The organism is Enterobacter cloacae complex sp. P13B, assembly GCF_014895915.1.
Classification (GTDB): Bacteria; Pseudomonadota; Gammaproteobacteria; order Enterobacterales; family Enterobacteriaceae; genus Enterobacter; species Enterobacter bugandensis.
This window is the reverse complement of record NZ_JADBQN010000003.1, coordinates 1-53169: the sequence shown is the minus strand read 5'-3', so window position 1 is coordinate 53169 and position 53169 is coordinate 1. Positions and strand designations below refer to the sequence as shown.

Below are 53169 nucleotides of genomic sequence, written 5' to 3'. Positions count from 1 at the left end.
AATCCGGCCCCCGCAACCAACACTTCTGAAAACAATAAACACCCTTAAGGGTGTTTTTTTGTATCTGCCGTTTGTGAATTTGCCGGGCATTTCACCCGGCTAAAAACCTACCCGCGCCGCGCCAGCGTCGCCCCGTCTGAGAAATACGCCCGTATCCCCGCCAGAATCGACTCCGCCACCTCCTGCTGGAACTTTGCCGTCTTGAGCTTACGCTCTTCTTCAACGTTACTGATAAACGCGGTTTCTACCAGAATGGACGGGATATCCGGTGCCTTCAGCACCGCAAACCCGGCCTGCTCAACGCTGTTTTTGTGCAGCTTATTGATGTTCCCCAGCTTGCCCAGCACCGCTTTACCAAACTTCAGGCTGTCGTTAATAGTCAGGGACTGCACCATGTCGAACATGGTGTGGTCGACGTAGCGGTCGCCACTTTTGCTCACGCCACCGATCAGGTCCGAGGCGTTCTGGGTGTCCGCAAGGTATCGCGCCGCGGTACTGGTCGCGCCCTTGGTTGAGAGCGCAAACACCGACGAGCCGCTCGGCTGGCGGCTGGTAAAGGCATCCGCATGGATCGAGACGAACAGATCGGCACGCTGCTTCTGCGCTTTCGCCACCCTCACCTTCAGCGGGATAAAGACATCCTCATTGCGCGTCATGTAGGCGCGCATATTGCCCTCTTTATCAATTAACGCCTTCAGACGACGGGCAATTTGCAGCACCACGTCTTTTTCACGCGTATGGTATTTCCCCACCGCACCGGAGTCTTCGCCGCCGTGGCCGGGATCGAGCATGATCACAATCGGACGATCGCGCCCTGCTTTCCCCGGCTGCGGGCCGCTTTGCGCAGGCGGCACCTGACGCTGAAGATCGCCTTTGTTGTAATCCTCCAGCAGGGCGAGAAGCGGATCCTGAATATCCGTCGCATTCGCCGGGTAAAGATCCATCACCAGACGCTCTTTAAACGTCGCGACGGGCGCCAGGGCGAACAGCTGCGGCTTAACGTTCTGCTTAAGCTCAAACACCATGCGCACGGTTTGCGGATCAAACTGACCGACGCGCGCCGATTTAATAAACGGATCGTCACCGCGGATCTGCGCCGCCATGCCTTTCAGCACGGAGTTGAGGTTCACCCCTTCGAGATCCACCACCACGCGTTCAGGGTTGCTGAGGGCAAATTGCTTATATTTCAGCACGCGATTGGATTCAACCGTCACGCGCGTATAGGTCGACGACGGCCAGACGCGCACCGCCACCACCTGACTCGTGGCGGCAAGACCGACCTGACTGACGCTAAGCAACCACATTGCCCCGGCCCCTTTTAACAAACGGCGGCGGCTTATTGCTGAATTGGATCCCGACATGCTTCTCCCGAGCAAGAAAACAAACTGATATACAAAAGTGCAGATTGACCGAAAACTTTAACGAATGACGCATAAACTGTCATCTATAAAAGGGTAAACAATCATACGTTAACGCACGGATTACTTATTAATTTCTGTAGGTCGCAAAAAATTTGCACTTGCACACGCGCCCACAATCGAATAAAAATACATAAATTACGAATAAACATTCATTAAGGGTTGTGCCATGGTGAAGGAACGTAGAACCGAACTGGTCCAGGGATTCCGCCATTCTGTTCCCTATATCAACGCCCACCGGGGAAAAACGTTTGTCATCATGCTGGGCGGCGAAGCCATTGAGCATGAAAATTTTTCCAGCATCGTCAATGACATTGGCCTGCTGCACAGCCTCGGGATCCGCCTGGTGGTGGTCTATGGCGCGCGCCCGCAGATCGACGCCAACCTGGCCGCTCACCACCACGAGCCGATTTACCACAAACATACCCGCGTCACGGATGCCAAAACCCTGGAGCTGGTGAAGCAGGCGGCGGGTCTGCTGCAGCTGGATATCACCGCTCGCCTGTCGATGAGCCTGAACAACACGCCGCTACAGGGCGCGCATATCAACGTCGTGAGCGGCAACTTTATCATTGCCCAGCCACTCGGCGTGGACGATGGCGTGGATTACTGCCACAGCGGCCGCATTCGTCGTATTGATGAAGAGGCCATTCACCGTCAGCTCGACAGCGGTGCCATTGTCCTGATGGGGCCGGTGGCGGTTTCCGTAACCGGTGAAAGCTTTAACCTGACGTCCGAAGAAATTGCCACCCAGCTGGCGATCAAGCTGAAGGCGGAAAAAATGATTGGGTTTTGCTCCTCCCAGGGCGTCGTAAACGATGAAGGGGTGATTGTGCCGGAACTCTTCCCGAATGAAGCGCAGGCCCGCGTTGAAGCGCTGGAAGCCGAAGGGGATTACCACTCCGGCACCGTCCGCTTCCTCCGTGGCGCCGTGAAGGCCTGCCGCAGCGGCGTGCGCCGTAGTCACCTGATCAGCTATCAGGAAGACGGAGCTCTGCTGCAGGAGCTGTTCTCCCGCGACGGTATTGGCACCCAGATTGTGATGGAAAGTGCGGAGCAGATTCGCCGCGCGACCATCAACGATATCGGCGGCATTCTGGAGCTGATCCGTCCGCTGGAACAGCAGGGTATTCTGGTTCGTCGCTCCCGCGAGCAGTTGGAGATGGAGATCGACAAATTCACCATTATCCAGCGCGATAACCTGACCATTGCCTGCGCCGCCCTCTATCCGTTCCCGGAAGAGAAAATCGGAGAAATGGCCTGCGTGGCGGTGCACCCGGATTACCGCAGCTCTTCACGCGGCGAAATGCTGCTTGAGCGCGTGGCGGCACAGGCGCGTCAGATGGGACTGAGCAAGCTGTTCGTCCTGACGACGCGCAGCATTCACTGGTTCCAGGAACGCGGGTTCACGCCGGTGGATATTGATTCTCTGCCGGAAACGAAGAAAGAGATGTACAACTATCAGCGCCGTTCGAAAGTACTGATGGCCGACCTGGGGTAATCCTTTCTTTGCCGGCGTCGTTCAGAGAGAGTCAAATATCGCGCCCAGCCCGCTTCGGCGTTCCGTGCGGGTGGCAATCGCCTGCACCAGCACCCGTTCATCGGTATACAGCGACAGGCGCTGACGCGCGCGCGTAATGGCGGTATAGATCAGCTCGCGGGTAACGACGGGGGAAAGCTGTGTGGGCAGGATAAGTGCCGCATGGTTAAACTCAGAACCCTGGGATTTATGCACCGTCATCGCCCAGGCAGTTTCATGCTCGGGCAAACGGCTCGGCTGGAAGGACTTCACGCTACCGTCCGGCATCTGGAACCAGACGCGGAGCCCCTGCCCGCGATCGAGCGCAATCCCGATATCCCCGTTAAACAACCCCAGCGCGCTGTCGTTGCGGGAGATCATCACCGGCCGGCCTTCATACCAGCGCGAGTGCGGAGTACGGTTGATTTTACGCTTTTGCGCCAGCAGCTGTTCCAGCCTGTCGTTCAGGCCGCTGACGCCAAAGGGCCCTTCCCTCAACGCGCAGAGCAGCTGGTATTCGCCAAACGCAGCAATGACCTGCTCCGGGGTGCTTTGCTGCTGTACGCCCGTCAGAAAACGTTGGTACCCCAGCAGGGCGTCATCCAGCATCGCCTGATACTCTTCCCCGGTTTGCAGCGATTTTTTCTCAATATCGGTAAAGGTACCGTCAAATACCGCACTGGTAGCGTGCCGGTCGCCCCGGTTCACCGCCGCCGCAAGCTGGCCAATGCCGGAGTCGCTGCCAAAACGGTAGCTTTTTTGCAGCAGACACAGGCTGTCGCGCAGCGCCCCCGCAAGTAAATGGTTTTCAGCCGCGAGCGAACATCCGGTCAGGCGCGCCAGCTCCTCAGCGCGTTCAGCGGTATACCCCAGGCTGGCATAGGTGCAGATATCGCCCAGCACGGCCCCGGCCTCCACGGAGGCAAGCTGATCGCGGTCGCCGAGGAAAATGACGCGCGCGTGCGGCGGCAATGCATCAATCAAACGCGACATCATCGTCAGGTCAATCATCGATGCTTCATCCACCACCAGCACGTCCAGATGCAGCGGGTTACCGGCATGGTAGCGCAGACGCTGGCTACCCGGCTGCGCGCCGAGCAAGCGGTGCAGCGTGCTGGCTTCGTTAGGGAAAAGCGCAAGCCGCTCCCCGGTAAGCGGCAGTTTTTGCAGCGCGCCGCCTAACGACTCCGTCAGACGTGCAGCCGCTTTACCGGTGGGTGCCGCCAGGCGGATACGACACTTTTGCTCACCCGATAACTGAATCAGCGCGGCAAGCAGCTTAGCCACGGTGGTCGTTTTACCGGTGCCCGGCCCGCCCGAAATCACCGATATCCGCCGCGTTAACGCCACTGCTGCCGCCACTTTCTGCCAGTCTGTCTCGTCGTCAGAGGTAAACAGCGTATCCAGCGTTTGCCGGAGCAGTGCTTCATCGCACGGGAGCGGAGCATTGGTCTCGCTGAAGAAGCGCGCCACCGTCAGTTCGTTACGCCACAGCCGGTTCAGATACAAACGTTCGCCCGTCAAAATCATTGGCGTACCGGTATCGGCGCTGCTGACGGCGGGAGAGCGGAGTAATATTTCTTGCCAGTCCACTGCCTCACCCAGAAGCGCGAAACACGCCTGTAAAGCCTGCGGCATTTTCTCATCCACCACCAGACGTGAAAGCGGCAGACAGACATGCCCTTCTCCCGCATCTTTACTCAGGATCGCCGCGGCAAGCATGACGGCAGGCTCTTCGCCCGCCACCATCATGGCAAATTGTACGTCCAGGTGGCGAAGTGCACGTTGTTCAATTGCGTCCAGCAGTAGCGCCTGCATCGTCATGCTACTTCCTCCGTGCTTGCAGCAAACAGGTTATCCATCTTTTCAATCAACTCCACAGCCGGGCGGGTGCTGAAGATACCCGAACGCGGGTCGTTAGCATCCACGCCGCGCAGAAACAGGTAAATGACGCCGCCAAAATGATCTTCATAGCGATAATCGGCCATGCGATGGCGCAGGTAACGGTGCAGCGCCAGGGTGTAAAGCTGATACTGCAGATCGTAGCGATGCATTTGCATCGCTGAGGCCATCGCCTGCTGGGTATAGGCTTCACTGTTTGCCCCCAGCCAGTTCGATTTGTAATCCAGCAGGTAGTAGCGCCCTTCGTGGCGGAAAACCAGGTCGATAAAGCCTTTCAGCATCCCCTGCACCTGGCGAAAATTCAGCGGCGGACACCCGGCGGATAACGGATCGTACTCGCGGATCAGCGCATCAAGCGCCTCGGCCCTGAGCGGGCTGGCGATGGGGAGGTAAAACTCCATCTCCACCTGCTTATCTTTGGCGGTCAGCTGGCTCAGCGAGATCCCCTGCGCCGTGAGCGGCGCGTGCAGAACAGCGCGGATCCATTCAGTGAGAACCGGCTGCCACTGTGCGTCGTAGCCGCCGCTCTGTAACATCTTCAGCACCCACTCTTCTGATACCGGCTGGGTAAAATCCAGCTCTTCAAACAGGCTGTGCAAAAACGTGCCCGGCGAGGCGCCGCGCGGAAACTGATGCGGCGTGAGCGCCGGCTCGACGGGCACGCTCCCGGCCCCTGCGGCATCCACGTCCAGTTTTGGCATCAGATCCTGCGCAATACTCTGTCCGTGCTGCTGTAAACCGGAGTAACTGGTGACGCGCCAGTCGTCAGCGATTGTGCGAGCCACCTCGCGGGCATGCAGCGCTGACTCTCCCTGCTCTGGCGTCTGCCAGCGGCTGCTGTCGGGCTGGGAGGGAATATGCAGGGCAACATGCTCTGAGCAAAGTGATTCGATGCACTGGCGCAGCCCTGCGGCATCTTTAGGCTCGCCGCGCTGAATAAGCCGCCCCAGCGCGCTCAGATGAAAATCACTCTCTCCGCTCTTTTCGCCACGGCGCCTGAACAGCGGCGCGACGCCCAGGGAACAGTGCCAGACCGAACGGGTCAGCGCCACATATAGCAGGCGCAGGTCTTCCGCGAGACGCTCGGCTTCGGCCAGCTCGACGCTGGACTCCGCGTTGCTGAGGTCGAGTACCGCTTCGAACGACTCGCGATCGTGGTAAAAAGCCTGGTCCTGCACGCGATAATTGGCGATAAACGGCAGCCAGACCAGCGGATACTCCAGGCCTTTCGACTTGTGAATGGTGACGATCTGCACCAGATGTTTATCGCTCTCGAGGCGCATCTGCTGGCTGGAGGAATTGCTGTTAGGGTCGGCAATCTGCTGGGCCAGCCAGCGCACCAGAGCATGCTCGCTCTCCAGCTGCGTACCCGCTTCCTGGAGCAGCTCGCTGATATGCAAAATATCGGTCAGACGGCGCTCGCCGCCCGCTGTCGCCAGCATGTTTTCCGCAATGTGACGATGTGCCATGAGCTCGCGCACCATCGCCATCACGCCGCGCTTCTGCCATTTTTCACGGTAGCGCACAAACTCTTCTACCACGGCATCCCACGCGGATTCGTCAGTATTAAGCGCATCAATGTCACGCGCGTTCAGCCCGAGCATCGCGCTCGCTAAGGCGCTGCGGAGCGTGCTTTCACGCTCCGGGGCCAGCACAGCCTGCAGCAGCCATAGCATCTCGAGGGCTTCCAGCGTTTCAAAAACGCTGTCGCGGTTGGAGAGGTAGACGGACGGTATATTCAGTAGCGTCAGGGCGTCGCGGATAAGCGCGGCCTCCTGACGGCTGCGCACCAGCACCGTGATATCAGATGCCTTTACCGGGGCTGGTTTATCCTCCTTCCACAGCAACGCATCGCCGCGCGCGCCTGCGCTGAGCCAGTCCCTAATTTGCGCCGCACAGTGCTGGGCCATAGCATTTTGATAGTCCGCGACGCCCCAGCCTTCCCCATCAAGTAGCCAGAAGTTCATGGCTGGCTGAGTTTCGCCATTAACCTCGAAGCGCAACGCGGTATTTTTAGGGGCGAACTTGACCGGCTGGAAAGGGATCTCCCGGAACATAAACGCCGTATCCATGCGGCTGAAGAGCGCATTGACGCTTTCCACCATGCCGGGAGAAGAGCGCCAGTTGGTGTCGAGCGTGTAGTGCGCGTCAACCTCGCTGCGGGCTTTCATGTAGGTGAAAATATCCGCACCGCGGAAGGCGTAAATGGCCTGCTTAGGATCGCCGATTAACAACAGCGCGGTGCCGGGCTGCTGGCGCCAGATACGGCGGAAAATGCGGTACTGCTGTGGGTCGGTGTCCTGAAATTCGTCAATCATTGCCACCGGGAAGCGTGTGCGAATCGCAGCGGCAAGCGCTTCGCCATTTTCACTGCACAGCGCCGCATCAAGTCGGCTCAGCATATCGTCGAACCCCAGTTCGCCCCGGCGACGCTTTTCACGCGCGACGGCGTCGCGGATCTCCGTCATGGCGCGAGTGATCATAAGATCGTTGAGCGTCAGGGGCTCAGCCAGCAGGGTTTCAATCGCCAGAAACAGGGGATGTTCAGGCACGATGCCGTCGGCTTTGGTCCGCTCAACCAGGAAACGCCGGGAGAATTTCTCCAGCGCATCCGGGAGCTGGTAACCGCGCGTCTCTTCCTGCGACCACGCGCTGATTTTCTCGATCCATTTGCCCTGGTTGCCGCGATTGAACTTACGTCGATCGATCCCGGAATTCTCGATGATGGCGTCAATCTCACCGACTGACTCAATCCATTTTTGTTTGATGTCGGCAATTTTAGCGATGATTTTTTCATGGCGTGAGGCCAGGGTTTCATCCGCCGGGGGCGGAGATTTGATGACCGGCGCTTCCCCCTGAAGATAACGATCGATGGCGCGCAGCAGTGCTTCGGGCCCCTTCCACAACGCATGTACCGCTTCCGCAATATCCCGCTGTAACGGATAGCAGTGGCGACGCCAGAAATCCGCGCAGGCCTGATAGCGAAGCACGGATTCATCTTCAATAAGCTGTTGCTCAAACAGCATGCCGGATTCAAACGCATTCAGGCTCAGCATGCGCTGGCAAAAACCGTGAATGGTGAAGACGGACGCTTCGTCCATCTGCCTTTCTGCGAGGAGCAGCCACTGGGCTGCCTGTTGCTTATCGGCAATCTCTTCCAGAAGGCTCGCGTAAAGAGGGTTATCCGTGCTCTGGCGCAGACAGGCGATGCGCAGTTCGTGGATATTGGTCCGAATACGGCCGCGCAGCTCAGCGGTGGCAGCCTCGGTAAAGGTAACAACCAGTAGCTCTTCAACGCTCAAAGGACGAGGAAAAGCGGCGTTACCGCCAAGCCCTAACAGCAGGCGCAGATAGAGCGCGGCGATGGTGAAGGTTTTTCCCGTTCCCGCTGAGGCTTCAATCAATCGTTCACCCTGCAGAGGTAAACGTAAGGGATCAAGGGACTCAGCGGTATCGGTCATTCTTTCTTACTCCAGGGCATAGATTGCTGCAACGCGCTGACGCTCTTCCAGACTTTCCAGCCTTTCGGGTTCACATAGTCCGTTTTCCCGTTCTGGCTACCGGAAACCTGAGACAGGATAGTGATGCCCTGCGGCTTAATCACGGCCTGATGGAAGAAATCGGCAGCCTTCTGCGGCGTCAGCTGTTTTATCTCGGCCACTACTTTATCACGCGAATCAAATTTCAGATTACCGCGATCGAAATCTTTGCTCAGCTGTGACGCCTCTTCGCCCAGCGTCTGCGGCGGCTGCATCACCTGCGCGATGACGGCCTGCTGGATCTGAGCAAACTCTTCCGGCTTCATGGCCCGCAGTTTTGCTTCCACCTGCGGGAAGAACGCCTGATAGCGGCGCCAGAGATAGGCCGGCTGTTTGTCGCTGCTTTGCAGCAGGAAGCCCAGCCCCCATTGACGCCCCACGTTCATTGAGAAAGCAAATACCGCATAGCCAAGCTGCTCTTCTGTGCGCAGCTGGTTATAGAACCACGGCTGAATAATCTGACCCAGAACGGCGCTCTGCGCAGAGCTTGCGAATTCATCATAGCCCGTTGGCACAAACACCGCGGCCAGCGCGGAATCGGTGCTGCTCCCCGCTTTTTCAAAGATCACATTCTGTTTTTTCTCAACCAGCACGTCCTGGTTACGGCACCACTCGTCCCCTTTCGAACCGAGCTGCGTGCGAACATTTTCTGCCAGCGTTTTGGCCTGATCTTCGCTCATGTTGCCGACGATAAGAAACTCCGGGCGCGTGTTGGTTTTTAGCGAGTCACGGTAAGCCAGCACCTCTTTTAATGAGATTGATGGCAGCAAGGCACGGCGTTCTTCACGCTGGAAATAAGGTATTTGCGACAGCATTTGTGCCGGCATAAGCGCCTGATCGTAAGCTTTGCCCTTTTCTGCAGAATCCATCATCTGCGCATACCAGGATTTAGCCTGCTCAAGCTGCTCTTCCGTTGGCGTGTAGCTGAAGTAACCCTCGAGCAGTGCCTTGAAAAGCTGAGGCAGACGCTGAGTATAGCCATTTGCATTAAGCATCAAACCGTTGTTGGCATTGGTGGAGAAACTGATCCCGCCCACGGCCGCCTGGTTGCTGAGCTGATCGAGCGCGATACCGGCCAGATAGTCATTGAGCGCGAACATCACCTGATTTTTGGCGCTGTTCATCGCTTTCGGGTTACGCAGGACCACGCTGACATCGGCCTTTGGCTCGCTCGCAAAATAACGGCTTGGGGTATACACCACGCGCAGCGTCGGTTCATCAATAATGAGCTCCGGGTGCGGATAATCCTTAGTCGTTTTGATCAGCGAGAAATCATCCGGGATATAGGGGTTCAGCTCCGGCAGCTTCAACGCAATCTCACCGGCCTTCTTCTGCCAGTCGGCGAAGGTCTGGTCACTGATTTTGTCTACCTGATAAGGGGCATCAACAAAGTATGCCGTCTTGTTATGCGGTTCGTTCGGGCTGATGTACCAGATGCGGGCATTTTGCGGCGTCATCATCGCCAGGCGTGCTTTAACCGCCTCGGCATCATAACGATCGGCAATATTGACCGCGTCGAGCGTATGCGCCACCGGCACGCGGATCATGGTATCCGCCAGCCACTCCACGTAATCCATATCGCGGGTAATGGACGGGTAACGGAAATCGAGATCCAGCACGTGCGCGAGTTCATCAAAATAGCGCTTATCGACGCCTTTCTCGCGCAGTAAAGAGAGGTAGCTAAAGATAGCCGCCACCACTTCATCACGGTTGGCCTGACCTTTGTCGGTCAGGGTGGCGGAGATCGCCAGCACGCCGCTGTTGCCGTTTACCACGGGATCGGAATCGGCGCGGATCCCTTCGACCAGCCCCTGTTTTTGCAGCCAGTCAGATAAGGTTCCCGGGCTGCGGTTACCAATCAGGTAGGTCACCAGCTCGTCGGTTTTACTGCGAAACTGGGCTGTGTTGTTATCAATGCGGAACTCAACGCGCAGCACTTTGCGGGGCATGGCAGGAACGTAGTGGATGACGATCCCTTTTTGCGCGTCCGTGACAACCGGTACGTCTATCTTCGGCAGGTCAATATTTTTATTCGGCACCCGGCCAAACGTTTGTGCAGCCAGTCCGGCAAGCTCCGGCAACGGTTTGTTGCTGTAAATAACCGCCTTCATCAGGTTGGCGGAGTAGTATTTGTCACGAAACGCATGCAGGGCGTCAATGACCGGGCTTCCCGGTTTATCGCTCAGCGTCTCCAGGTTACCGCCCGAGAAACGTGAGCCCGGATGCGCCGGGTTGATGGTCTCGGCGCTGACCTGCGCCATACGCATACCGTCCCGGGTACGGGCCATGGTCAACTCCGCATTGACGGCATTGCGCTCGCGGTCGGCGTATTTTTTATCCAGCAGCGGCGCGGCGATAGCATCGGCAAGACGATCAACCGCCCCTGCCAGCGCGTCATTTTCGACTTCGAGATAAAAGGCCGTGCGGTACGGTGCCGTGCTGGCGTTGTGGCTGCCGCCGTGCATTTTCAGGAATTCAGAAAGGCTATCCGGCTGCGGATATTTTTTAGAGCCCATCAGCGTCATGTGTTCGAGGTAATGCGCCAGCCCCGGATGCGCCTCAGGATCTTCCAGCGATCCAACCGGCACCACTAACGCCGAGAGGGATTTCACCGCCTGCGGATCGGAAACCAGCAGCACGGTCATACCGTTATCAAGGCGGATAGCCTGATACTGTCGGGTATCTTTTTCGCTCTTACGGATAGTTTCCTGAACGGGTTGCCAACCGGAGTCTGCCTGAGTGACGGGAGCCCAAAGGGCGACAAACAAAACAAATGCTTTGAACAAGGTGCTGCCTGGCATTACGACCTCTTTATCACGGCTATCCCGTCATACTTCAAGTTGCATGTGCGTCGGCTGCATGCGTTCACCCCAGTCACTTACTCATGTAAGCTCCCGGAGATTCACGCCCTTGCCGCCTTCCTGCAACTCGAATTATTTAGGGCAAACATCATTAACAAACTGCGTGCTGGACACGCCAACATCTCTTTATTTAGGTACATCAGTCCGTGATAAGAAGTGCATCATAAATGAACACCCCATGCTGCGCAATTTTTATACAGCGCTCAGGACTGATTAAACTTAAACAACGGTAACAGGTAGCGCTGTGCCTCTTCCTTAATAGCCTCAAAGTATTCTGGTTCAAGCGTTCGCCATAAACGTTGATACCAGACATCCTCACCTTCACCGCGCACCATCATGTTTCCTTCATAGGCCTGCATAAATTTACTGCGCGCTTTCTGCAGCGAAGCCTCATCCGTTAACATCGCATCATTCTGCGCGTCATAACAGGCTTTTATCCACGCACCGCCACTTTCGGGCAGTAACAGGAGGGGTTTGTTCATTCCCTGAAGATAGCCCTCAATATACAAGGACAGATAGCGTAACGCCTGTTCTGCCTCCATAGGTGGGAAGCGCCATTCGCCCTCTTTGCGCACGAAGATCCGGCTTTCACCTTTATTCCCACCCGCACTGTAGACAAGATGTTCCAGCCAGAGTTGCAATCCTTGTGAAACGCTGAGCAGAGAAGGCCGCCAGCGCAGTAGCCCATCTGGCTGAACCTGGGTTAGCCAGCCCGTGAGCTGTATGCCCTTGCAGCTGAGATCGATTTCGATGCTGTGTCCGGGCTGGCGGTGCTCCCTGACGCGCTCCGCCAGAGCGGTCATCTCCTGGCACTGCGCCTCCCAGACGATTTCCCCAAACGCACCGTAAGGTAGTTGTCCTGCGGCACGGTAGCGGCGGTAAAGTTTGTCTGCATCTTCCTCTTCAACCAGCGCATTAAGCAGCTGGAGGTTTAGCTGATAGCGCTCCAGCCCTTCCAGAGTAAAGGGTTCTGCATCAGGAATTTCGCTCTCTTCAGAGCGGAAGTTGACCTGTAATCGCTGCTGGAAGAAGGCGCGCACCGGATGCGCCCAAAACCGCTGAAGCTGTTCGAAAGTCAGAGTATTAATGGGCAGCGGATCAAGCGGCTGAATAAAATCCGTATGGGCTCTCCCCTCTTTTTTCGCTGCTGGCAGCCATTCGCGGGCATAGCTCTGCTGTTCGCTGACAATATAGTTTACCGGGTCAAACGGCATGCGGCTGTGGATACAGGTAATGTGCGCCTTCACCCGCTGCTCGCTTTCATCGCAGTTAAGCGCCTCATCCCCAGCCAGATAGTGGCTCTGGCCGATATAGTCCACAAGTTCCTGCACCAGAACGGAGGGGAAGCGCTCGCTGTTGTCCTGAATGGAACGACCGATATAGCTGATGTAGAGCTTACTTTGAGCGGAGATGAGCGCTTCAAGGAAGAGATAGCGGTCATCATCACGACGGCTACGGTCACCCCGCTTTGGATCTGCGTTCATCAAATCGAACCCCAGCGGTGCCAGGGCCCGAGGATAAATACCGTCGTTCATGCCGAGCAGGCAGACCACCTTAAAGGGAATTGAGCGCATTGGCATCAGGGTACAGATATTGATGGGGCCTGCCAGGAAACGCTGGCTGATTCGCTCCTGGTCAAGGCGCTGCGTCAACTCATCTCTCAGCAGCGACAAAGGAATCGCTTCGCGATAGTGGGAATTCACGCCCTCGTCAACGATAGCCTGCCACTGCGTTTCAATGAGCGCCATCGCCGCTTCGGTGTCGTTGTCTGGCAGGAAGAAATCATTAAGTAACGCCCTGCACACCGGGAGCCACTCTTCAAGCGGACGCGGCTGCATTAGCTCACGGCGCCAGCGGTTAAGCTGCATCAGCAGAGAAGCTAAATGCCCTACCAGGTCAGCAATCAAACCGCTGGACTCATCGTAAGGCAGCACTTCGTTCCACTCGCCCTGGCTGCTCTCCATGGCGTAGCCCAGCAGCATACGCGTCAGGCCAAACCGCCAGGTATGCTGGCCGGTTGGGGGAAGCTCGAACTCCTGGACGTTATCGTCATCGATGCCCCAGCGAACGCCTGATTCGTTTACCCACTGGCGAAGATAGCGCAGCCCTTCTTCATTGATGTTGAAGCGGGCTGCCAGCACGGGAACATCCAGTAACGCCAGAACGTCTTCGGAGATAAACCGGCTATCCGGCAGTGAAAGCAGGGTGATAAATGCCTGCAATGCCGGGTGAGACTGACGGGCACGACGGTCAGAGATGGCGTAAGGCAGATATCGCTCACCCGTCGCACTGCCGAAGACGGCCTGAATAAAGGGACTGTAGCTGTCGATGTCCGCCACCATCACCACGATATCGCGCGGCGTCAGTTCAGGGTCGTCCTGCAGCATCGCCAGCAGCCGATCGTGAAGCACTTCGACCTCACGCTGCGGGCTATGACAAACATGGATCGTGATACTGCGATCCTCAGCGTCCAGCTTCCGCTTGCTGTCGCTGCGCTCAAACTCTTTCGCCGTCACGCCCATGACGGCGCGGTTCTCCAGATCCAGAATATCTAACTGAATATTATGCAGCAGACTATCCGGGGCGATCTCGACAAAGGCGTCAACGTCACCTTCGCCTGATGACGTAATATCGGAGAGCATGTGAATGTAATCACGCCCCAGCTTCCCCCATGAGGCAAGCAGTGGATTGGGCAGGTTCTGGATGCCGTCTTCATCAAAAAGCTGCCCGGCAGTCGAGCCGTCTTTAAACAGCGGGACGGATCGTTCTTCAAAAAGGCGCTTTCGCTGGCGAGTCACCAGCCGCGCAAGCCAACGTTCGTCGAGGATATCCCCCCAATACTGTCGGCAAGGGTTGGTGAACAAAATATGAATATCGATATGTTTACCCAGCGCATTCAACGCTTTCAGATAAACAGGCGGTAATGCGGATATCCCACAGATAAAAACGCGTGACGGCAGTCGGGCTGGACGCGCCGACGCATTCTCGAGTATTGAGATAAACCGATCGTACAGGTTGGCACGGTGCCACTTAGGTTGCCCAAGTTTCTCCGTATGCTCGACCAGCGCTTTCCAAAGCGGTGCCTGCCATATTTGCGCCTCCGGTAACCCTTCAACCAGTTCGCCCGCTTCCCAGCGAATTAACCAGTCAGAACGGTAAACAAGGTATTGGTCGTAGAGATCGGCGGTGCGCGACGCCAGCTGGAACAGCTTGCGCTTATCGGTATCGTCATTAAGGTAGTGGCGCAGCATGGCGAATTCATCGTGCTGGAGCATTTCCGGCAGCAGCGCCATCAGCTTCCAGCTCATGCCCTGCTTGTTGAAGGCGCTCTGCTCAGGGATGTCCGGTAACACGCGAACAAACATCTCCCAGATAAAGCTCGCGGGCAGCGGGAAATCAATATTCGCGGCAATGCCAAACTTACGGGAAAGCGACATTTGCAGCCACTGTGCCATACCGGTGCTCTGCACCAGCACCATTTCAGGCTCAAAAGGATCGTCGAGCCGCTCGCGCTCAACGATAAATTCCATCAGTGCTTCCAGCACATCCAGACGATTTGAGTGGTAGACCCTTAACATAGACGCTCCCGACTACTGGCTAACCGGGCAATGCAGACGCGTTATTTCACCGCGTCGCCCCAGAGGAGAAATAAGTGTAACCGTGATGCTGACACATCCTGCGTGCGTTGTCTGCACCCGACTGGCCTGCCAGCCTGCGGGCAGAACATTTGTTGAGAGCTGAGCCTGATTCCAGGCATGGTGCCAGAGCTGACGATACTGGTTAAACAGCGTAAACCGCGCCGCCAGCGCCCGATGATAGCCGGCCAGTGCCGTGACGATGATGACCAGCAGCATCATCGCCAGCAGAACCTCAACCATGCTAAATCCTTTTTCTTTGCTTACGGCAGCTGGCATAGCGAACGTTCCTTTAGTGGGCAAAAATCACTCCAGCCGTGAGGCGAAAAGCGAATATTACCGTCAATAATCTCTCCTGAACGCCAGAGCAGCAGGTCGTTGACTCCGGCAATCAGTAAAACAGTGGTCTCACTCAGCCGCCGCAAACACACTTGCCAGGCGGGTGCCTTTTTGCACTGGACTTCAGGAGCGGGTGACCAGCTCTGAACGCGCCCCCACTCAAGCGCTGACTGTACAGAAGCCTGCTGCTGCAGCGAACGGCTCTCACCGCCAACGAGCGCGCTGAACGTTGTCAGCTGCTGGTTAAGGCCGGTGAGGATCAGCGTACCAAGCACCAGTAAAAGTAGAACCAGCGCCAGCGAAGACATACCGCGTTGACGGTTCACAGGTTGTACCCCGTGACCGTATACAAAGCCTGATAAGGCTCTCCTTGATCGCCGTTGCGCAGGGCGGACAGTTCGATATTCAACTCCGGCGCAAACCCGGCGTGTGTTACTTTCCTCACCACAAAATGCGCGATGGCGAGCCTGTCCGGGTTCGTGAGCTTTTCCCATCCCTGACCTTCACACGAGGTTGCCCCACGAAGCGTTTCCAGCGCGCCCGATTCCAGACGAAAACCGGTGCTGTCGTTTTCTGATGCACTGCGATCCCAGCGACCGTTACTGTTGGCATCCCACCGAACAATGATGCAGCTGCCCTGCCTTGCGATCGCCAGCCCTTGCCCCTGGCAGTTCCCCGCGCAGTAACCCGCACGCTGAAGCTGTTTGCCGAGAGCAAACAGGCGCTGCCAGACCTCTTCTTCCAGCTCTCTCTGGCCGGATTGCAGTAATACCGCCTGCTGCAATCCGGGTAGAAAGCGCGATGCGCCAATCAACAACAGGCTACTGATGGCCGTGGCAATCAGAACTTCTGTCAGCGAGAAACCGCGTTGTCTCATCGACATGAACCTCCTTGTGAGACCTTACACATTCTGATGCGCCCTCCGTCTGAGACCAGGATAAGCCATTCACCGGCACGGCTTTGCACGCGTATCCGTCCTGCCCATGCCGTATCCCTTAACCCATAGAAGCCTAATGACGGTGTGACCTCGCTCACCGCGACCTCTGGCCAGAGTGGAATCAGAACAAAGGGGCTGCCCTTCCCACAGCCTTGTACGGCAGCGCTCACCAGACACTCCTGTCCCCCAACCCGCAGCTGGGTTATGTGATGATCGCGGTTGTACCTGTTGGCATCATTTCGCAGAAACACCAGATAGTCGCGCACCTGGCCGGCGGTTTGCCACAGCCGCTGCTGCCGCTGCCAGCTGTCCCAGCCGTACAGACCTGAGGCGCTGAGTATGACAACCAGCGAGACTGCCACCAGCGTTTCGATAAGCGTAAAGCCGTTCTCTTTTTTCATGGGGGAAGTGTGGCGATTCGCCGTGGGTGTGGCGAGCGGTGAATAATGGTTTTACGAGGCGTTATCCGAAGTATCAGGAGAGTTGCAGCGCGTTGCACGTTTTCTGGATAACGCCTCGGAAAATGGAATAAAGACGAAAAAAAACCGGCGCTAAACAGCACCGGTTATGTCACGCTTTACCGCATCAGATAGCGACGGGCGCTTTGATGCCAGGGTACGGGTCGTACCCCTCAATCTCAAAATCATCAAAGCGGTAATCGAAGATCGATTCCGGTTTGCGTTTGATAATCAGCTTCGGCAGCGCGCGCGGTTCACGAGTGAGCTGAAGATGCGTCTGTTCCATATGATTGCTGTAAAGATGGGTGTCCCCACCTGTCCAGACGAAATCACCCACTTCCAGGTCGCACTGCTGCGCCATCATGTGGACTAACAGCGCATAGCTGGCAATGTTAAACGGCAGGCCGAGGAACACGTCACAGGAGCGCTGGTAGAGCTGGCAGGAGAGCTTGCCGTCTGCGACATAGAACTGGAAGAACGCGTGGCACGGAGCCAGCGCCATTTTATCCAGCTCGCCCACGTTCCAGGCGGAAACGATGATTCGGCGCGAGTCCGGATCGTTTTTCAGCTGGTTCATCACGGTGGTGATCTGGTCAATATGGCGGCCATCAGGCGTTGGCCATGCGCGCCACTGCTTGCCGTAAACCGGGCCCAGGTTGCCGTTTTCATCTGCCCATTCGTCCCAGATGGAGACGTTATTTTCGTGCAGATACGCAACGTTGGTGTCGCCTTGCAGGAACCAGAGCAGTTCATGAATGATCGAGCGCAGGTGGCAGCGCTTCGTCGTCACCAGAGGGAAGCCTTCTTGCAGATTGAAGCGCATCTGGTGGCCAAAAATGGAGAGCGTACCGGTACCGGTACGGTCGTTTTTCGGCGTGCCCTCATCGAGCACTTTTTTCATCAATTCAAGATACTGTTTCATGGTTCCTCAGGAAAGTTGTTGCTGTGGACGACGACGATACGCCCAAATCATCATAATGGCACCCGCGACAATCATCGGAATGGAGAGGATCTGCCCCATGCTGATGTACTGTACCCATTCGCCGGTAAACTGCGCATCCGGCTGGCGGAAGAATTCAACGATGATGCGGAACGCGCCATAGCCAATCAGGAACAGTCCGGAAACAGCTCCCATCGGGCGCGGCTTGCGAATAAACAGGTTGAGGATGATAAACAGCACCACGCCTTCCAGCGCCAGTTCATACAGCTGGGACATATGACGCGGCAGCACGCCGTAGGTATCGAAAATGGACTGCCACTCCGGGTGCGACGGCAGCAGCGCGATATCCTCCGCGCGGGAGCCCGGGAAGAGCATCGTGTACGGTACGCTTGGGTCAACGCGGCCCCACAGTTCACCGTTAATAAAGTTGCCCAGACGACCCGCCCCCAGACCAAACGGGATCAGCGGTGCGATAAAATCTGACACCTGGAAGAAGTTGCGTTTGGTGCGTTTGGCAAAAATCACCATCACCAGGATCACCCCAATCAGGCCGCCATGGAAGGACATGCCGCCGTCCCAGACGCGGAACAGGTAGAGGGGATCGTTCAGGAACACCGGGAAGTTATAGAACAGTACATACCCAATACGGCCACCGAGGAACACGCCGAGGAAGCCCGCGTACAGCAGGTTTTCAACTTCGTTTTTGGTCCAGCCGCTGCCAGGACGGCTGGCGCGACGGCCCGCGAGCCACATGGCAAAAATAAAGCCCACCAGGTACATCAGACCGTACCAGTGAAGCGAAACAGGTCCTACTGAGAAAATGACCGGATCAAATTCCGGAAAATGCAGATAACCACTGTTCATCTGTCACCACAAGATGTTGTTATTCCGCTGAAAGTGGACAGCGGTAGACATGCGATTCTGCCTTAAGCAGAGGCTCCAAAGTTGCGAATCATAGCATAAGGCGGGCGCGGAGGATGCGCCAGAGATGTAAAAGATGTGTATAGGTTTTTGTGCGCACTGGCGCCCTCTCCACAAGGAGAGGACGAAAGACGATTAGCGACCACCGCGGATCAGGCCGCCCATACCGCGCCGTTCCATAAATGCCGCCACCTGGTGACGAACCTCTGCGGCCAGCTGCGCCTCAAGGCTGCGCTCAGCCAGCTCGCGGGCATCATTGATGTCGATATGCCGCAACAAATACTTCACGCGCGCTACTGCGCGGCCGTTCATTGACAGATGGCGATACCCCAGACCAATCAGGATCGCGACGCACATAGAGTCTCCGGCCATTTCACCGCACAGGCGGAGATCAATACCGTACTGTTCAGCCTCACGGGCAATCATCGCCAGCGCGCGAATGATCGCCGGGTGCAGGCTATCGTAGATACTGGCGACGCGGGTGTTGTTCCGGTCGACGGCCAGAATATATTGCGTCAGGTCGTTGGTACCGACAGAGATAAAATCAACGCGATTTGCCAGCTGCGGCAGCATAAAGACCATAGATGGCACTTCGAGCATGACGCCGATCCGTGGTTTCGGGATCGCATAGCCAATCATCTCTTCCACTTCACGACCAGCACGTTCGATCAGGCGCCGCGCTTCGTCGATTTCATCTATGCTGGTGACCATCGGCAGCAGGATACTGAGATTGCCCGTCGCGGCGTTGGCGCGCAGCATCGCGCGCACCTGGATCAGGAAGATCTCCGGCTGATCGAGCGTAATACGGATCCCGCGCCAGCCCAGACACGGGTTCTCTTCGCTGATGGGCATATACGGCAGCTGTTTATCCGCCCCGACATCCAGGGTTCGCAGGGTGACAGGCTTGTCGTTGAACATCTGCAACATCCCCTGATACTGCGCCACCTGCTCCTCTTCGGAGGGGAAACCGCTCTGCAGCATGAAGGGGATTTCAGTGCGGTATAAACCGATCCCGTCGATGCGGCTGCCAAGCTTCTCTTCGTGCTCGGGGCTTAAGCCGGCGTTGAGCATGACTTTGATCCGCTCTCCGCTTTTCAGCTGCGCGGGCAGGTTAACGTCATCTTCCGCCAGCTTGCTTAATTCATTCTCTTCGCTGATGAGACGCTGATATTCCTGGAGCAGAACCGGCTCAGGATCGACCAGCAGTTCACCGCGGTAACCATCAACCACCAGCGTGCGGCGGTGCAGCACCGAGGGCTGAATATCCGCCCCCATAACGGTAGGGATACCGAGCGCGCGCACCATAATGGCGGCATGGGAGTTCGCTGCACCATCACGTACGACAACCCCAGCGAGTCTGTCCTGCGGCAGCTCGGCCAGCGTTGTTGCCGAAAGTTCATCGGCCACCAGCACAAACCGTTTTGGCCAGGCATTCGGCCCCTGAATGGTGTCATCGAGGTGGAACAGCAGGCGCTGTCCCAGCGCGCGGAGATCTCCCGCCCGCTCTTTCAGATAACCGTCGGTCAGGGCAGCGAACTGCTCGGCAAATTTTTCAATGACCTTTTTAACCGCCCACTCCGCGACTGCGCCTTTATCAACCTCAGCAAAAAGCTCACGGCGCAGACGCGCGTCGGAAAGCAGGTGCGAGTAGAGGTCGAAGATGGCCGCCGTCTCTTTTTGCGCACCAGCGGCAAAGCGTTTGCTGTAGCGACGGAACTCATTGGCCGCCTCTTCCAGCGCGGCGGTAAGACGCTCGCGCTCCAGCGCTTCATCAAGCGTAGAGGCTTCGTAGACCTGCTCCATCAATGGCAGCGTGGCGTCCATCCAGCCTTCCGCAATCGCCACCCCTGGCGAGGCCGGAAGGGCGCGAATGCGCGTATGGCGGTACTGACCAAAGAGCGCAGCAAGCTGAGACTGAGAGAGGATCGCCGCCATCTGCGTCGCCAGCGTGACGAGGAAGGACTCTTCGCTTTCATCATACTGACGCAGCTCGCGCTGCTGGACGACCAGCACACCGAGTAGCTGACGACGCTGAATAATCGGCACACCCAGAAACGCGCGGAAGCGTTCTTCTTTTACGGAAGGGATGTATTTAAAGCTGGGGTGTTTTTGAGCGTCGGCAAGGTTGATAGGTTCAGCCAGCCGCCCAACCAGACCGACAATACCTTCATCAAATGCGAGCGTTACGGTGCGCCCCCGCGGCTTTTTCAAACCGCGGGTCGCCATCAGGTAATAGCAGCGCCGATCGTGGTCGGCCAAATACACCGAACAGACCTCGGTCTCCATCGCAAGACAGATGTCAGTGACCAAAATATTCAGCGCCTCGTTGAGGCGCGGAGCGCTGGCCACCTTCTCGACTATTTCTCGCAAGCGGGTGAGCATGATTTGCGTAGCTTAACCTCTTTTACGTCGCCAGGCAGGTGCGCTCTGCGGCTTAGGCGGGATCTCCTGAAGCTGCATCACCACACTTGCAAACTCTTTCATCACCCTACGGTAAACATCGCGCTTAAATGACACGACCTGACGAACAGGATACCAATAGCTCACCCAGCGCCAGCCATCGAACTCCGGCGTACTGCTGGTTTGCATATTGATGTCCGAATCGTTGCCCACCAACTGCAGAAGAAACCACTTCTGTTTCTGGCCGATACAAACCGGCTTTGTGTCCCAACGCACCAAACGTTTCGGTAACTTGTAACGCAACCAGTTGCGGGTCGAGGCAAGGATGCGAACATCTTTTCGGCTTAAACCGACCTCTTCAAAAAGCTCCCGGTACATCGCTTGTTCTGGGGACTCTCCCGGATTGATCCCGCCTTGCGGGAACTGCCAGGAGTGCTGACCATATCGACGGGCCCACATGACCTGGCCCTGACGATTACAAATTACTATTCCTACGTTCGGGCGGTAGCCATCGTCATCAATCACCGGACTACCCCAAACTAAACCTTATATATGAATGATTGTTTCACACTACAGTGAGGCGGTAAACCACTCTCTTACAGGCCTGCAACTTAATAACATTTGAATAACTCACAAATAAGCGCAGAGTTATAAACAGATGTGCGGTCTCAAGGGCAATTTTATTCACCTTTTCTGTGGATATAGTTGTGAAGAAGTGTCTGATTACCGATGAACAACCTGAAATGGCCTCTGCCCTCCCGTTTCTCGCCTTCAACATAAGGCCATATTTTTCATTATCTTATATTCATATCAACAAACAAAATGCAGAATAGCGTGACGATCGTCACAGCAGGGATCGTCGTGCTGATGAAAGATCGAACAGCGTCGGTTTTATCCACAGATTGTGCCAATAAGTTAGGCACAATTTGTCTGAAATTTGGATTTTCGTCGCACGTCAAGGCTGTAAATTGAAACAGTAGTCAGGGTTATGCCCAGTTATCCCATTTTTCTGTGGATAACATGGTGTAAGATCCTGTTTATTGTCAGTGACCAGATTTGAACAACCCGTTTTGCGTCCCTGATGAAACCGTGAAAAATTCATAAAAAAACCTATAAATCATGCACATGGAATATTGGTACAGAAAAAGTTAAACTCTATCCACAGGGGACTGTTTCTTCGTTTATTTTTTAATCAAAAGGTTATCGTCATGCATCCGCTTTCACCCTTGTTCTCACCGCCTTCGAGCGAAAGTCAGTTGCTACAGCAGGCTCAGCGCCTTGCAGGCTTCTCGCTGGGCGAACTGGCGGCGATGGCAGGGCTACAGATCCCGAAGGATCTGAAACGAGATAAGGGCTGGATCGGCATGCTTCTGGAGCTGTGGCTGGGGGCAAGCGCCGGGAGCAAGCCAGAGCAAGATTTCGCGGCCCTTGGCGTAGAGTTAAAAACTATTCCTATCGACCGTCAGGGTCGGCCCCTGGAGACTACCTTTGTCTGCGTTGCGCCCTTAACCGGCAATACCGGCGTAACGTGGGAGACCAGCCACGTGCGCCATAAGCTGAATCGCGTGCTTTGGGTTCCGGTTGAAGGCGAACGGCAGATCCCGTTAGCTGAACGCCGCGTTGGCGCGCCGCTGCTCTGGAGCCCGGATGAAGAAGAGGAGCATCAGCTGCGCCTGGACTGGGAAGAACTGATGGACATGATTGTGCTCGGTCAGGTCGAGCGAATTACCGCCCGGCACGGAGAAGTGTTACAGCTGCGCCCGAAAGCGGCAAACAGCAAAGCGCTTACCGAGGCGATCGGCGCGATGGGCGAACCCATACTAACGCTACCGCGCGGTTTTTATCTCAAAAAAAATTTCACCGGCGCGCTGCTTGCTCGTCATTTCTTACTTAAAACATAGTTTTTTACTTATTTTGCGAGCTCACAAACATAATCGCCTGGTTTTTAAGATTTTACCGCTTCACCCTGTTGCTATAACGGGTTAATACTACACTATGATTTGATACGAGCCAGATGAGGACGATAACGATGAAAAAATGGGCGGTGTTAATTTCAGCAGTCGGGTTGGCGTTTGCCGTTTCGGGCTGCAGCAGTGATTATGTCATGGCGACGAAAGACGGCCGGATGATCCTGACTGACGGTAAACCTGAAGTCGACGATGATACCGGTCTGGTCAGCTACCACGACCAGGCAGGCAATAAAATGCAGATCAATCGCGACGAAGTCTCGCAAATTATTGAGCGATAACAGTCGGAGGTCAGTAGCCTACTGGCCTTTTTGTTTTTTTTCTTCCCCTTTTGCTTCCCCTCTGCCATGTTTATATTCCTTTGTCGGGAGGTTCCTGACGCGGTCTACATGTCTATTGAAGGAAGCCGGCTATGCATTATCACCGTATCCCCCACAGCGCTCTGGAGATAAGTCAACTGGGGTTGGGCACGATGACATTTGGTGAACAAAACAGCGAAGCCGATGCCCATGCACAACTCGATTATGCCGTCAGCCAGGGGATTAACCTGATTGATGTCGCAGAGATGTACCCTGTGCCTCCACGCCCTGAAACGCAGGGACTTACCGAAACCTACGTCGGTAACTGGCTGGCAAAACGCGGTAACCGAGAAAAGCTGGTTATCGCCTCGAAAGTGAGTGGCCCCGCGCGAAACAACGATGCCGGGATCCGCCCAAACCAAATCCTCGATCGCAAAAATATCCGCGCCGCGCTGGACGCGAGCCTGAAGCGCCTGCAAACCGACTATCTCGACCTTTACCAGGTCCACTGGCCGCAGCGTCCAACCAACTGTTTTGGCAAGCTCGGGTATAGCTGGAACGAGAGCGCCCCCGCCGTTACGCTGCTGGAAACGCTGGAGGCGCTGACCGAATGCCAACGCGCGGGAAAAATCCGCTACATTGGCGTGTCCAACGAAACGGCCTTTGGCGTAATGCGCTATCTGCACCTGGCGGATAAACACGATCTGCCGCGCATCGTCACCATCCAGAACCCGTACAGCCTGCTTAACCGCAGCTACGAGGTGGGGCTGGCTGAAGTGACGCAATATGAGGAAGTGGAACTGCTCGCCTATTCATGCCTCGGTTTCGGCACCCTGACGGGGAAATACCTGAACGGTGCGAAACCGGCCGGGGCGCGTAATACCCTCTTTAGCCGCTTTACCCGCTACAGCGGCGAGCAGACGCAGAAAGCCGTTGCAGCCTATGTGGATATCGCGAAGCGCCACGGCCTGGATCCGGCGCAGATGGCGCTGGCCTTCGTGCGCCGTCAGCCGTTTGTTGCCAGTACCCTGCTTGGCGCGACGACTATGGAACAGCTGAAAACTAACATTGAGAGTTTCCATCTGAACCTGAGTGAAGAGGTGTTAGCGGAGATTGAAGCGGTGCATCAGGTTTATACCTATCCTGCGCCGTAGCTGATGCTTTTGCCGGGTAAGGCGAAGCCGCCACCCGGCTACTTATTAACGGCGACGCTGCCAGACCCACAATCCCGCAATCGCCGCCGCGAACAGCCCACCAAATCCGACGCCAATCGCCACCACCGGGACACCCACTTTTACCGCCAGCGAGTAGAGCCCCAGCATTAACAACATGGCCAGGTTTTCACCGAGATTTTGAACCGCAATGGCATTCCCCGCCCCGACGGTCTGCTTGCCACGCTCCTGGAGTAACGCATTCAGCGGTACCACGAAGAAGCCCCCCAGAATACCAATCAGGATCAACAGAGCATAAGCGGGCAATAACGCATGTTGCAGCGAGAAAATAAGCACCACGAGGCCAATCAGGATCCCCGCTGGCATGCAGCGTGCAACCGTTTCAAGCGTCACCAGCTTCGCCGCCGCGCCCGCCCCAGCCACAATCCCGATCGCCACCATCGCATTCAGATAGGTCGGCGTCGCGTTGTCGGTGATCCCCAGCGCCACCGGTACCCACAGAACCAGCAGGAAGCGCAGCGTGACGCCCGCCCCCCAGAACATACTGGTTCCCATCAGGGAGAAACGCGTTTCCCCGTTACGCCACAGCACGCGGCACGCGTTAAAGAAACTGCCGGTCATCGGTTTAAAGCGCCAGGACTGGCCCGGGCGAGCCACCGGCAGCTTCGGAATAAACAGGTTAGCCACAACCGCCCCACCATACACCACTGCACACACGCCCAGGGCAGCCAGAACATGCCAGTCGGCCAGCACGCCACCCGCGACGGAGCCGAGGAGGATAGCGGCAATCGTTGACGACTCCATCAGGCCGTTGGCTTTCACCAGCTTATCGCCCGTGGTCAGTTCTCCGAGAATGCCATACTTCGCCGGGGAGTAGGCGGCAGCACCGATGCCCACCAGCGTATAGCCAACAAACGGATTAAAACCAAAACATATACTGGCAGCGCCCAGCAGCTTGAGACCGTTGGCAAACATCATCACCCGGCCTTTGGGGAAACTGTCCGCCACCTGCCCCACAAACGGGGCAAAGATAATGTAAGCGCCCACAAACACCATCTGCAGGATCGGCTGACTCCAGTCGGGGTAAAACTCGGCTTTCAGCAGCGCCAGCGTGGCAAACAGCAGCGCGTTATCACCGAATGCAGAGAGAAACTGCGCGGCGATGACGGCCATCATGCCTTTCGACCTGAGGGAGGTGTTAGTGTGTACTGACTCACGCATTATGCTGTTCCGCCTCTTCAACCATACCTTTCAGGGTCACGAAATCGGGCTTGCCGCTACCCAGCACCGGAAGCTGCTTCAGGTAGCGAATATCGCGCGGCACCGCCAGCTCTGGAATGCCATGCTCACGCGCATAGCTCAGTAACCTGTCGCGCTTAAGCTCAGCATCAGTGGTAAACAGCACCAGCGCCTCGCCTTTGCTGGCATCGCTCTTCACGACCGTGGCGTGCATCTTCTCGGCGGACACGGCCGTCGCCAGTTGTTCAACCATTTCCAGAGAGACCATCTCACCGGCGATTTTGGCGAAGCGTTTTGCGCGCCCCTGAATCTGTACAAAGCCTTGCTCATCGAAACGAACGATATCACCGGTGTCGTACCAGCCGGTTTCAATCTCGCCGTTGACGTTTTCCGCCGTTGGCGCTTCCAGCACGCCTGGGTTTTCCACGCGCAGGTAACCGTTCATCACGTTCGGCCCTTTCAGCTGCAGGCGGCCACCGTCCTCAATGCCCGGCACCGCCAGCAAGCGCGCATCCATCCCCGGCAGAATTCGCCCCACCGTTCCCGGTTTCGCCGCCATCGGCACGTTAATCGAGACCACGGGCGCGCACTCGGTAACGCCATAGCCTTCGAGGATGCGCAGGCCAAACTTGTCCTGCCAGATCTGACGCGTGCTCTCCTGCAGCTTTTCCGCACCGGCCACCACGTACCGAACGCGGAAGAAATCATACGGATTGGCGAAACGGGCATAGTTACCCAGGAAGGTTGAGGTCCCGAACAGGACGGTGCAGTTACGGTCATACACCAGCTCCGGCACAATGCGGTAGTGCAGCGGGCTGGGATAGAGGAACACCTCGGCACCGGTCAGCAGCGGCGTGAACAGCCCCACCGTCAGGCCAAAGGAGTGGAACAGCGGCAGCGCCGACATAAAACGGTCATTCGCGGTAAAGTCGGCGATGCTTTTAATCTGCTCAACGTTCGCCAGAATACTCTTGTGGCTGTGGACGACGCCTTTCGGGTTACCCTCCGAACCCGATGTGAAAAGGATAATCGCGTCATCTTCCGGCTGCTGTTTGACCTGCGCCAGATGCGGAACCAGCAGATGCGTAAAAATCCACAGCTTGTCGCCGGTGGTCACGTCCGCTTTTAGATCTTCAAGGAAGACCCAGCGTACCTGGGTCAGCTGTTCCGGCAGATGCCACAGCTTGCCTTTGTCCAGAAACTGTCGGGAGGTAAAGACGGTATTAATCTGCGCGGCAGTAATGGCGCTGGTCAGCCCCTTCACGCCCGCCGTGTAGTTCATCATCGCCGGAATACGGCCCCGGGAAACCGCACCAAAAATCACCGCCGCGCTGATGCCCGCGTTTGGCAGCATCAGGCCGATCTTTTCGCCCTTTTTGCTGTACTTCTCAAGAATGCGGCCCACGAACAGCGTCTTGGTCAGCAGTTTACGATAGGTATCAGGGGTAAAGTTGATGTCTTCAATGCAGTTTTTCTTCGCGCCGTAGCGGTACTGCGCCGAAAGCAGGGACTCATACAGCGTTTCGCGCGGACGAACGGCCATGCGCGCTTCCATCATAATCTGGTGCAGCATTTCCCCGGCGATTTTACGGCGATCGCGGGCGCGTGGGGCTTCCGGCATCGGTAACGACGTTGGCGGCAGGATATGCAGCGTGATTTTGGGGAACAGACGCTGCTTCACCAGCCCCTTAAGGCGGCTGAAATGGGTCAACTCTGCGCCTTCAATGCGCAGCGGCACCACGGTCGCGTTTGATTTCGCCGCGACAAACCCCGCGCCGTCGTAGATTTTCATCAGCGAACCGGTCACTGAAATGCGCCCTTCCGGGAAAATGACCACCGGACGCCCCTGCTCTACCAGACGTACCAGGTGTTTAATCATCATCGGCTTTGTCGGGTCAAGCGGTACGAAATCGATCAGTGGGGTGAGCCAGCGCATATACCACTGCTGGCTGATGGAGGTATAGACCGCAAACACCGGACGCACGGGCAGAAACAGCGCAAGCAAGATGCCGTCTATAAAGGAAACATGATTGGGTGTGATGAGAACGCGCTCGCCACGAAGCGCCTGGGCATCGCCAGTGACGCGGATGCGAAAAAGAATACGGAACAGTGTACGGAAAAACCCAAATAGCATCTCAACTCCCTTTGCCAGACAGTGTGGTGGGTTGACAGTAAATGGTGGCAGATTACACGAGAAGTGATACGGGAGCGACAGCAAAAGTGGAGGCGAAAAAAAACCTGCGCATCCGCGCAGGCTGGTGCAAGAGATGAGTACGAAACCGTACTAAGAATTCTCACCAATCAATACCTCTGGGATCTTGATTGTGGCTGTTGACCCTGCGCTTCGCCAGCAGGAAAACGCAAGGGAATGAGCCGAAATGCAACCAGGTGTGAATATTCTCTTTTGCTGTTACAGGTTGAACTGTCAGGCAAAAAAAAACCTGCGTAAGAACGCAGGCTGGTGTAAGTCGTGTTAATCAACCGGAGTTGATTCCACCTATCAATACCTCTGGGATCTCGACTCTACCAACCTCTTTAACGTCATCGCCACCGGACAATCGCAACAGCCTGAGGCAAAGTGTAACTAAAGGTTCAAAATGACATTCTTCTGACATGACCAGGCGTGTAACGATTACACTACCAGGGTTGGTCTGCGTCACGTTTGTGGCGCGCGGAAACCGGCTTCCCTTGAATGGACGTCACTTTTCCGCAACACTATTCAGTGTGTAAACGCTTACCCCAAATAAGAAGGTTATAAATGGCGACAATAAAGGATGTGGCTCGTCTGGCAGGTGTGTCGGTAGCCACCGTCTCCCGCGTGATTAATGATTCACCCAAAGCCAGTGACGCATCACGCCAGGCGGTACAAAGCGCCATGGAAACCCTGAACTACCATCCGAATGCCAACGCCCGCGCGCTCGCCCAGCAGTCAACAGAGACTATTGGGCTGGTGGTGGGAGACGTTTCCGACCCCTTTTTCGGTGCCATGGTAAAAGCGGTTGAACAGGTCTCTTATCAGACGGGTAATTTTTTGCTGATCGGCAATGGCTACCATAATGAACAAAAAGAACGCCAGGCCATCGAGCAGCTGATCCGCCACCGCTGCGCTGCACTGGTGGTACACGCCAAAATGATCCCGGATGCCGAGCTAATTCACCTGATGAAGCAAATGCCCGGCATGGTGATTATCAACCGTATTATCCCCGGCTTTGAAAAACGCTGTGTAGCACTCGACGACCGCTACGGCGCCTGGCTTGCGACCCGTCATCTGATTCAACAGGGTCATACCCGGATTGGCTATCTCTGCTCCAATCACCCCATTTCTGATGCGGAAGACCGCCTGCAGGGCTACTACGACGCCCTGCGCGAAAACGGTCTGCCGTGCAATGACCGTCTGGTGGCCTACGGTGAACCGGATGAGAGCGGCGGCGAACAGGCCATGACGGAGCTGCTGGGTCGCGGACGGAATTTCACCGCGGTCGCCAGCTATAACGATTCGATGGCCGCCGGGGCAATGGGCGTCATGAATGACAACGGGATCGAGGTGCCGGCGGAAATCTCGCTGATTGGCTTCGACGATGTTTTGGTCTCCCGGTACGTGCGCCCGCGCCTGACCACCGTACGCTACCCCATCATCACGATGGCCACCCAGGCCGCAGAACTGGCGCTGGCGCTGGCCGAACAACGACAGCCGCCGGAGATTACCCATCTCTTCAGTCCAACGTTAGTGCGCCGTCACTCCGTTGCTGCGCCCGCTGACGCGCAGAGCGAATAGCGATACAGGTGTACCGTTTTATCCGGATACTCCAGCCCATCGCCAATATACTGCCAGCCGTAACGTTCATAGAAGTCGCGGCAGGCAGACCAGAGATGAAGTTCCTCGTACCCGGCCCGTGCGGCGAAGCGAATAACATGCTGCTGTAACTTTCCTGCCAGCCCCTTGCCGCGCGCCGCGTCGTCAACGTAGAGCGCCGCCAGCCACGGACAGAGATCCTGACGGGTAATCAAATCACAGCGCCAGAGTCCCACCGTCCCGAGAAGCCGTTCATCCTCTACGGCGATAAAGGTCAGCGGCAGGGCACCCGGCGTCTGGCTGTGCTCGACGATGCTATGGAAAAAATCCCGCGCAAGCCCCTCGCCAAAGGCCTGCCAGAGCCAGTCGGTGACCTGCTCCGCATAGCGCGGTGCCTCGTAAAGCGGGAGAATGACGGTCTTTTTCACGTTTCACCTGCGTTTTTAATGAATATGCTGGCCTGACGCCTCCAGCCGGGTTTGGCGATTATTTTACCAGAGTCAGACTATTTAGTTTTACTTCCGGCAGGCCAGGCGAATCGTGACCAAAAAGCGTGATCGTGGCAGAAGTTTTGCGCTTCCCGCATCGCTTATACGCTGTCAGGTCTGTGTTAAACTGCAAACCATTACGTGGAAGCAGGAATGTAGAATGGCAACAATGCTGGATGTCTCACTGCGCGCGGGCGTGTCGAAGGCTACCGTCTCGCGCGTGCTGAACGGCACAGGTCAGGTTAAAGAGAGCACGCGTCAGCAGGTCTTTGCTGCGATGGAAGAGCTGGGCTACCGCCCAAACTTTCTCGCGCGTTCGCTGGCTAACCAGACCAGCAACAGCATTGGTCTGGTCGTCTCTACCTTCGACGGCTTTTACTTTGGTCGTCTTTTGCAGCAGGCGTCGCGGCAGACCGAAACCCACGGGAAACAGCTGATCGTCACCGACGGTCACGACGCGCCAGAGCAGGAAGAGCAGGCGGTGCAAATGCTGGCCGACCGCCAGTGCGATGCCATCGTGCTTTACACGCGCTATATGAGCGAAAAAGCGATCATCAAGCTGATTAATACCGTGCAAACGCCGCTGGTGGTCATCAACCGTGAAGTCAGCCAGGCACCGGAGCGCTGCGTGTTCTTCGAACAACAGGATGCCGCGTTTAAGGCGGTGGATTACCTGATCAATCAGGGCCACCGGGAGATCGCCTGCATTACCGTTCCGATCCACACCCCCACGGGTAAAGCGCGGCTGATGGGCTACCGTAAGGCGCTGGAAAAGCACGGCATTCGTCTGGACGAGCGTCGAATAAAGTACGGTGATGCGGGAATGACGCGGGGCTATGAGCTGTGTAAGGAGCTGATTGCTGAAGGGGTGTCGTTCAGCGCGCTGTTTGCCTGTAACGATGATATGGCGCTGGGCGCGTCCAAAGCGCTGCATCAGGCAGGGCTTAAGATCCCGCAGGATATCTCCCTGTTCGGCTTTGACGATGCCCCAAGCGCAAAGTGGCTGGAGCCTGCGCTGTCATCGGTTTATCTGCCGATAGATAACATGATCGTCACGGCTATCGATCAGGCGATCCGGCTGGCGAAGAACCAGCCGGTCGATGCGATCCCGCCGTTTACCGGCACGCTGGTATTACGCGATTCGGTCACAACGGGGCCGTACTTTAATCAAACGAGTTCCAGCGCCAGCAGTTCCTGAATGGTCTGGCGACGACGGATCAACCGCGCCTTGCCGTTATCAAACAGCACTTCCGGCAGCAGCGGACGGCTGTTGTAGTTCGAGGACATAGACGCCCCGTACGCCCCGGTGTCGTGCAGCACCAGGTAATCGCCCGGCTTCACCTCGGGCAGCGCACGGGTTTCAACTTTGCCACCTTCCTGCTGGGTAAACACATCACCGGATTCACACAGCGGGCCTGCGACAACCGTCTCGCGGCGCGGCGCGTGCGTTAAATCGCGGCCATCGGCAGCCAGGGCGGTAATGTGATGGTAGCTGCCGTACATGGACGGACGCATCAGGTCGTTAAAGCCCGCATCAATCAGCACGAAGTGGCGGGAGCCCATCTCTTTGACGCTGCGTACCTGCGCCACCAGCACGCCGGCTTCGGCTACCAGGAAACGACCCGGCTCAATTTCCAGCTTCACGGCATGGCCCAGATGCGCGGCAATTTGATCGCGCGCGGCGCTCCACAGGCCGTAATAGTGATCGGTGTCGATCGCTTCTTCCCCTTCACGATAAGGAATGGAAAGACCGCCACCGGCGGAGATCGCCTCCAGATCCTGACCGAAGTCGACAACCTGGCGCACCATCGCCCCGCACACCTGCTCCAGGTGCCCGTAATCGACGCCGGAGCCAATGTGCATATGAATACCGACCAGCTTCAGGCTGTAGCGCTGCAGTACCTCAAGCGCGGCAGGCATATCGGCATACCAGATCCCGTGCTTGCTGTTTTCGCCCCCGGTGTTGGTTTTTTGGCTATGACCATGTCCAAAGCCCGGGTTGACGCGCAGCCAGACGCGATGGCCGGGTGAAACCTGCCCAAGCTGCTCCAGCATATCCACAGAACCGGCGTTCACCGGCACCTGCAGTTCATGCACGCGCGCAAGCGTGGCGTCGTCGATCACATCCGCGGTAAAGACGATCGCGTCAGGATCGGTTTTCGGATCAAAGCCTGCCGCCAGCGCACGCTCGATTTCACCCAGCGATACGGAGTCAACTTTCACGCCCTGCTCGCGCATCAGGCGCAGAATATGAATATTGGAGCAGGCCTTCTGGGCAAAACGCACCACGTCAAACTGATGCAGGGCGGCGATCTTCTCGCGAACGATCTGCGCGTCGTAGACCCATACCGGGCAGCCAAACTCGGCGGGCAGGCGCAGCAGGTTTTCAGCGTTCAAATCGGTATCCGTCTGGTTGAGCGGGCGTGGCATGGTCTTCTCCGGTTCAATTCATTTTTTTTATGATTACGCCACAGCGGAAGCAGAATAAAAAATATCGTTTTATCGCGAGTCTATGCAAAAATGATATGGACAGTTCCTTGCTTTCAGGTGCCCTATGCCCGCCGTCAATTTACGCCACATCGAGATTTTTCACGCCGTGATGACCGCCGGCAATCTCACCGAAGCCGCGCAGATGCTGCATACCTCGCAGCCGACGGTCAGCCGCGAACTGGCGCGCTTCGAGAAAGTGCTGGGGCTGAAGCTGTTCGAACGCGCCCGGGGCAGGCTTCACCCGACGGTGCAGGGGTTGCGCCTGTTTGAGGAAGTGCAGCGCTCATGGTACGGGCTGGACAGAATCGTCAGCGCGGCGGAAAGCCTGCGCGAGTTTCGTCAGGGCGAGCTGTCGATTGTCTGCCTACCCGTCTTCTCTCAGTCCTTCTTACCGACGCTGCTCCAGCCTTTTCTGGCCCGCTATCCTGAGGTCAATCTCACCATCGTCCCGCAGGAGTCGCCTCTGCTTGAAGAGTGGCTGTCGGCACAGCGCCACGATCTCGGGTTAACCGAAACCCTCTCGACACCCGCAGGAACGGCGCGCACGGAACTGCTCGCGCTGGATGAAGTGTGCGTTCTGCCCGCCGGGCATCGGCTTGCCCACAAAGCAGTGCTGACGCCCGCAGATTTTCATGGTGAAAACTACATTAGCCTGTCGCAAACGGACAGCTACCGGCAGCTGCTGGATACGCTTTTTTCTGAGCATCAGGTGAAGCGGCGGATGGTGGTTGAAACCCACAGCGCGGCGTCAATATGCGCGATGGTGCGCGCGGGCGTTGGCGTTGCGGTCGTCAATCCGCTTACGGCGCTGGACTATGCAGGAAGCGGGATCGTCATCCGCCGTTTTAGCGTTTCCGTCCCGTTCACCGTAAGCCTTATCCGCCCGCTGCACCGTCCGGCTTCCGCGCTGGTGGACGCATTCACCGAACACTTAGTTGAGCATGCGCGTCAGGTGGCGCTTCGCTTACCTGACCTGCAAAACCCGTTATGACAGCATAAATTCCACGGCATCTGCCGCGTGAATGGCCGCGGTATCAAACACCGGGATGGGGCTTCGTTCGGCCGGCACCAGCAAACCGATCTCCGTGCAGCCGAAAATCACCCCTTCAGCCCCCTGCTGCGCCAGTTTATCTATTACGCTGACGTAATATGCGCGGGAGGTTTCGCTGAAGGTTCCGAGGCAGAGCTCGTCGAAGATAATCTGATTGATGCGCGCCCGGTTCCCCTCATCCGGGATCAGGCTTTCAATCCCAAACTCGCTGTGCAAGCGCCCGCGATAGAAATCCTGCTCCATGGTGTAACGTGTGCCCAGCAAGGCCACGCGCGACATTCCCGAAGCGCGAATGGCGCGTCCGGTGGCGTCCGCGATGTGCAGGAACGGCAGCGAACAGCGCGCTTCAATGTGCGAGGCCACTTTGTGCATCGTGTTGGTACACAGCAGAATGCCCTGCGCCCCCGCACGCTCCAGCCCCAGCGCGGCATCAGCCAGGATTTCTCCGGCTTTATCCCATTCGCCGCTCGACTGGCAGGCTTCGATTACATGAAAATCAACGCTGTGCAGCAGCAGGCTCGCGGAGTGCAGGCCGCCCAGACGCTGCTTTACGCCTTCGTTAATCAGGCGGTAATAAGGGATTGTCGATTCCCAGCTCATCCCACCTATCAGGCCAATCGTTTTCATCATCGCTCCTTATCTGTTTAAGCCAGTGAAGCAAACTTGTGATCCTGTTTCCAGTTCTTTATTACGTTGTTTTCTTTTTAAGCTGGCCAATGTAAATTAAATAAAACACTGTTTTATTATGAAGGGCTAAGCCATGTTTATGTTCCACAAAGAGACCGCGTCTGAAGATCTGGGGAATGGCGTTACGCGTCGCGTGCTGGCCCACGGCGGCAGGATGATGGCGGTTGAAGTACAGTTTGAGCAGGGCGCGATTGGCCCACTGCATAACCACCCGCACGAACAGTTAACCTATGTTCTCTCTGGTGAATTTGAGTTTACCATTGGTGAAGAGAAGCATGTCGTGACGGCGGGAGATACCCTCTACAAAAAACCACATGTGATGCACGGCTGCGTCTGCCTCAGGGCCGGCACGCTGCTGGACACCTTTACGCCTGTTCGCGAGGATTTCCTGAAATAAAAAAGGCGCTGTTGCAGCGCCTTCATGTGTGCAGAATTTATTCCGTTACCGGCTCTGGCAATGGGTTTCGGCTGAGCATGGCCTCACGGAGTAATACGCTGCCGCAGGCAAACAGAGCGCCAAGGATCGCCGCCAGAATGACAATCATGCCTGTGCCCGGGCCGTCTTTTTTCACCGGCATCGATGGCGAAAGCTGATACCTGAATGGCTCAAGCTTAACGTCTGCGAAGGAGAGTTGTTTCAGCTGCGCCAGGTAATATTCCCGGTTCTGGAAGTCCGCGTTCAGCTCCGTCACATCCTTAAGATTTTTTTCAATCCTTAGCTTTTCCGCGATACCGTCAGCCCCGAGCGCAACGGAGTAATCCGGATCGTCTTTTATCCCCTGTCCGTTGCTATAAACGGGCTTCTTAATGCCCGCCGCATTCGCCACTTCCAGCGAATAGTTCAGCCGCTGCAGGTTGGTGTTATGTACATTGGTCAGACGAACGCGGTCGAGCGTCAGCTGCTGCTCTACCTCGTTCGTTTTGAGGGCGATCTGGTTGCGGATATTCTGCACCGTTTCTTTCTCAACAATTGCCGAGATATAGTTGATATACCCCTCCAGAACGGATTGGGCATCGGCTGCGGTCGGCGCGGTGAAGCTCAATGTCCAGGAGACGAAAGGCGCTTTATCCGCATCTTTTCCCTGAACATCATTCACCGCTTTCATTTTGTCTGCAATATTGACAACCGCACGGTGCAGTTCAAGCGGGTCCACTTGCGCATTCTTGAGCTGCGCCATCACGTAAGGGGAAGAGGTCATATACTCTTCAAGCAATGACTGCGACTGGAATTTTTTAATAAACAGGTCAAAGACTTCCTGACGGGTAACCGGCACCTTCACATCAAGAACCTGCAGCGCAACCATCATCTGGCGCAGCGGGTTCCACTGTGTCTGTTCCGCCGGAGTGATCACCGCTTTACTGGTCCATTTTTGCGGCAGTAGAAGCGCAATTGCCAGACCTGCCAGCGCGAAAACAAAGATAATGGTGGCAATACGTTTTTTCGCGGTAATCAGAATATCTAACAGGCCCAGAAGATCGATCTCTTTTGAACTGACTGCTGGAGGGGCATATGAGGGAAAATCGAGGTCCGTGTTTTTTTTGAAATCCATTGCTGACATAGCCGTTCTTCTGTTTCGGGTGCAGTAAATTCCTGCCGGGTGAGTTCAGTTGCCCGATAATACAAGAAACTAAGAATAATCTGAACGCGAGAATGGACTATCTGAGGAACTGCTATCAAAGTTGGTAGTTATTCAGCATCACGCTAACAAAACGCCGGGTGGCGCTGCGCTTACCCGGCATTAACCCTTACACGCCGATATTTCGCAGTTTCTCCCCGCTCATCAGCTTGCGTTCAATATGTTCCAGCGTCACGCCTTTGGTTTCTGGAATTAGCCAGAATGTCGCGCCAATAAACGCCACGTTCAGCACCGTATAGAGCCAGAAGGTTCCCGCCGCGCCAATCGCATCCAGCAGCGTCAGGAAGGTCGCGCCGATGATCATGTTCGACACCCAGTTGGTGGTGGTGGAACAGGTGATACCAAAATCGCGACATTTCAGCGGCTGAATTTCAGAGCACAGGATCCACACCACCGGCGCGGCGCTCATCGCGTAGCCAGCAATACACATCATGGTCATGCCCACGGAGAGCCAGGAGAGGCCGCTGGACGCCGTGCCGTTATCAAACTGCATCAGGCAGTAGCCGAGGATCAGGGTGCCGAGCGCCATCACGCTAAAGCCAATTTTCAGCGCAGGCTTACGACCGGCCTTATCGACGGTGAACACCGCAATAAAGGTGGCGAACATAAAGGTCAGCCCCACCACCAGCGTGGCGATCATCTGCTGTTCCGTGGTGGTAAAACCGGCCATTTTGAAGATGCGCGGGGCGTAATACATGATGATGTTCATCCCCGTGAACTGCTGCATCGCCTGCAGCAACATGCCGAGGAACACCGCGCGGCGCACGTTGCGGTTAGCCTTAAACAGCGACCAGCCGCCCTGCTTCAGCTTCAGGCTTTCGCGGATCTCGTTCAGCTCTTCACGCGCTTTCTCAGACGTGTCGCGCAGCATGCGCAGCACCTCTTCCGCTTCCACGTGACGCCCTTTTTGCGCCAGCCAGCGCGGACTATTGGGCAGGAAGATCACTAAAACAATCAGCACTACCGCAGGCAGCGCCAGCACGCCGAGCATCGCCCGCCAGTTACCGCTGTAGCTGAAGTACGTATCGGACAGGAACGCCAGCACGATGCCCAGCGTCACCATCAGCTGGTACATGCTAATCATCTTGCCGCGCACGTTCTCGCTCGCCATTTCGGAGAGATACAGCGGCGCGGTGTAGGAGGCAATCCCCACCGCCACGCCCAGCAGCACGCGGGAGAGCAGCAGCACTTCAACGTTAGTGGCAAACGCCGAACCAATGGACCCGGCAACAAACAGGACCGCCCCGACCATCAGGCTGTATTTACGCCCAAGGCGGAACGAAAGCCAGCCGTTAAACAGCGCACCGATGGCCGCGCCGAGCATCATGCTGCTCACCACCCACTCCTGCAGGCGGTTACTCAGCGTAAAGTGATCGGTAATAAACGGCAGCGCCCCGGCGATAACGCCGATATCCAGGCCGAACAACAAACCGGCCACGGCTGCCGCAATGGAGACAAACTGGTTCATGCGGCGGGTATCGCGCAGCGCGGCGGGCATCAGGGTAGAGTCATTTATAGATGTCATATTTTTCCTGCCTCAACAGCAAAATTCGTTAAATGAAATTACGAGATAGCGGGGAAAAGTGTCAGGCCGGAATTCGTGAAGATATGGATTATTTCGCTATGGCATAGCGATCTGTGATGGACATTACAATTTCAACTAATGCTGGATAATCACCTTATTTTACTAACGCATTAATTTTTCAATAATAAAAATGTGATGGCAGTCATCTATGATTTTTAAGTATGGATTTTTCGTGTTTATCAATATGGACTTTGACAAATTTTAAGCAAAAAAAACCTCCGCCGAAGAGCAGAGGTATTTGTCATAAGTTAGGTTATCGCGCCAGCCAGCCGCCATCAACCGCGACGGTATAACCATTGATATAGTCCGATGCCGGGGAAGCCAGGAACACTACCGGCCCCATCAGATCGCTCGGCAGCCCCCAGCGGCCCGCCGGAATACGCTCCAGGATCGCCGCACTGCGTTCTTCGTCAGCACGAAGCTGCTGGGTGTTGTTGGTGGCCATGTAGCCCGGCGCAATCGCGTTGACGTTGATGTTGTGCTGCGCCCATTCGTTCGCCAGCAGGCGGGTCACGCCCATCACCGCGCTTTTCGACGCGGTGTAAGACGGCACGCGGATGCCGCCCTGGAAGGAGAGCATCGAGGCGATGTTAATGATCTTGCCGCCCTTGCCCTGCGCGATGAAGTGCTTCGCCGCCGCCTGGGACATAAAGAACACGCTCTTGATGTTCAGGTTCATGACATCGTCCCAGTCGGTCTCGCTGAAGTTAATCGCGTCTTCACGGCGGATCAGCCCCGCGTTGTTGACCAGAATGTCGATATGGCCAAATTCCACCACCGCGCGATCCAGCAGCTCCGGAATAGCGTCGATTTTACGCAGGTCGGCGGTCAGGCTGAGAAAACGGCGGCCCAGCGCGGTTACGCGTTCGATGGTTTCCGTGGGCTCAACGATGTTAATCCCGACGATATCACAGCCCGCTTCCGCCAGGCCTAACGCCATCCCCTGGCCCAGTCCGGTGTCACACCCGGAAACCACGGCCACTTTACCCTGCAGAGAAAATGCATCCAGAATCATGTTTGTTCCTTACTCTTTCAGCGCCTGTCATCAACAGGCAGATGTATGCTTAACTGCCCGCGACTAGCGCAGATCCTTAACAGCGACGTGGTCCATGTCATCGAAGACCTGGTTTTCTCCAACCATCCCCCAGATGAAGGTATAGGCTTTCGTCCCCACGCCGGAGTGAATAGACCAGCTGGGTGAAATCACCGCCTGCTCGTTATGCATGACGATATGACGGGTTTCCTGAGGCTGTCCCATCATGTGGAAAACGCAGGCGTCTTCATCCATGTTGAAGTAGAAGTAGACTTCCATGCGGCGTTCGTGGGTATGGCACGGCATGGTGTTCCACAGGTTGCCTGGCGCAAGCTCGGTCAGCCCCATGCTGAGCTGGCAGGTTTCCAGCACATCCGGCACGAAGTATTTATTGATGGTGCGGCGGTTGCTGGTGAGGTTGTCGCCCAGCGTCACGGGCGCAACGTCCGCGGGCGTTACTTTTTTGGTTGGATAAGCGGTATGCGCCGGGGCGCAGTTGTAGTAAAACTTCGCGGGTTTACTGCCGTCGATGCTGGCAAAGACCACCTCTTTCGCCCCTTTGCCGACGTACAGCCCGTCGCGATGGCCAATCTCGTAGCACTGGCCGTCCACGGTAATCGTGCCCGGCCCGCCAATATTAATCACGCCCAGTTCACGACGCTCCAGGAAGTAGCTTACGCCCAGCTGCTTGCCTACTTCACCGCCCACGGAGACGGTTTTCGCCACCGGCATAATGCCGCCCACGATAATGCGGTCGATGTGGCTATAGACCATGGTGTACTTATCGGCTTCGAACACCTGCTCAATTAAAAACTCGCTGCGCAGTCCCTGAGTATCCAGCGCTTTGGCGTGCGCGCTGTGGATGCTTTGTCTGACGTCCACGGTAACCTCCAGATGTGGTCATGCCCGAAGGCAGAAATTAAACGAAACGACGTTTCGTTTTATGATGAGCACATACTAGCGGCATAAAATAGGGTTTTCAATTGCAATTAAAACAACGTTTCATTTTTTATTTTTGTTTATAACAGAAATGACGCGCGGATCACGATTACTTCCCATGAAGAGAAGAACACGATAAAAAAAACCTCCCGAAGGAGGTTTTTTAAGGGAGGAGAAATTAGCGTTCGATGGCGAGCGCCACACCCTGTCCGCCGCCTATACAGAGGGTAGCGATCCCTTTGCGCGCGTTTCGCTTTTTCATTTCGTGGACCAGCGAAACCAGGATTCGGCAGCCGGACGCGCCGATGGGATGCCCCAGCGCAATTGCACCGCCGTTCACGTTGACCCGCAGCGGATCCCACTCCAGCATTTTGCCGACCGAGATCGCCTGCGCGGCAAAGGCTTCGTTCACTTCGATCAGATCGACATCCGAAAGCTGCCACCCTGCGCGCTCCAGGCAGCGACGGGTAGCGTAGACCGGCGCAATCCCCATCAACGCAGGATCCACGCCCACGCTGGCAAACGCCTTAATGCGGGCCAGCACGGGGAGATCGAGCTCAAGGGCTTTGCTTTCGCTCATCATCATCACGGCGGCGGCACCGTCGTTAATGGAAGAGGCATTGCCCGCGGTGACCGAGCCCTGCGTTTCAAACGCGGGATTCAGTCTCGCCAGGCCTTCCGCGCTGGCATCCGTGCGCGGCTGTTCATCGGTATCGACGACGATCGCCTCGCCGTTCTGACGCTGTGTGCTGACCGGGACAATCTCGTCGCGAAAGCGACCGGAATCAATCGCGGCACGCGCTTTTTGCTGCGAACTGAGCGCATAGGCGTCCTGCAATTCGCGGCTAATGCCGTACTCGCGCGCCAGGTTTTCTGCCGTCACGCCCATATGATAGTCGTTGAACGCATCCCACAGCCCGTCATGCACGAGGCTGTCGAGCAGCTGGCTGTTACCCAGCTGCGCGCCGGTTCGGCTATCGGTGAGAACGTGCGGCGCGCGGCTCATGTTCTCTTGTCCGCCAGCTATAACCACATCCGCTTCACCGCACTGAATGGCCTGGGTGGCGAGATGCAGCGCTTTTAACCCTGAACCACAGACGTCGTTGATGGTAATGGCGGAGACGGTGTTGGGCAGCCCGCCCTTCAGCGCCGCCTGACGCGCAGGGTTTTGCCCGGCACCGGCCGTGAGAACCTGCCCCAGGATCACCTCATCAACTTCATGGGCTGCGATCCCGCTACGTTCCACCAGCGCTTTAACGACTACGCTGCCCAGGTCAACCGCCGAGTGACGCGCAAGCGCTCCCTGAAAACAGCCGATAGCCGTACGCAACGCACCCACTATTACGACATCTTTCATCACGACCTCTGTGTTAAATGACATGACGATAGTAGAGGATTGTTACTGGCAATTATCTTAATTGTTTAAAAATAGTGAGTTTAATCACAAGGATTAGCGTGCATCCTGCAGATACTGCCGCAGCCAGCTTCCGGCCACGCCGGGAGGGGATCGTTTATTCCACAGCAGATCGATGCCGATCGCCCGTGGCCAGCCGGGAACATTGAGCTGTACCAGCGACTTCGCGGCGGCGAATTCAGCCACCAGCGCGCACGGCAGCACGCACCAGCCGAACCCCTGGACGGCCATACTCAGCAGTAACAGGTAGTTCGGCGCTGACCAGACGGGCCCGCGCGCGATCTCAGCCTCGCGCTCAAGGTAGGTGCTGAGCCTCAGTTCCCGCCAGCCGTGCAGCTCGTCGCTCTGCACCTCGTGTTGTCCGGCGAGCGGATGCGTGGTCGCGGCATATATCGCCATTCGGGTCTGCATCGGCAGCCGGGTAGCGCCAATATCCGTAGGATAACCGTCTCGCGCTTCCGTCAGCCCCACCTGCGCGCGCTCCTTTTGCAGCAGATCGATCACGTCCTCTTCCTCGCCAATCAGGCATTCGAACTCCGTGTGGGGAAAGCGAGCGTCAAACTGCTTCATCAGATCTTCAAGCACGTCGGGGTTGAGGGTATCGGAGAGGACAAACGTCAGACGCGCCTCCGTTTGTGCCGTTAACGACACCGCCAGCTCATCCAGCCGCGTGCTGGCGGCGAGAATGGCCTGCACATAGCCCAGCACCTGTTCCCCCTGGACCGTTAACACCGGCTGGCGCGCCGAGCGGTCAAACAGTTCGAAACCCAGATCGGCTTCAAGATTGGCAATGGAGGTGCTGATCGTCGACTGGCTTTTACGCAGCCTGCGCGCGGCAGCAGAGAAAGAGCCTGCCGCAACGGTCTCAACAAACGCGGTAAGAGCTTCAGGTGAATAGCGCATAAACTATCTACTTTATCGATGGATACCATCTTTAATATATCAGCTTTAGCGATAAAAATAGGCTACATCAACGCCCATACCGGTGAATAAATGAGGTCTACACTATGCAACATCAGGATGCACTCCAACGTAAGCTGCCGGAGCGGATCTTTCATGCTGTCTGTTTCGAAGGGATTGCCACGGCAATTCTCGCCCCCACGGCGGCATGGCTGATGCAGCGCTCGGTGGTGGAGATGGGTGGGTTAACCATTATCCTGGCTACCACCGCCATGCTCTGGAACATTATCTATAACTTCGGTTTCGACCGTTTCTGGCCTGTCCAGCGCGTAAAACGTACGGCAAAAGTGCGCGCGCTGCACGCCCTGGGGTTCGAATGCGGGTTTATTGTAATCGGCGTGTCGATTGTCGCCGCCGTGCTGGGCGTGACCCTGCTTGAGGCATTCACGTTAGAAATTGGTTTCTTCCTGTTCTTCCTGCCATACACCATGTTCTATAACTGGGCATACGATAACCTGCGTGAGAAATTCCTTAAGCGTCGCCAGCAACGACGCGCTCTGGCAGGCTAAACCCCCGCTGGCCGGACGCCTGTTCCGGCCAAACTCCGTCGAAGCAACTGCGCTCTTCAGGCATAACTATGGTAAATTGCACGCCATTCTGATGGTTTGTTAGTTGAAACGTTGCTCTAATGTCGAAAATTTGGTCAAAAGATGAGACTCTCTGGAGTTTCGCTCTCTATGGCACGGCCGTGGGCGCAGGAACGCTGTTCTTGCCCATTCAGCTGGGCTCCGCAGGCGCTATTGTCCTGTTTATCACCGCCCTCGTGGCCTATCCGTTAACCTACTGGCCGCACCGGGCGCTGGCGCAATTTATTCTCTCGTCAAACACAAAAGGTAATGAAGGGATCACCGGCGCCGTCTCCCACTACTATGGTAAGAAGATTGGCAATCTGATCACCACGCTCTATTTCATCGCCTTTTTTGTGGTGGTGCAGATTTATGCGGTGGCCATTACCAACTCGTTAACCGAGCAGCTGGCAAAACACCTGACGGTGGACACCACCGTTCGCGTGCTGGTCAGCCTGGGGGTGGTGCTGGTATTGAATCTGATTTTCCTGATGGGACGGCATATCACGATAAAAGTGATGGGTTTCCTTGTGTTTCCGCTGATTGCCTATTTCCTGTTTGTCTCGATCTATCTCACCGGAGGCTGGCAGCCCTCGTTGCTCACCAGCCAGATGGCCTTCGATCGCCAAACGCTGCATCAGGTATGGATTTCAATTCCGGTGATGGTGTTTGCCTTTAGCCATACCCCGATTATCTCAACGTTTGCCGTTGACCGTCGCGAGAAGTTTGCCGACGGTGCCATGGATAAATGCAAGAAGATCATGAAGGTGGCGTACCTGATTATCTGCCTGAGCGTGCTGTTCTTTGTCTTCAGTTGCCTGCTCTCTATCCCACCGTCCTATATTATGGCCGCCAAAGAGCAGGGGGTGACGATTCTGTCAGCGCTGTCGATGATGCCGTCTTCCCCAGCCTGGCTCGGCATTTCCGGGATTATCGTGGCGATCGTAGCGATGTCGAAATCGTTCCTCGGCACCTATTTTGGGGTGATTGAAGGGGCGACGGAGATCGTGAAGTCGTCGCTAAATCAGGTGGGGATTAAAAAGAGCCGCGCCTTTAACCGCGCGATTTCCATTATGGGAGTGTCGTTAATCACCTTTGCGGTCTGCTGCATTAACCCGAACGCCATCTCGATGATTTACGCTATCAGCGGCCCGCTTATCGCCATGATCCTGTTTATCATGCCGACGCTGTCGACGTATCTGATCCCTTCCCTGAAACCGTACCGCTCCATTGGCAGCCTGCTGACGCTGGTCGTCGGCGTGCTGTGCGTGTCGGTGATGTTTGTTGGCTAGACGTACTCGTGCCCGGCGTGCTGCCGGGCGCGTTATTTAGGCCCGAATATCGTCATATTCCCGCGTCTTATCAAACTCATGCTTCGCAAACGGGCACAGCGGAATAATTTTGCGGTTCTCACCGCGCATCTTCTCCACCACTTTCGCCACCAGCTGTTTACCGACGCCCTGCCCTTTCAGGCTCTCATCCACATCAGTGTGCTCGATAATGCTCAGGTGCTCGCCGGTCGGCACGAAGACAATCTCCGCGACCTGATTGCCGTTCTCATCATTCACGTAAAACTTGTTATGGCCTTCCAGAATTTCCATGGTTCCTCGCTTATTTTTGGCGATACTTCAGCGCACCGCTCGGGCAGGTATCAATCACGCGTACAACCGTTTCAACTTCCACTTCATCGGGAATGATCCACGGCTTACGTTTCAGATTAAACAGCTTTGCGCTCCCACGCACGCAGTTACCTGAGTGTTTGCAGATCCCGGTATTAAAGTAAACGTCAATTTTCTCGCCGGTATAGGCCCGGTACCCCTCATCCAGTAGTTCTTTATCCATGACATTGCCTCTGTAATTATTATCTTGCTGAATGAAGCATAGCCTTACGGGATTCTGATGGCTATAACGCCGAAAACGAAAAGCCAGGTCACAACTCTTTTCTCGCCAGATTGCGTCCGCTATTGGCACATGTCAGGCTCCGCAAATCTCTCACTTTCATAGGGCTAGCACAGGTTGAATGAAACGCAGACTCTCTTTTCAGGTAAAGCTGTTTTTAGCGCTGGTGTGCTTCTCCTGCCTGCTGTTAGTTCTGCTGGGAACGATCCTGTTTCATTTTATTGACCGACAGCTACACCACGATTTGGGCCAGCGCGCCCGGGTTCAGGCCAGTGAAATCGCCCTGATACCGGGTCTGGCGGAAATGGTGGCAGCCAGAGATATCCCCGGTATCGCCCGCTTAATACAGCCGCTGCGTGCCGAAAGCGATGCCAGCTATATTGTGATTGGCGATACCCGGGAACAGCACCTTTATCATTCGGAATCACCGGAGCGCATTAATTTACCGATGATTGGAGGGGATAATGCGGAGGTGTTAAAAGGCAAAACCATTATTTCCGTGCGTCAGGGCGGGATTGGGGTGTCGCTGCGCAGCAAAGCGCCAATCTTTAATGCGCAGCATCAGGTAATTGGCATCGTCTCGGTCGGCTATCTGACCTCGTATATCGCCAATATTAACGCCCGCATTCTCTGGCAGGCTGGACTGTACGGTATTGCCCTTCTGCTGTTGCTGTTTATTTTCTCCTGGCTGTTTACCCGCAATCTTAAAAAGCAGATGTTCCGCCTTGAGCCGAAAGATATCGCCCAGCTGGTTTTGCAGCAACGCGCGTTATTAGAAGCGATGTACGAGGGGGTATTTGCCATCAATGAAGAGAAGCGGCTGATTTTAATTAACCGGGCAGCCAGGGAGATGCTCGATATTCATCAAAGTGAGAAAGAACTTATCGGCAAACCGCTGGAAGACGTTCTGCAGACGTCGCCGGGCTTTTTATCCCAGCGTTACGCCTCGGTAAGCGCTGGTCGGCACGACCAGATCGCAGTGCTTAACCAGCGAGAGGTGATCGTTAACCGCGTGGCGATTGAGGTCGAACCCGGCGTTGAAAGCGGCTGGGTGTACAGCTTTCGCGACAAAAACGACATTAACACCCTCAGCAGCCAACTGAGCCAGATCAAGCGCTATGCGGACAACCTGCGCATTATGCGCCACGAGCAGTTGAACTGGACCGCGACTCTGGTGGGGCTGCTGCAGATGAAACACTATGACGAGGCGATCCGTTACATCCAGATGCAGTCAGAAGGCGCGCAGCGCGTGCTGGACTTCGTTTCGGCCCATTTTTCCTCTCCGGCCCTGTGCGGGCTGCTGTTAGGAAAATACGTCAGCGCACGCGAAAAAGGCGTTGAACTGCAGTTTGACCCGGCCTGCCAGCTCACCCGCATGCCCGACACGCTCAACGAAACGGAGCTGATGTCCATTATTGGTAACCTGCTGGATAACGCAGTGGACGCGACCCTTAAGGCACCGGTCCCCGCGCCGGTGGAACTCTACATTTCTGACCGCAACCAGGAGTTGTTGATAGAGGTGGCAGACAGAGGCTGCGGTGTGGATGAGGCGGTGAAGCCACACATTTTCCGCCAGGGATTCAGCAGCAAACCGGAAAGTGAGAACGACATTGTGGGTACCGAGCACGGTATTGGCCTGTTTCTGGTGGCAGGCTATATCAGGAAAGCGGGCGGCAGCATAGAGATCGCCGACAACACGCCGCAGGGCACCATTTTTTCTGTGTTTATTCCCAATGGACAACCGCATGACCCAACCACTTGACGTTGTGATCGTTGAAGATGAACCGCACCTGGCGGAGCTGCATCGCGAGTATATCGAGCAGAATTTTCACTTGCGCGTGGTGGGCATCGCCGCGTCGATTGAGCAGGCATGCAGCCTGATTCGTCAGCATCAGCCGCGGCTTATCCTGCTGGACAACTATCTCCCGGACGGTAAAGGCGTGGAGCTCATCGATAACCCGCTGCTGAAAAGCTATGAATGCTCGGTGATCTTTATCACCGCCGCCAGCGATATGCAGACCTGCAGCCATGCCATGCGCAGCGGCGCGTTTGACTACCTGATCAAGCCCGTCTTTTTCCAGCGCCTGCACGCCTCGCTGGAGCGGTTTATGCGCTTCGTCCACACCGTGCAGCAGGTGAAAGTGGTCGACCAGCACGCGCTGGATCGTCTGTTTAATCTGCCTGCCGCGGAAGCCTCCATTACGCCGTCGACGAAGGGCATTGAACCCCAAACGCTGGAAAGGATTAAACGCCTGTTCGCCGAACATCCCGACAGCGCGATGTCGGTTGAAGAGGTAGTGGATAACGTGGGGATCAGCAAAACCACGGGGCGTCGCTACCTGGAATATTGCGTGGAGAGCGGGTTAATCATCGTCGAAATGCTGTATGGCAATATTGGTCATCCACGGCGGCTATACCGCAAAGCCGACGATAAACCGTAATCCGAAACCGTTCGCAGGCAAACGTTCGCGGATTTTATGGTGTTAATTGCTGAAACGATGGTGACAGTCACACTTCGGAATCATTGCCCGCGCCTCCCTATTGTCGGAGGCGCGCTTTACGCTATGTTGACAATTAGTTCCTCAAATGTAACTAAAAGGTTAACTATAATGTCGAACACGTTCCGAATTTCTCTGCTTACCGCTACCGTCCTGTTCTCTGCTTCTGCACTCTCTGCCCTGCCGCAGGGCTATCCTGCTGAGTATCAAAAAGTTGTCGATGCCGCCACCAAAGAGGGCAAGGTGGTGATTTACTCCACCACCGACACCAAAGCCGCCGGGCCGCTGATTGCGGGCTTCGAAAAAACCTACCCGGGCATCAAAGTTGAATACAACGACATGAACAGCACCGAGCTGTACAACCGTTTTATCAGCGAACAGGCCTCCGGTGGCGGTAGCGGCGACGTGGTCTGGAGCTCCTCAATGGACACCGGGCTGAAACTCGCCACCGACTACGCCATGGAGTACAAATCGCCGGAGCAAAGTCAGCTGCCGAAATGGGCAGTCTGGAAAGATAAGGCATACGGCACCACCTATGAGCCAGTGGTCTTTATCTACAACAAGCGCCTGATCCCGGCTGGCGACGTGCCGGATTCTCACGCTGCGCTGGCGAAGCTGATTGCCAGCCAGACGGACAAATTCAAGAGCAAAGTCACCACCTACGACATCGAAAAATCGGGTCTTGGCTTTATGCTTTCCGTGCAGGATCACAAGGCCGATCCAAACTACTTTAAAACCCTGGCCGACGTCGCCAAAGGCGGCTTAGCAGTGCAGTCATCAACGGGCACCATGATGGAGAGGGTTTCCTCCGGTGAAAACCTGATCGGCTTTAACATCCTCGGATCCTATGCTGAAGCCCGTGCGAAGAACGATCCTTCTCTCGGCATTTCGTACCCGAAAGATTACACGCTGGTGCTCTCGCGCGTGTCGTTCATCAGCCAGCAGGCGCAAAACAGCAATGCGGCAAAACTGTGGCTGGACTATGTGCTGTCTGAAAAAGGGCAAAGCATTCTGGCCAGTCAGGCGGATATTCCCTCCATCCGTAACGATATCGAAGGCAAAAATGATATTGACGGCCTGACCAAAATCCTCGGTAACGCGCTGAAGCCGATCCCGGTTGATGAAACGCTGCTGGAGTACCTGCAGCCGAAAAAACGCCTGGAGTACATCAAAGAGTGGCGTGCAGCCGCCGCCAAATAAGCGTTCGGGCGCGGCGCACGCCGTCGCGCTCCCTGTCGACTGAGTTCGTTTTATTGGGCTGCAACACCAGGGATACCCCATGAATACATTACGCAGAAAGTGGCAAAGCCTGCCGCGCGGCATCGTCGTGCTGATAACCGCTCTGGTTATCTACACGCCGCTGTCGTTTATCGTGATACAGAGCTTCCTGTCCGCTCCGTTCTTTTCTCCGGCAAAAGAGTGGAGCCTTGAATCATTTGGCTTTATCTTCACCGACCCTGATTTCTATAAGGCCCTGAGAAGCGGCTTTATTCTCGCCTTCGGGCTGGTCATCATCGCCATTCCGCTGGGTGGCGTGCTGGCGTTTCTGATGGTTCGCACCGACCTGCCCGGCCGCCGCCTGATTGAACCGCTGATCCTGGTACCCATTTTCGTATCGCCGATGGTGCTCGGCTTTGGCTATGTGGTGGCTGCCGGTCCCGTGGGCTTTCTGTCCCTGTGGGCGCAGGCGCTGATCGGCTTTGTGCCGTGGAACATCTACGATATGTCGAGCATCGTGGTCATTGCTGGCCTGACGCACGTGCCGCATGCCTATCTCTATATTTCATCCGCGCTGCGCAGCGTCGGCTCTGATGTGGAAGAAGCCGCGCGCATTGCGGGTGCCTCTCCGCTGCAGGTGATGACCTCGGTCAGCCTGCCGATGGTGCGCCCGTCGATCCTGTACGCCATCGTGCTGCTGTTCTTCCTCGGGCTGGAAGTATTTGGCCTGATGCTGGTGCTCGGCGATCCGGAAGGCAATATGGTGCTGGCAACCTACCTGTACCAGCTGACGAACAAGCTCGGCACGCCTTCCTATCACCTGATGGCGGCGGTTGCCGTGGTGCTGATCTGCATCACCATCCCGCTGGTGATGCTCCAGCGCCGTCTGATGCGCACCGCCAACCGCTTCGTCACGATGAAAGGGAAAGCCTCACAGGCTCGCGCGTTACCGCTGGGCAAATGGCGCTGGGTTGCCGGGGCGGTGGTTGCCTTCTGGCTCACCGTCACCATCGGCGTGCCGCTGCTCGGCGTGGTGCTGCGCGCGTTTATCTCCAACTGGGGTGTGGGCGTTTCGCTGTGGGATGAGCTTTCGCTGAGCACTTTCCGCACCATCTGGGCACAGCCCAACCTGCTGCGCGCCATCGTCAACTCCATGGCAATTGGGGTGATTGGCGGCGCGCTGGCCGTGGCGTGCTACCTGTTCGTCGGGATTGCGATGCACCGTAAACCGGATAACACCACGCGCTTCCTGGACTACAGCGTGCTGGTGCCGCGCGCCGTGCCTGGCCTGCTTGCCGGTCTGGCGTTCCTGTGGGTGTTCCTGTTCCTGCCGATGTGGCTGGACAACTCGCTGAAATCCGGCTGGCTTTCCGGGTTCGCCTGGACCGACTGGATGCGCGAGAACGTCATCGTCTGGCTGCGTTCGCTGCGCAGCACCATTTTCAGCGTCTGGCTGGCCTATACCGTGGTGTGGATGGCTTACGGGCTGAGGCTTATCTCTTCCACGCTGCTGCAGGTGGGGCCAGAGCTTGAAGAAGCCGCGCGCAGCACCGGGGCGACGCGCGGGCAGATCACCCGTCATGTGACCATTCCCCTCTCCCGCTACGGTCTTATTGGTTCGTGGCTGCTGATGTTTCTGATCTTTGAGCGCGAATACTCAACGGGTGTGTATCTGCTTTCCCCCGGCACGGAGACCATCGGTTCAATGCTGGTTTCCCTCTGGGCCGCGGGTGCCATTGATATCGTGGCGGCGCTCTCTTTCATTAACATCCTGCTGGTCGTGGTAGGTCTGGGCATTGCCCTTCGTTTCGGAGTGAAAATACATGATTGAATTAGCGGTTGACGATCTGCACTTAACCTACGGCGACAATCCTGTTTTAAAAGGTGTCTCCATGAACCTGAAACGCGGCGAAGTGGTCTCCCTGTTAGGCCCCTCCGGCAGTGGTAAAACCACCCTGCTGCGTGCCGTCGCGGGTCTGGAAAAACCGACGCAGGGGTCGATTGTCATTGGCAACAATAAAGTTTACGACGGCACGCCGCGCAGTGAGATCCCGGCAGAAGAGCGTAACCTGGGGCTGGTGTTCCAGTCCTATGCCCTGTGGCCGCACAAAACCGTGTTTGAGAACGTGGCCTATCCGCTCAAGCTGCGTAAAGTTCCGGCCAAAGAGATCCAGCAGCGCGTACAGGACGTACTGGACCAGCTGGGTCTGGGCCATCTTGGCAAACGTCACCCGCACCAGCTCTCCGGCGGGCAACAGCAGCGCGTGGCGATTGGCCGGGCGCTGGTGTACAACCCACCGGTGATTTTGCTGGACGAGCCACTTTCCAACCTCGACGCCAAGCTGCGCGAAGAGGCCCGCGTGTTCCTGCGCGAGCTGATTATCAAACTCGGGTTATCCGCGCTGATGGTGACGCACGATCAGAACGAAGCGATGTCCATATCCGACCGCATCCTGCTGCTTAACAACGGCAAAATTGAGCAACAGGGCACGCCGCAGGAGATGTACGGCTCGCCAAAAACGCTGTTTACCGCCGAGTTTATGGGCAGCAACAACCGCCTGCACGGCAAGGTCACCGAAGTGCGCGACGGCAGAGCGCGTATCGAAGGGAAAGGCTGGGTGCTGTGGGGCCAGGCCGGTGAAGGGGTGCAGAGCGGTAATGACGCTACGGCGGTGATCCGGGTCGAACGCGTGGCGGTGGTTGAGGGGCCAGGGGAAAATCAGCTTGAGCTGCCGCTGCTCACCAGCATGTATCTTGGCGACCGCTGGGAGTACCTGTTCCGCACGCCGGGAGATGATTTTGTCATTCGCGCTTATGGGCATGAGGTGCGGGATCCGCAGCACTGCCATCTTTCACTGCCGGAGAAGCATGTTTGGGTGTTCCCAAAAGGGTGAGTGTGAAAAGAAAAGGCTGCGGGATGCGGCCTTTTTTGCTTTGACAGAGTGAGAGCATGCAACCTACGCCCTCAAATATTTAATTAATTATACCTTTCCGATGTCAACAACTTCTGCGCTTGCCCGGCTTACTGAGATTGCGGAATGCCCTGGGCTGCCGCAGATGGCGGCAGTGGCACGGCCGATCTCGCGCAGGAGTTCCGTGAAGGCCATTACGTAATGGCGCCGCAGGCTACCCCTGCGGTTGGACTCCAGGGAAGCGGCCCCTAGCATGTCGGCGAGAATGCTAAGGAACGAGGCCATGGTCTGCCAACTACGGGCGGAGTTGAGGGAAAGCAGGTAGGCCCGGGCAGGATTAACCGGGCCTTTACCTCCGGGCAGCATCGGCATGAAATTCTCATTGGGCAGAATGACAGCTGGCGACAGGTTAAGCTCCGGAGCATCAGATATCAGGGGCATTCAGGGCCCCGTCCGGGGCGGAAGTCCTCCGGCGCGCTGCGTGAAATACCGAGGTAAGTGATACCGAAAAGCGTACCGCAGAGTGTCTACTTTTCAAAGGTACATTTTAATAAGAAGAAAAATTATTGAGTCCAGTCTCCGTTGCCTATATCTTTAACAAAGATAAAACATTTGAATTATCGGTTAGATGATATGGCTATCAGACATGATGCTCTGAGGGCGGTAGCATTCCAAAAACAAGAGCAAAAGAGGCGGAAGTTAAAGTTGAGCATGGGCAAAGCGATTTCAAGAAAAAAACGTCTATCTCAGTACTATACAAACCGGGATGTGGCAGAGATGCTTATCTCATCATTACCATCAGACGAAGCCAGAACAATCATTGACTTAAGTGCTGGTGAAGGCTCGTTGTTGATGACAGCTGCGCTCAAATACGACAATGCAAAGCTCTACGGAATTGATATTGATGATGAAAACTGCAGAAAGTTAGACCTCTTAAATAACACAACTAGTATATGTTTAGATGCAACCCATTCAGCCAGTTTTGATAAAATAAAGGCACACAACAGTACATATGACATAGTCATTGGCAATCCTCCTTTTTATACAGCTGAACATACTGTCTATACAAGGGGGTTATTTAAAGAGTGGGGACTAAATCATAAAACAAAATATTACAGAGCTGAGATTTTGTTCTTAATGTTGTCACTAAAGTTGCTTGATCGAGACAGTAGTTGTGGAATTGTTGTACCTGATACTATATTCTCAAGCGAGAAATATAAACCACTGAGAGAGAAAATAGTCTCATTATTTAAATTTATAGATGTTATAGAGTTAGATAATAAGGCATTTTTGGGGACTGAAGCAAGGACTCATATTCTTACTGTAAGTAACAAAAAATCAATAAACCCATCAATAACAACAAGAAGTTCTAAAAAAATTAAAGTAATAAGACTTAACAAAGAAGAGTTTATTGAAAGGGCCGATCATCAATATAACACATTTAAGTATAACAGCAATGAAAAAACCATTGAAAATTCTGGTATAAAAGTTATGAGAGGGAATATCAGCAAAACGAAAAAAACTCAACTACATGATGCTATTATTCACTCATCTTCTTTTTATAATGATTATTCTTTATTTGAAAATAACAATGACAGTGCAGAAAATGGTTCAGCCGTGCAGGCGGTGAAAGGGGATGTTGTTGTACCCAGGGTCGGAACTAGATGTTTGGGGAAAGTTGGGATCATACGAAACGGTTCTTTTTCCATTACAGATTGTGTTTTTGTTATCAAAGCTTCGGAGTACGAATGTGGTGAAATGATTGCCGATGCATTAAAATCTAAATTTGGAGTCGACTGGATTAAGAGTATTTCAAAAGGCATTGGAGCGCAGTACATAACATTAAATGACATAAAAAAACTACCCCTGCGATAATAACATCATGAAAATAGACCATATTACAACAAGAGATACTGAAGCGATTATAGAGCAATCCAAAAAATTAATCACGATTGGTTACTGGGATAATGTAAAAGTATCAGTATTGCAACGCTGGTTAGATAATTTCAATGACGAAAAGGAAAAATATCTTGCAGCCTCTGTGTTAAGCGAGTTGATATATCGTAACAGGGAAACTGTTACATCCATGGGTTATAATATATTCTCAATTATTCTCCCGCAGATCTTAGAAGAGTTAAATATTTACCATGTTGAAGAAATTGAAAAATGGATGCATGATATCAACTCGCCAAAACACGCAAGAAATCTTCCCTTTCGAACATCCGTAATAAATAACGTGGATAGTAAAGTCACTAAAAGTGGTGATGTGATACACACATTCCTGCAAAGAGATTTTTTCGATAAAAACTTAGGGGTAAAAGTTGAAAATATAAAAAAATTGCCACCAAGTATGAAAGCAATAGTTTTCTTTGATGATATGCTTGGTTCTGGAACTCAAATTGACACGTTCATGAAAGAAACAAATCTCGATGAACTTGGAAAGAAAATAATAT

General features: G+C 55.5%; 43 protein-coding genes and 1 pseudogene. 17 read left to right on the top strand and 27 right to left on the bottom strand.

The genetic code is table 11. The features are described from left to right. Positions 1-107: 107 nt before the first annotated feature. A complete protein-coding gene (gene amiC, locus IM273_RS01350) occupies positions 108-1361 on the bottom strand; it encodes an N-acetylmuramoyl-L-alanine amidase AmiC (protein ID WP_014885071.1) in 1254 nt (417 codons plus the stop codon). Between the two features lie 226 nt (positions 1362-1587). On the opposite strand from amiC, the gene argA reads away from it, so the two are divergent. After that, a complete protein-coding gene (gene argA, locus IM273_RS01345; RefSeq protein WP_014885072.1) occupies positions 1588-2919 on the top strand; it encodes an amino-acid N-acetyltransferase in 1332 nt (443 codons plus the stop codon). 21 nt (positions 2920-2940) lie between these two features. On the opposite strand, the gene recD is transcribed toward argA, so the two are convergent. The 12 genes from recD to rppH form a co-directional block, all read right to left on the bottom strand. Next, entirely contained in the window at positions 2941-4761 is a 1821-nt protein-coding gene (gene recD, locus IM273_RS01340; RefSeq protein ID WP_193050593.1) for an exodeoxyribonuclease V subunit alpha, read from the bottom strand. Then, the gene (gene recB / locus IM273_RS01335; RefSeq protein WP_193050595.1) at positions 4758-8300 is read right to left on the bottom strand and encodes an exodeoxyribonuclease V subunit beta; all 3543 of its coding nucleotides are present in this window, start codon (positions 8298-8300) and stop codon (positions 4758-4760) included. Before recB ends, recD begins: the two co-directional genes overlap by 4 nt. Then, positions 8297-11179, bottom strand: a complete 2883-nt coding sequence (gene ptrA, locus IM273_RS01330; protein WP_063155105.1) for a pitrilysin — start codon at positions 11177-11179, stop codon at positions 8297-8299. The genes recB and ptrA overlap by 4 nt, the downstream gene beginning before the upstream one ends. Before the next feature lie 263 nt (positions 11180-11442). Further along, positions 11443-14817 carry an exodeoxyribonuclease V subunit gamma gene (gene recC / locus IM273_RS01325; RefSeq protein WP_059358094.1) on the bottom strand — a complete coding sequence of 1125 codons (3375 nt, stop codon included), beginning with the start codon at positions 14815-14817 and terminating at the stop codon, positions 11443-11445. Between the two features lie 12 nt (positions 14818-14829). Beyond that, positions 14830-15153, bottom strand: a complete 324-nt coding sequence (locus tag IM273_RS01320) for a prepilin-type N-terminal cleavage/methylation domain-containing protein (RefSeq protein ID WP_048960720.1) — start codon at positions 15151-15153, stop codon at positions 14830-14832. Further along, positions 15138-15539 (bottom strand): DUF2509 family protein, encoded by a 402-nt coding sequence (locus tag IM273_RS01315; RefSeq protein WP_048999249.1) that lies wholly within the window; start codon positions 15537-15539, stop codon positions 15138-15140. The genes IM273_RS01320 and IM273_RS01315 overlap by 16 nt, the downstream gene beginning before the upstream one ends. Beyond that, positions 15536-16096 carry a prepilin peptidase-dependent protein gene (locus IM273_RS01310; RefSeq protein ID WP_193050597.1) on the bottom strand — a complete coding sequence of 187 codons (561 nt, stop codon included), beginning with the start codon at positions 16094-16096 and terminating at the stop codon, positions 15536-15538. Before IM273_RS01310 ends, IM273_RS01315 begins: the two co-directional genes overlap by 4 nt. Beyond that, complete coding sequence (locus IM273_RS01305; RefSeq protein ID WP_193050599.1) at positions 16087-16551, bottom strand: prepilin peptidase-dependent protein; 465 nt, start codon at positions 16549-16551, stop codon at positions 16087-16089. Before IM273_RS01305 ends, IM273_RS01310 begins: the two co-directional genes overlap by 10 nt. A gap of 184 nt (positions 16552-16735) precedes the next feature. Beyond that, a complete protein-coding gene (thyA, locus tag IM273_RS01300) occupies positions 16736-17530 on the bottom strand; it encodes a thymidylate synthase (protein WP_047367463.1) in 795 nt (264 codons plus the stop codon). A 6-nt stretch (positions 17531-17536) separates the two neighbouring features. Beyond that, positions 17537-18412, bottom strand: coding sequence for a prolipoprotein diacylglyceryl transferase (gene lgt, locus IM273_RS01295; RefSeq protein WP_028014284.1), 876 nt, complete (start codon positions 18410-18412; stop codon positions 17537-17539). Positions 18413-18604: 192 nt separating this feature from the next. Continuing rightward, the gene (gene ptsP / locus IM273_RS01290) at positions 18605-20851 is read right to left on the bottom strand and encodes a phosphoenolpyruvate--protein phosphotransferase (protein WP_028014285.1); all 2247 of its coding nucleotides are present in this window, start codon (positions 20849-20851) and stop codon (positions 18605-18607) included. 12 nt (positions 20852-20863) lie between these two features. Further along, the gene (gene rppH / locus IM273_RS01285) at positions 20864-21394 is read right to left on the bottom strand and encodes an RNA pyrophosphohydrolase (protein WP_013098553.1); all 531 of its coding nucleotides are present in this window, start codon (positions 21392-21394) and stop codon (positions 20864-20866) included. A gap of 683 nt (positions 21395-22077) precedes the next feature. Between rppH and mutH the strand changes: the two genes are divergently transcribed. From mutH to IM273_RS01270, 3 genes are all read left to right on the top strand, one after another. Next, positions 22078-22770: a DNA mismatch repair endonuclease MutH gene (gene mutH, locus IM273_RS01280; RefSeq protein WP_193050601.1), complete on the top strand. Its 693-nt coding sequence runs from the start codon at positions 22078-22080 to the stop codon at positions 22768-22770. A 128-nt stretch (positions 22771-22898) separates the two neighbouring features. Beyond that, positions 22899-23117, top strand: coding sequence for a YgdI/YgdR family lipoprotein (locus IM273_RS01275; RefSeq protein ID WP_014885085.1), 219 nt, complete (start codon positions 22899-22901; stop codon positions 23115-23117). A gap of 131 nt (positions 23118-23248) precedes the next feature. Further along, the gene (locus IM273_RS01270; RefSeq protein ID WP_028014287.1) at positions 23249-24289 is read left to right on the top strand and encodes an NADP(H)-dependent aldo-keto reductase; all 1041 of its coding nucleotides are present in this window, start codon (positions 23249-23251) and stop codon (positions 24287-24289) included. A gap of 45 nt (positions 24290-24334) precedes the next feature. Here the strand turns inward: IM273_RS01270 and lplT are convergent, their stop codons facing one another. Continuing rightward, positions 24335-25528: a lysophospholipid transporter LplT gene (gene lplT / locus IM273_RS01265; RefSeq protein ID WP_059358098.1), complete on the bottom strand. Its 1194-nt coding sequence runs from the start codon at positions 25526-25528 to the stop codon at positions 24335-24337. Then, entirely contained in the window at positions 25521-27680 is a 2160-nt protein-coding gene (gene aas, locus IM273_RS01260; RefSeq protein WP_193050603.1) for a bifunctional acyl-ACP--phospholipid O-acyltransferase/long-chain-fatty-acid--ACP ligase, read from the bottom strand. The genes lplT and aas overlap by 8 nt, the downstream gene beginning before the upstream one ends. 624 nt (positions 27681-28304) lie before the next feature. On the opposite strand from aas, the gene galR reads away from it, so the two are divergent. After that, positions 28305-29321: an HTH-type transcriptional regulator GalR gene (gene galR, locus IM273_RS01255; protein WP_028014290.1), complete on the top strand. Its 1017-nt coding sequence runs from the start codon at positions 28305-28307 to the stop codon at positions 29319-29321. Here galR and IM273_RS01250 read toward each other — a convergent pair. Continuing rightward, the gene (locus IM273_RS01250) at positions 29282-29767 is read right to left on the bottom strand and encodes a GNAT family N-acetyltransferase (RefSeq protein ID WP_041908378.1); all 486 of its coding nucleotides are present in this window, start codon (positions 29765-29767) and stop codon (positions 29282-29284) included. The genes galR and IM273_RS01250 overlap by 40 nt on opposite strands. A 220-nt stretch (positions 29768-29987) precedes the next feature. Here IM273_RS01250 and IM273_RS01245 point away from each other — a divergent pair, with 220 nt between their 5' ends. After that, on the top strand, positions 29988-31025 hold the full coding sequence (locus IM273_RS01245; RefSeq protein ID WP_028014292.1) for a LacI family DNA-binding transcriptional regulator: 1038 nt from the start codon (positions 29988-29990) through the stop codon (positions 31023-31025). Here IM273_RS01245 and lysA read toward each other — a convergent pair. Further along, complete coding sequence (lysA, locus tag IM273_RS01240) at positions 30995-32257, bottom strand: diaminopimelate decarboxylase (RefSeq protein ID WP_045629967.1); 1263 nt, start codon at positions 32255-32257, stop codon at positions 30995-30997. The genes IM273_RS01245 and lysA overlap by 31 nt on opposite strands. A 124-nt stretch (positions 32258-32381) precedes the next feature. On the opposite strand from lysA, the gene IM273_RS01235 reads away from it, so the two are divergent. Further along, positions 32382-33308 (top strand): LysR family transcriptional regulator, encoded by a 927-nt coding sequence (locus IM273_RS01235; RefSeq protein ID WP_045260912.1) that lies wholly within the window; start codon positions 32382-32384, stop codon positions 33306-33308. Here IM273_RS01235 and IM273_RS01230 read toward each other — a convergent pair. After that, on the bottom strand, positions 33303-33995 hold the full coding sequence (locus IM273_RS01230) for an aspartate/glutamate racemase (protein WP_193050622.1): 693 nt from the start codon (positions 33993-33995) through the stop codon (positions 33303-33305). The genes IM273_RS01235 and IM273_RS01230 overlap by 6 nt on opposite strands. A 133-nt stretch (positions 33996-34128) precedes the next feature. On the opposite strand from IM273_RS01230, the gene IM273_RS01225 reads away from it, so the two are divergent. Then, positions 34129-34452, top strand: coding sequence for a cupin domain-containing protein (locus tag IM273_RS01225; RefSeq protein ID WP_045260914.1), 324 nt, complete (start codon positions 34129-34131; stop codon positions 34450-34452). A gap of 37 nt (positions 34453-34489) precedes the next feature. Here IM273_RS01225 and wzz(fepE) read toward each other — a convergent pair whose 3' ends face one another. From wzz(fepE) to IM273_RS01195, 6 genes are all read right to left on the bottom strand, one after another. After that, positions 34490-35614 carry an LPS O-antigen length regulator Wzz(fepE) gene (wzz(fepE), locus tag IM273_RS01220; RefSeq protein ID WP_193050605.1) on the bottom strand — a complete coding sequence of 375 codons (1125 nt, stop codon included), beginning with the start codon at positions 35612-35614 and terminating at the stop codon, positions 34490-34492. 187 nt (positions 35615-35801) lie between these two features. Beyond that, a complete protein-coding gene (locus IM273_RS01215) occupies positions 35802-37217 on the bottom strand; it encodes a sugar porter family MFS transporter (protein ID WP_193050607.1) in 1416 nt (471 codons plus the stop codon). Between the two features lie 313 nt (positions 37218-37530). Beyond that, complete coding sequence (gene kduD, locus IM273_RS01210; protein WP_063437490.1) at positions 37531-38292, bottom strand: 2-dehydro-3-deoxy-D-gluconate 5-dehydrogenase KduD; 762 nt, start codon at positions 38290-38292, stop codon at positions 37531-37533. A gap of 63 nt (positions 38293-38355) precedes the next feature. Further along, on the bottom strand, positions 38356-39192 hold the full coding sequence (gene kduI, locus IM273_RS01205; RefSeq protein ID WP_047367457.1) for a 5-dehydro-4-deoxy-D-glucuronate isomerase: 837 nt from the start codon (positions 39190-39192) through the stop codon (positions 38356-38358). 235 nt (positions 39193-39427) lie between these two features. Further along, positions 39428-40606 carry an acetyl-CoA C-acetyltransferase gene (locus tag IM273_RS01200; RefSeq protein ID WP_028014300.1) on the bottom strand — a complete coding sequence of 393 codons (1179 nt, stop codon included), beginning with the start codon at positions 40604-40606 and terminating at the stop codon, positions 39428-39430. Positions 40607-40699: 93 nt separating this feature from the next. Further along, positions 40700-41566: a LysR family transcriptional regulator gene (locus IM273_RS01195; protein WP_045260917.1), complete on the bottom strand. Its 867-nt coding sequence runs from the start codon at positions 41564-41566 to the stop codon at positions 40700-40702. 104 nt (positions 41567-41670) lie between these two features. On the opposite strand from IM273_RS01195, the gene IM273_RS01190 reads away from it, so the two are divergent. Both IM273_RS01190 and IM273_RS01185 read left to right on the top strand, forming a co-directional pair. Continuing rightward, entirely contained in the window at positions 41671-42132 is a 462-nt protein-coding gene (locus tag IM273_RS01190; RefSeq protein ID WP_041908370.1) for a multidrug/biocide efflux PACE transporter, read from the top strand. A gap of 119 nt (positions 42133-42251) precedes the next feature. Beyond that, on the top strand, positions 42252-43481 hold the full coding sequence (locus tag IM273_RS01185; RefSeq protein ID WP_045260918.1) for an amino acid permease: 1230 nt from the start codon (positions 42252-42254) through the stop codon (positions 43479-43481). 36 nt (positions 43482-43517) lie between these two features. Here the strand turns inward: IM273_RS01185 and IM273_RS01180 are convergent, their stop codons facing one another. After that, positions 43518-43790 carry a GNAT family N-acetyltransferase gene (locus IM273_RS01180; RefSeq protein WP_048957332.1) on the bottom strand — a complete coding sequence of 91 codons (273 nt, stop codon included), beginning with the start codon at positions 43788-43790 and terminating at the stop codon, positions 43518-43520. Between the two features lie 10 nt (positions 43791-43800). Further along, a complete protein-coding gene (yjdI, locus tag IM273_RS01175) occupies positions 43801-44031 on the bottom strand; it encodes a 4Fe-4S mono-cluster protein YjdI (protein WP_193050609.1) in 231 nt (76 codons plus the stop codon). A 178-nt stretch (positions 44032-44209) separates the two neighbouring features. Between yjdI and IM273_RS01170 the strand changes: the two genes are divergently transcribed. From IM273_RS01170 to IM273_RS01150, 5 genes are all read left to right on the top strand, one after another. Further along, complete coding sequence (locus tag IM273_RS01170; RefSeq protein ID WP_193050611.1) at positions 44210-45850, top strand: sensor histidine kinase; 1641 nt, start codon at positions 44210-44212, stop codon at positions 45848-45850. Next, positions 45834-46529 carry a response regulator gene (locus tag IM273_RS01165; RefSeq protein WP_120279566.1) on the top strand — a complete coding sequence of 232 codons (696 nt, stop codon included), beginning with the start codon at positions 45834-45836 and terminating at the stop codon, positions 46527-46529. The genes IM273_RS01170 and IM273_RS01165 overlap by 17 nt, the downstream gene beginning before the upstream one ends. 168 nt (positions 46530-46697) lie before the next feature. Next, positions 46698-47786 (top strand): ABC transporter substrate-binding protein, encoded by a 1089-nt coding sequence (locus IM273_RS01160; protein WP_028014307.1) that lies wholly within the window; start codon positions 46698-46700, stop codon positions 47784-47786. Positions 47787-47865: 79 nt separating this feature from the next. Next, positions 47866-49635, top strand: coding sequence for an iron ABC transporter permease (locus tag IM273_RS01155; RefSeq protein WP_045260923.1), 1770 nt, complete (start codon positions 47866-47868; stop codon positions 49633-49635). Further along, positions 49628-50698 (top strand): ABC transporter ATP-binding protein, encoded by a 1071-nt coding sequence (locus tag IM273_RS01150; protein WP_047367452.1) that lies wholly within the window; start codon positions 49628-49630, stop codon positions 50696-50698. Before IM273_RS01155 ends, IM273_RS01150 begins: the two co-directional genes overlap by 8 nt. A gap of 87 nt (positions 50699-50785) precedes the next feature. Here IM273_RS01150 and IM273_RS01145 read toward each other — a convergent pair whose 3' ends face one another. Next, positions 50786-51157, bottom strand: coding sequence for a hypothetical protein (locus tag IM273_RS01145; protein WP_193050613.1), 372 nt, complete (start codon positions 51155-51157; stop codon positions 50786-50788). Between the two features lie 192 nt (positions 51158-51349). Between IM273_RS01145 and IM273_RS01140 the strand changes: the two genes are divergently transcribed. Then, on the top strand, positions 51350-52591 hold the full coding sequence (locus IM273_RS01140) for an N-6 DNA methylase (RefSeq protein ID WP_193055528.1): 1242 nt from the start codon (positions 51350-51352) through the stop codon (positions 52589-52591). Positions 52592-52598: 7 nt separating this feature from the next. Beyond that, a pseudogene (locus IM273_RS01135) lies at positions 52599-53169 on the top strand (hypothetical protein); the annotation flags it as partial.

Excerpts from the sequence above, each read along its gene's own strand:
- amiC (WP_014885071.1), bottom strand. The coding sequence starts at position 1,361 with ATGTCGGGATCCAATTCAGCAATAAGCCGCCGCCGTTTGTTAAAAGGG.
- argA (WP_014885072.1), top strand. The coding sequence starts at position 1,588 with ATGGTGAAGGAACGTAGAACCGAACTGGTCCAGGGATTCCGCCATTCT.
- recD (WP_193050593.1), bottom strand. The coding sequence starts at position 4,761 with ATGACGATGCAGGCGCTACTGCTGGACGCAATTGAACAACGTGCACTT.
- recB (WP_193050595.1), bottom strand. The coding sequence starts at position 8,300 with ATGACCGATACCGCTGAGTCCCTTGATCCCTTACGTTTACCTCTGCAG.
- ptrA (WP_063155105.1), bottom strand. The coding sequence starts at position 11,179 with ATGCCAGGCAGCACCTTGTTCAAAGCATTTGTTTTGTTTGTCGCCCTT.
- recC (WP_059358094.1), bottom strand. The coding sequence starts at position 14,817 with ATGTTAAGGGTCTACCACTCAAATCGTCTGGATGTGCTGGAAGCACTG.
- IM273_RS01320 (WP_048960720.1), bottom strand. The coding sequence starts at position 15,153 with ATGCCAGCTGCCGTAAGCAAAGAAAAAGGATTTAGCATGGTTGAGGTT.
- IM273_RS01310 (WP_193050597.1), bottom strand. The coding sequence starts at position 16,096 with ATGTCGATGAGACAACGCGGTTTCTCGCTGACAGAAGTTCTGATTGCC.
- IM273_RS01305 (WP_193050599.1), bottom strand. The coding sequence starts at position 16,551 with ATGAAAAAAGAGAACGGCTTTACGCTTATCGAAACGCTGGTGGCAGTC.
- thyA (WP_047367463.1), bottom strand. The coding sequence starts at position 17,530 with ATGAAACAGTATCTTGAATTGATGAAAAAAGTGCTCGATGAGGGCACG.
- lgt (WP_028014284.1), bottom strand. The coding sequence starts at position 18,412 with ATGAACAGTGGTTATCTGCATTTTCCGGAATTTGATCCGGTCATTTTC.
- ptsP (WP_028014285.1), bottom strand. The coding sequence starts at position 20,851 with ATGCTCACCCGCTTGCGAGAAATAGTCGAGAAGGTGGCCAGCGCTCCG.
- mutH (WP_193050601.1), top strand. The coding sequence starts at position 22,078 with ATGCATCCGCTTTCACCCTTGTTCTCACCGCCTTCGAGCGAAAGTCAG.
- IM273_RS01275 (WP_014885085.1), top strand. The coding sequence starts at position 22,899 with ATGAAAAAATGGGCGGTGTTAATTTCAGCAGTCGGGTTGGCGTTTGCC.
- IM273_RS01270 (WP_028014287.1), top strand. The coding sequence starts at position 23,249 with ATGCATTATCACCGTATCCCCCACAGCGCTCTGGAGATAAGTCAACTG.
- lplT (WP_059358098.1), bottom strand. The coding sequence starts at position 25,528 with ATGCGTGAGTCAGTACACACTAACACCTCCCTCAGGTCGAAAGGCATG.
- aas (WP_193050603.1), bottom strand. The coding sequence starts at position 27,680 with ATGCTATTTGGGTTTTTCCGTACACTGTTCCGTATTCTTTTTCGCATC.
- galR (WP_028014290.1), top strand. The coding sequence starts at position 28,305 with ATGGCGACAATAAAGGATGTGGCTCGTCTGGCAGGTGTGTCGGTAGCC.
- IM273_RS01245 (WP_028014292.1), top strand. The coding sequence starts at position 29,988 with ATGGCAACAATGCTGGATGTCTCACTGCGCGCGGGCGTGTCGAAGGCT.
- lysA (WP_045629967.1), bottom strand. The coding sequence starts at position 32,257 with ATGCCACGCCCGCTCAACCAGACGGATACCGATTTGAACGCTGAAAAC.
- IM273_RS01235 (WP_045260912.1), top strand. The coding sequence starts at position 32,382 with ATGCCCGCCGTCAATTTACGCCACATCGAGATTTTTCACGCCGTGATG.
- IM273_RS01230 (WP_193050622.1), bottom strand. The coding sequence starts at position 33,995 with ATGAAAACGATTGGCCTGATAGGTGGGATGAGCTGGGAATCGACAATC.
- IM273_RS01225 (WP_045260914.1), top strand. The coding sequence starts at position 34,129 with ATGTTTATGTTCCACAAAGAGACCGCGTCTGAAGATCTGGGGAATGGC.
- IM273_RS01215 (WP_193050607.1), bottom strand. The coding sequence starts at position 37,217 with ATGACATCTATAAATGACTCTACCCTGATGCCCGCCGCGCTGCGCGAT.
- kduD (WP_063437490.1), bottom strand. The coding sequence starts at position 38,292 with ATGATTCTGGATGCATTTTCTCTGCAGGGTAAAGTGGCCGTGGTTTCC.
- IM273_RS01200 (WP_028014300.1), bottom strand. The coding sequence starts at position 40,606 with ATGAAAGATGTCGTAATAGTGGGTGCGTTGCGTACGGCTATCGGCTGT.
- IM273_RS01195 (WP_045260917.1), bottom strand. The coding sequence starts at position 41,566 with ATGCGCTATTCACCTGAAGCTCTTACCGCGTTTGTTGAGACCGTTGCG.
- IM273_RS01190 (WP_041908370.1), top strand. The coding sequence starts at position 41,671 with ATGCAACATCAGGATGCACTCCAACGTAAGCTGCCGGAGCGGATCTTT.
- IM273_RS01185 (WP_045260918.1), top strand. The coding sequence starts at position 42,252 with ATGTCGAAAATTTGGTCAAAAGATGAGACTCTCTGGAGTTTCGCTCTC.
- IM273_RS01180 (WP_048957332.1), bottom strand. The coding sequence starts at position 43,790 with ATGGAAATTCTGGAAGGCCATAACAAGTTTTACGTGAATGATGAGAAC.
- yjdI (WP_193050609.1), bottom strand. The coding sequence starts at position 44,031 with ATGGATAAAGAACTACTGGATGAGGGGTACCGGGCCTATACCGGCGAG.
- IM273_RS01170 (WP_193050611.1), top strand. The coding sequence starts at position 44,210 with ATGAAACGCAGACTCTCTTTTCAGGTAAAGCTGTTTTTAGCGCTGGTG.
- IM273_RS01165 (WP_120279566.1), top strand. The coding sequence starts at position 45,834 with ATGACCCAACCACTTGACGTTGTGATCGTTGAAGATGAACCGCACCTG.
- IM273_RS01160 (WP_028014307.1), top strand. The coding sequence starts at position 46,698 with ATGTCGAACACGTTCCGAATTTCTCTGCTTACCGCTACCGTCCTGTTC.
- IM273_RS01155 (WP_045260923.1), top strand. The coding sequence starts at position 47,866 with ATGAATACATTACGCAGAAAGTGGCAAAGCCTGCCGCGCGGCATCGTC.
- IM273_RS01150 (WP_047367452.1), top strand. The coding sequence starts at position 49,628 with ATGATTGAATTAGCGGTTGACGATCTGCACTTAACCTACGGCGACAAT.
- IM273_RS01145 (WP_193050613.1), bottom strand. The coding sequence starts at position 51,157 with ATGCCCCTGATATCTGATGCTCCGGAGCTTAACCTGTCGCCAGCTGTC.
- IM273_RS01140 (WP_193055528.1), top strand. The coding sequence starts at position 51,350 with ATGGCTATCAGACATGATGCTCTGAGGGCGGTAGCATTCCAAAAACAA.